At 41.8% G+C, this 57,671-nt stretch carries 37 protein-coding genes and 3 pseudogenes (2 of these 40 only partly in view); 7 read left to right on the forward strand and 33 right to left on the reverse strand.

Going from position 1 to position 57,671, the window contains the following annotated elements:
• Positions 1 to 373: the 5' end (the start) of an ABC transporter ATP-binding protein gene (locus CRO21_RS11595; RefSeq protein WP_228150431.1), read on the reverse strand. It extends 1,478 nt beyond the left edge of the window; 373 of the gene's 1,851 nt are visible here — the first part of the coding sequence; its start codon is at positions 371 to 373; the stop codon falls past the left edge of the window.
• A gap of 408 nt (positions 374 to 781) precedes the next feature.
• Between CRO21_RS11595 and CRO21_RS11600 the strand changes: the two genes are divergently transcribed.
• Positions 782 to 1,876, forward strand: coding sequence for an ABC transporter substrate-binding protein (locus CRO21_RS11600; RefSeq protein ID WP_141398133.1), 1,095 nt, complete (start codon positions 782 to 784; stop codon positions 1,874 to 1,876).
• 51 nt (positions 1,877 to 1,927) lie between these two features.
• Here the strand turns inward: CRO21_RS11600 and CRO21_RS11605 are convergent, their stop codons facing one another.
• The 8 genes and pseudogenes from CRO21_RS11605 to CRO21_RS11640 all read right to left on the reverse strand — a co-directional run bounded on the left by CRO21_RS11605 (position 1,928) and on the right by CRO21_RS11640 (position 9,230).
• On the reverse strand, positions 1,928 to 2,212 hold the full coding sequence (locus tag CRO21_RS11605; RefSeq protein WP_097079468.1) for a gamma-butyrobetaine hydroxylase-like domain-containing protein: 285 nt from the start codon (positions 2,210 to 2,212) through the stop codon (positions 1,928 to 1,930).
• Complete coding sequence (locus CRO21_RS11610) at positions 2,202 to 3,194, reverse strand: HEAT repeat domain-containing protein (RefSeq protein WP_097079469.1); 993 nt, start codon at positions 3,192 to 3,194, stop codon at positions 2,202 to 2,204. Before CRO21_RS11610 ends, CRO21_RS11605 begins: the two co-directional genes overlap by 11 nt.
• Positions 3,195 to 3,197: 3 nt before the next feature.
• Complete coding sequence (locus tag CRO21_RS11615; protein ID WP_097079470.1) at positions 3,198 to 4,028, reverse strand: ABC transporter ATP-binding protein; 831 nt, start codon at positions 4,026 to 4,028, stop codon at positions 3,198 to 3,200.
• A pseudogene (locus CRO21_RS11620) lies at positions 4,028 to 4,795 on the reverse strand (ABC transporter permease); the annotation flags it as partial. The gene CRO21_RS11615 and the pseudogene CRO21_RS11620, both read right to left, overlap by 1 nt.
• Positions 4,796 to 4,958: 163 nt before the next feature.
• Complete coding sequence (locus tag CRO21_RS11625) at positions 4,959 to 6,401, reverse strand: ABC transporter substrate-binding protein (protein ID WP_097079472.1); 1,443 nt, start codon at positions 6,399 to 6,401, stop codon at positions 4,959 to 4,961.
• Between the two features lie 27 nt (positions 6,402 to 6,428).
• Positions 6,429 to 6,674, reverse strand: a complete 246-nt coding sequence (locus CRO21_RS11630) for a 4Fe-4S dicluster domain-containing protein (RefSeq protein ID WP_097079473.1) — start codon at positions 6,672 to 6,674, stop codon at positions 6,429 to 6,431.
• Positions 6,675 to 6,689: 15 nt separating this feature from the next.
• On the reverse strand, positions 6,690 to 8,447 hold the full coding sequence (locus CRO21_RS11635; protein ID WP_097079474.1) for a fumarate reductase/succinate dehydrogenase flavoprotein subunit: 1,758 nt from the start codon (positions 8,445 to 8,447) through the stop codon (positions 6,690 to 6,692).
• Positions 8,448 to 8,486: 39 nt separating this feature from the next.
• Positions 8,487 to 9,230: a GntR family transcriptional regulator gene (locus CRO21_RS11640; protein WP_097079475.1), complete on the reverse strand. Its 744-nt coding sequence runs from the start codon at positions 9,228 to 9,230 to the stop codon at positions 8,487 to 8,489.
• A gap of 412 nt (positions 9,231 to 9,642) precedes the next feature.
• Here CRO21_RS11640 and CRO21_RS11645 point away from each other — a divergent pair, with 412 nt between their 5' ends.
• Positions 9,643 to 12,336: a TonB-dependent receptor plug domain-containing protein gene (locus CRO21_RS11645; protein WP_097079476.1), complete on the forward strand. Its 2,694-nt coding sequence runs from the start codon at positions 9,643 to 9,645 to the stop codon at positions 12,334 to 12,336.
• Positions 12,337 to 12,509: 173 nt separating this feature from the next.
• Here the strand turns inward: CRO21_RS11645 and CRO21_RS11650 are convergent, their stop codons facing one another.
• From CRO21_RS11650 to CRO21_RS11710, 13 genes and pseudogenes are all read right to left on the reverse strand, one after another.
• Entirely contained in the window at positions 12,510 to 13,772 is a 1,263-nt protein-coding gene (locus CRO21_RS11650; protein WP_228150427.1) for an LLM class flavin-dependent oxidoreductase, read from the reverse strand.
• Between the two features lie 247 nt (positions 13,773 to 14,019).
• Positions 14,020 to 15,279, reverse strand: coding sequence for an acyl-CoA dehydrogenase family protein (locus CRO21_RS11655; RefSeq protein ID WP_097079477.1), 1,260 nt, complete (start codon positions 15,277 to 15,279; stop codon positions 14,020 to 14,022).
• Positions 15,280 to 15,401: 122 nt separating this feature from the next.
• On the reverse strand, positions 15,402 to 17,246 hold the full coding sequence (locus tag CRO21_RS11660) for an ABC transporter ATP-binding protein (RefSeq protein ID WP_378234934.1): 1,845 nt from the start codon (positions 17,244 to 17,246) through the stop codon (positions 15,402 to 15,404).
• Positions 17,247 to 18,095, reverse strand: a complete 849-nt coding sequence (locus CRO21_RS11665) for an ABC transporter permease (protein ID WP_097079478.1) — start codon at positions 18,093 to 18,095, stop codon at positions 17,247 to 17,249.
• Positions 18,092 to 19,279, reverse strand: coding sequence for an ABC transporter permease (locus CRO21_RS11670; protein ID WP_097079479.1), 1,188 nt, complete (start codon positions 19,277 to 19,279; stop codon positions 18,092 to 18,094). The genes CRO21_RS11665 and CRO21_RS11670 overlap by 4 nt, the downstream gene beginning before the upstream one ends.
• A gap of 9 nt (positions 19,280 to 19,288) precedes the next feature.
• Positions 19,289 to 20,872 carry an ABC transporter substrate-binding protein gene (locus CRO21_RS11675; protein WP_097079480.1) on the reverse strand — a complete coding sequence of 528 codons (1,584 nt, stop codon included), beginning with the start codon at positions 20,870 to 20,872 and terminating at the stop codon, positions 19,289 to 19,291.
• Positions 20,873 to 20,894: 22 nt separating this feature from the next.
• A complete protein-coding gene (locus tag CRO21_RS11680; RefSeq protein ID WP_097079481.1) occupies positions 20,895 to 22,481 on the reverse strand; it encodes an ABC transporter substrate-binding protein in 1,587 nt (528 codons plus the stop codon).
• A gap of 11 nt (positions 22,482 to 22,492) precedes the next feature.
• Complete coding sequence (locus CRO21_RS11685) at positions 22,493 to 23,689, reverse strand: LLM class flavin-dependent oxidoreductase (protein ID WP_097079482.1); 1,197 nt, start codon at positions 23,687 to 23,689, stop codon at positions 22,493 to 22,495.
• A gap of 50 nt (positions 23,690 to 23,739) precedes the next feature.
• Positions 23,740 to 24,456 carry a class II aldolase/adducin family protein gene (locus tag CRO21_RS11690; RefSeq protein WP_097079483.1) on the reverse strand — a complete coding sequence of 239 codons (717 nt, stop codon included), beginning with the start codon at positions 24,454 to 24,456 and terminating at the stop codon, positions 23,740 to 23,742.
• A gap of 33 nt (positions 24,457 to 24,489) precedes the next feature.
• Positions 24,490 to 25,566, reverse strand: a complete 1,077-nt coding sequence (locus tag CRO21_RS11695) for an ABC transporter substrate-binding protein (protein ID WP_097079484.1) — start codon at positions 25,564 to 25,566, stop codon at positions 24,490 to 24,492.
• 247 nt (positions 25,567 to 25,813) lie between these two features.
• A pseudogene (gene msuE, locus CRO21_RS11700) lies at positions 25,814 to 26,539 on the reverse strand (FMN reductase).
• 226 nt (positions 26,540 to 26,765) lie between these two features.
• Complete coding sequence (locus CRO21_RS11705; protein WP_097079485.1) at positions 26,766 to 27,959, reverse strand: LLM class flavin-dependent oxidoreductase; 1,194 nt, start codon at positions 27,957 to 27,959, stop codon at positions 26,766 to 26,768.
• 264 nt (positions 27,960 to 28,223) lie between these two features.
• On the reverse strand, positions 28,224 to 30,983 hold the full coding sequence (locus CRO21_RS11710) for a TonB-dependent receptor (protein ID WP_322853234.1): 2,760 nt from the start codon (positions 30,981 to 30,983) through the stop codon (positions 28,224 to 28,226).
• Positions 30,984 to 31,260: 277 nt separating this feature from the next.
• On the opposite strand from CRO21_RS11710, the gene CRO21_RS11715 reads away from it, so the two are divergent.
• Positions 31,261 to 32,847: an ABC transporter substrate-binding protein gene (locus CRO21_RS11715; protein ID WP_097079486.1), complete on the forward strand. Its 1,587-nt coding sequence runs from the start codon at positions 31,261 to 31,263 to the stop codon at positions 32,845 to 32,847.
• Between the two features lie 114 nt (positions 32,848 to 32,961).
• On the opposite strand, the gene CRO21_RS11720 is transcribed toward CRO21_RS11715, so the two are convergent.
• The gene (locus CRO21_RS11720; protein ID WP_097079487.1) at positions 32,962 to 35,298 is read right to left on the reverse strand and encodes a TonB-dependent receptor; all 2,337 of its coding nucleotides are present in this window, start codon (positions 35,296 to 35,298) and stop codon (positions 32,962 to 32,964) included.
• 395 nt (positions 35,299 to 35,693) lie between these two features.
• Here CRO21_RS11720 and CRO21_RS11725 point away from each other — a divergent pair, with 395 nt between their 5' ends.
• Positions 35,694 to 39,875 carry a bifunctional nitrate reductase/sulfite reductase flavoprotein subunit alpha gene (locus CRO21_RS11725; RefSeq protein ID WP_097079488.1) on the forward strand — a complete coding sequence of 1,394 codons (4,182 nt, stop codon included), beginning with the start codon at positions 35,694 to 35,696 and terminating at the stop codon, positions 39,873 to 39,875.
• A 2-nt stretch (positions 39,876 to 39,877) separates the two neighbouring features.
• Here CRO21_RS11725 and CRO21_RS11730 read toward each other — a convergent pair whose 3' ends face one another.
• From CRO21_RS11730 to CRO21_RS11750, 5 genes are all read right to left on the reverse strand, one after another.
• Positions 39,878 to 41,626: a bifunctional protein-serine/threonine kinase/phosphatase gene (locus tag CRO21_RS11730; RefSeq protein WP_097079489.1), complete on the reverse strand. Its 1,749-nt coding sequence runs from the start codon at positions 41,624 to 41,626 to the stop codon at positions 39,878 to 39,880.
• Between the two features lie 77 nt (positions 41,627 to 41,703).
• Positions 41,704 to 42,513, reverse strand: a complete 810-nt coding sequence (locus tag CRO21_RS11735; protein ID WP_097079490.1) for a formate/nitrite transporter family protein — start codon at positions 42,511 to 42,513, stop codon at positions 41,704 to 41,706.
• A gap of 193 nt (positions 42,514 to 42,706) precedes the next feature.
• Complete coding sequence (gene nirD / locus CRO21_RS11740; protein WP_097079491.1) at positions 42,707 to 44,311, reverse strand: nitrite reductase small subunit NirD; 1,605 nt, start codon at positions 44,309 to 44,311, stop codon at positions 42,707 to 42,709.
• 22 nt (positions 44,312 to 44,333) lie between these two features.
• The gene (nirB, locus tag CRO21_RS11745) at positions 44,334 to 46,883 is read right to left on the reverse strand and encodes a nitrite reductase large subunit NirB (RefSeq protein ID WP_097079492.1); all 2,550 of its coding nucleotides are present in this window, start codon (positions 46,881 to 46,883) and stop codon (positions 44,334 to 44,336) included.
• A gap of 27 nt (positions 46,884 to 46,910) precedes the next feature.
• Positions 46,911 to 48,251, reverse strand: coding sequence for an MFS transporter (locus tag CRO21_RS11750; RefSeq protein WP_097079493.1), 1,341 nt, complete (start codon positions 48,249 to 48,251; stop codon positions 46,911 to 46,913).
• Positions 48,252 to 48,695: 444 nt separating this feature from the next.
• Here CRO21_RS11750 and CRO21_RS11755 point away from each other — a divergent pair, with 444 nt between their 5' ends.
• Complete coding sequence (locus CRO21_RS11755; RefSeq protein WP_097079494.1) at positions 48,696 to 49,283, forward strand: ANTAR domain-containing response regulator; 588 nt, start codon at positions 48,696 to 48,698, stop codon at positions 49,281 to 49,283.
• Between the two features lie 4 nt (positions 49,284 to 49,287).
• Positions 49,288 to 50,286, forward strand: coding sequence for an ABC transporter substrate-binding protein (locus CRO21_RS11760; protein ID WP_097079495.1), 999 nt, complete (start codon positions 49,288 to 49,290; stop codon positions 50,284 to 50,286).
• Between the two features lie 275 nt (positions 50,287 to 50,561).
• On the opposite strand, the gene CRO21_RS11765 is transcribed toward CRO21_RS11760, so the two are convergent.
• From CRO21_RS11765 to CRO21_RS11785, 5 genes and pseudogenes are all read right to left on the reverse strand, one after another.
• Positions 50,562 to 52,199, reverse strand: a complete 1,638-nt coding sequence (locus CRO21_RS11765) for an OFA family MFS transporter (RefSeq protein WP_097079496.1) — start codon at positions 52,197 to 52,199, stop codon at positions 50,562 to 50,564.
• Between the two features lie 189 nt (positions 52,200 to 52,388).
• Complete coding sequence (locus tag CRO21_RS11770; RefSeq protein ID WP_097079497.1) at positions 52,389 to 53,309, reverse strand: enoyl-CoA hydratase-related protein; 921 nt, start codon at positions 53,307 to 53,309, stop codon at positions 52,389 to 52,391.
• Positions 53,310 to 53,681: 372 nt separating this feature from the next.
• Positions 53,682 to 54,862, reverse strand: a pseudogene (locus CRO21_RS11775) (thiolase family protein).
• A 54-nt stretch (positions 54,863 to 54,916) separates the two neighbouring features.
• Positions 54,917 to 56,050 (reverse strand): acyl-CoA dehydrogenase family protein, encoded by a 1,134-nt coding sequence (locus CRO21_RS11780; RefSeq protein WP_097079498.1) that lies wholly within the window; start codon positions 56,048 to 56,050, stop codon positions 54,917 to 54,919.
• A 13-nt stretch (positions 56,051 to 56,063) separates the two neighbouring features.
• Positions 56,064 to 56,825 (reverse strand): SDR family NAD(P)-dependent oxidoreductase, encoded by a 762-nt coding sequence (locus tag CRO21_RS11785; protein ID WP_097079499.1) that lies wholly within the window; start codon positions 56,823 to 56,825, stop codon positions 56,064 to 56,066.
• Positions 56,826 to 57,160: 335 nt separating this feature from the next.
• Between CRO21_RS11785 and CRO21_RS11790 the strand changes: the two genes are divergently transcribed.
• Positions 57,161 to 57,671 carry the beginning of an AMP-binding protein gene (locus tag CRO21_RS11790; RefSeq protein WP_097079500.1) on the forward strand. It continues 1,139 nt past the right edge of the window, so the window shows 511 of its 1,650 coding nt (coding positions 1–511); the start codon lies at positions 57,161 to 57,163; the stop codon falls past the right edge of the window.

The following is a 57,671-nucleotide window of genomic DNA, read 5'->3' on the forward strand; positions in this document are numbered from 1 at the left end:
CTTTTAATTTATCTGCATCACGTGTAGTCCGGGCAATCACCTCTCCCAAACCATGTTCCCAGTGCCATGCAATATCTAGGCGTTGAACCTGAATAAAAATCTTTTCCCTCAAAATAGTTAAAAGACCTTGTCCAATGATTAAAGAACTTAGCCCTGCAAAATACTGTACAACTGCCCGGATAATGGCAATCAGGGCCAATAGCATAAACCAGAACCATGGATTGCTGGGATCAGTGACCGGTTGGCTGAATAAGGTTGCTGGCTGACTATATTTTAAATGATCAATCGCCTGCCCCACTGAAAACTGCTGTAAAGCAATACCAATATTGGCAATAAGAAATAAAAAAGCGGTCAGGATAAATCGAAAAGGCATATAACGGTATAACGCCAAACTGCGTAATAACGGATAATTTGCCAATCGATTGTGAGCAAGCAGATTATCTTTTAATACATCAGTCTTGAGTGAACCGTTTTGTTGAGGATCGTCTCTTAGCATATCAATAAAACATCAAACAGAATAAGCAGCTAGTGCGATAAGCATGCCATCTTTTTAAAAATATTTTATGAATTAACTTGATGATTTTTAAATTATTTATTTTTAAATCATTTGCCTCATGTTGTATTTAAAGCATGCCAGACAACAACATGTTGTAATAACAACATTTTTTATGATAATCACAGCATATTTGCATAAATTTATATTTATGCATTATAAATCAATAAATTAACTTATGGCACTATTATTGCTCTACTCCTATATATTTTCATTCAGGATGTTGTTATGAGTACAGTAAGTCATTCCCAGCCCGTATCGACAGCGCAATCTAGCAATACAGCTCACACCTTATCAACCGTTTGGTATACTCGTTGTCCTGTACCTACAGGCCTTGGCATCGCGATTCAAAAAGGCTGGTTACAGCAAAAATTTGAACAAGATCAAATCGAAATTAAATCCCTTCGGGAATCCAATTCCAAAGAAGTGAGAAACTCTCACTTTAACCATAGCTTAGAAAATTCCGTACGCCATGGCGGCAGTATTCCCGCGATTTGGGCGTATTCCTCAGGTCAAAAAACCAAAGTGATTGGCTTATCCTGGGCCGATGAAGCACAACTCCTGCTTACACGTTTTGACGCCAACATTAAAACCGTAGCAGATCTCAAGGGCAAAAAATTTGGAATTCCCCTCAATCAGGATGCCCTGATTGACTTTTCCCGTGCCCAAGCCATTCGTGGTCTTGAAAACGCCTTAAAAACCGTTGATCTGACTGTTGCCGATGTACAATTGGTAGATACCTTACGTCAGGATATTATTCGCGCCCAAAATCAACAACTGCTTGATCAACAAAAAGATGGTAGTTTTTATGGTTCGCGTAATCCACTCAATGCCAGTGCCGAACTGGTGGCATTATTAACCGGTCAGGTTGATGCGATTTTTTTAAAGGGTGCACAAGCTGTACAAATTGCCAGTGATTTTGCCCTGCATACCATTATTGATATTGGTGCCCACCCCGATCCATTATTACGCTCGAATAATGGTACACCACGGACACTGACTGTTGATGAACATTTTTTAACGCATCATCCCAAGCAAGTCCAACATATTATTGAGTCTGTCGTGGATGCAGAACAATGGTCACACCAAAATCCGGCAGAAACACATCGATATTTGGCCAAGGAATGTCAAAGTACCGAACAATGGGTGCATGTGGCCTATGGTGAAGATGCACATTTAAAATTGAATACCAATTTTGATGAAACCTCTATCCATGCCTTACAGGATCTAAGTGATTTCCTTTATCGCTGGAAATTTATTCCCAATCCAATTGATGTCAAACAATGGCTAGCGCCTGAGAGTTATCAATCAATTCAGCAATAATTCACTAGCATATTTTGATAAAGCCAGTCTAAAATCGTTTTAGATTGGCTTTTAATCGCCGTTTAATTCCCGTAAAAATATCCACGGGAAAATACCTTTATCATGTCCATCACTAAAGCAGATTTGCGCGCCATAGCCTTGGTCAAATATGGCGGTTACCTGAACTGCCATATCATCCACCACTTGCTTGGCTTGCATACGTTTTGCCTTACAAAAACCACAAGGACAGATTTCACGTAAAGCTTGGTGACTTAAAGACAAAGAATGCTGATCTTGCCAAATAAAATTCACTCTGTGATGCTCAATATCCACTTGGATCTCTGGTCTAAGTTGCATGTATTCTACCTCGAATCTGAGTGAGGCTGATTCGGATCGCTTTACGTACTTCTGGATCGGCATCCTGTTCATGTCCCAGCAATAATTGTTCTGCTTGTTGCCCACCAATTTCACCGAGTGCCAGTGCAACCTCTTTACGTAAGTTACTCATAGGATGATTAAAATTATCTGCCAATCCTGACAAAGCATGCGATGATTTTAATAAGCCTAAACTTCGTACCACGGCAATACGAACCTGCCAATATACATCTGATAAGAGTTCAATCAACAATTGCTCTAATTGCAATACTTTTAATTTACCAATGGTCAAGGCTGCCTCTACCCGCAACTGCCAATCATCTGAAGTCAGGGAAGATTGCAATGCTGAAATGACCTGTGCAGTATTCTGTTTGCTGTAGGCTAAACCGCCCGTTGCAATCCGTCGTGTTTCGGCATCTGTATCATGCTGGGCAATCTGTGCCAGAATATCAACTGCATGCTGCTGCTGTAACCAGCTTAATGCGCTAACTGCCTCTCGTCTTACAGTAACCTCCTGATGTTGTGTATGTTGCTGAATTTGATGATACAACTCAACGGGTCGCAGTGGTTTTAACGCACGTAAAATTGCCACTTTCACATCTATATTATCCACAGCAAGATAAGGTGCTAATATGGCTGCTGATGCTGGATACTTTACTTCACTTAAACTTTGCGTTGCGGCATCTACGACTTCCCCTGCCTCATCTGTCAAAGCTGCTGCCAGAGCCTGTAAAGTTGCCTGATTTTCCCAACCTTCCAGTCGTTTTGCTGCTTCTTTTCTCACCAATACGGCAGGATCATATTGCAATGCATAATATAACCATGGCAATAATTCTTCTCTTTCCTCTTCTGCAATATTCATCAAAGCAATAAAACGAACTTTTTCATCTTTACTGTTCAATTGCCTAAGAAAATCTTGATCATCGTAATCAAGATCAGGAATTTCTGGGTATTGAATATTCATCATTTATCCTTCTGTCACCGCTTTTTTCGGAATCCCAAGTGGATTTAAACGGCTTAAATCCTCTTGAATTTCTTTTTTTAGTGCATGCATACAATGCTTTTTAATGTCAACAAATTCTGCTGTTGTCACCAGATCAATCTTTCGTGGTCGAGGAAAATTCAGTGCAATCTCCTCAATAATTCGTCCAGGACGATGGCTCATGATCAATACACGATCTGCAAGGAAAAGTGCCTCATCAATATCATGGGTCACAAATAATACTGTGGTTTGCACATCTTGCCAGATGTCCAGTAAAAGCTGTTGCATACGAATCCGAGTCTGGGCATCCAGCGCACCAAAAGGTTCATCCATCAACAACACTTTGGGTTGATTGACGAGAACCCGTGCGATCTCCACCCGTTGTTGCATACCGCCTGAAAGTTCAGCAGGAAATTTATGCTCAAAACCGGTTAAACCAACCAGTTGAATCATGCGTTGCGCCAATTGCAGCCGTTCTGTTTGCGCAATTCCTTTCATCTTTAAGCCAAATGCAATATTCTCAATCACACTTTTCCATGGAAATAAAGTATGCTGCTGAAACACCAGTCCCCGATCCGGATGTGGTTTTTGCACATTTTCACCATCCACGTGTAATGATCCCGAACTAAATTCCAGATGCCCAGCCAATGCACCCAGCAAAGTTGATTTACCACAACCAGAAGGTCCCAGCAAACAAACAAATTCACCGGCCTGAATATGCATACTCACCTGATCCAGAGCCTGAAATTTATTGCTGTCTTTACCCAGATGCAAAGACAAATGACGAATGTCAATTTCACCTTGTTGCTGTGTCATCAGGATTTCCTCAATTGATACCATGGGGTAAAATATTTTCCAATCCAGCGCACCAGACTACTGCTGAGCATGCCCAATGCCCCGATTAACAACATACCCACCACAATATTGCTATAATTCTGTAAGGTAAAAGATTCCCAAGTAAAATAACCAATGCCATGCTGACCCGAAATCATCTCTGCTGTGACCAGACAGAACCAACATGTCCCCATACCAATGGACAATCCAGTAATAATATTAGGTAATGCCCCTGGAATAATCACTTCACGAATAATGGCAAGATCTGATGCCCCCAGACTTCGTGCAGATGCCAATAATCTTGGATCAAGCGCACCGACACCATGCACGGTATTTAATAAAATCGGAAATAATGCACCGATAAAGGTGATATAGATCATTGATGCTTCAGACGATGGGAACATCAGAATGGCCAATGGAATCCATGCCACTGCCGGAATCGGTCTTAACACCTCTAAAGGCGGTAACAAAAAAGCTGCTGCCGATTTATATTGTCCAATGATTAAACCCAATCCCACCCCACAAACTGCCGCTAAGGCAAAGCCCATCAACACACGTGAAATACTCGATTTTAAATGTTGTATCGCAGTAGGCTGTTGAAAAAAATGTCCAAATGCAGACAAGACATCGATCGGCGTAGGAATATTGCTAAAATTAACTAAAACAAGATTTACCTTATAAAATGCCAGCAATTGCCATAGCAATAACCAGATCGCCAGTGAAGTAAAGGCAATCAGATACTGTTTTATGGCGATATTTTTGCCCACTTTATGCCATGGAAACTGCCATAACGACCTCACTTCAGTTGTTTTATTATCAATCACATGATTCATGCTGATTTACCTCATTGTTGGCAAATAGACGGCTTGCTTTTATAACAAACAATAAGCAAGCACTGGCTAGACAACGTGGTTATGCTTGTTTAACGTGTTGCAAAATGGCATTAAAATCAAAAACCTGACCACCCTGCGCTTTTGCCCATTTTTGCGCATCATCTTTGAGTAGAAACGCCTGAATTTGTCCTTGTTTATCTGTTGCATACCACGCCAGATTGGCTAGCAGCTTGATATTAGACTGGTAATCCTGACCATAGACCACACGAATACTTTTACCTTCATCTTGTAATGTCTTTAATGCCTGAAATGCATGTTCAGGTGTCGCATAACTGCGTACTTTTGCTTCATCTTTGACCCAGATTTGTGTTACCCGATTAAAGGTCTTAATCGGTTCACCGGTTAAAGCATCATTGGCGACCAAAGGCGATTTGCCATAATCCTTTAAAGCCTGAGCATAATCACGTCCAGATGCCTGAAACGCTTGCTTAATATATTGATCATCAATAAATTGCTCGGCGGTAAAACTGCCATCATTTTTACCTAGAATTTTCAAGGTATCGACTGCGGTCTGGGTTGCCTGACGATATTCAGGTTTCCATGTTAAATCCCGTGTCTGTAAACCTAAGGGTCCATGATATAAATACACCACCTCGGCAGGAATCCCTGTTTTTTCTGCAATTAGTTCGCTATATTTTTCTGGTTCTTTACGAATCAATTGATCAGCTTCAAGTGCAGCTTGTAGATAGGCCTTGGCAATCTCTGGATGTTTTTTAGCATAATCTTCTGCTGCTATTAAGCCATGAAAAGTCGCAGTTTTTGCCTGTGATCCATCATAAATTTTCTTGGCAATACCTTGATATGCAAATAATTCTCCAAACGGTACAAAATCGGCATGTGCAGCAATTTTGTTGCTTTTCAAGGCAGGGCCTGCCACTTCAGGTGCTTGGGCAATAATCTGTACATCTTTATTGGGATCCCAGCCTTGTGCCTGTATCGCTCTAAGCAATAAACCATGTGCAGTGGATGCAAAAGGTACAGAAATGGTCTGCCCTTTTAATTCAGACAAGGTATTGACCTTTGAATCAATTGGCACCACGATGGCATTGCCACTTCCTGTGATACTGCCAGATAATGGCGTTAAAAATACACTTTTTTTGCCAGCCTGTTTGAATGCAACAAAATTATTCACCGCAGGAAAATCAGCCATTGCGCCAAGATCCAGTCGCCCTGCCACCATTTCACTGGTCAAAGGTGCGCCTGAGGTAAAATTCTTCCATTGAATATCATATTTGACATTTTTATATTCACCGTCTTTAGGCAAATATTTATCCAATAAATTCAACTCACGGATCAGCAAGCCGCCTGTTGCACAATTGATCGTGGTATCTTGTGTGCCAATCGCAATACGCAGCGTTTCTGTTTTTGTTGTTTTACCAGAATCGCAGCCTGCGATACCACCTGCCACAAAAAAACCAATTAAACTATGCAATACAATCTTTTTAGTCACCAGATTTTTCATTTCAATGTTTCCTATTTTTTTAAGCTATTATTTCAACAAATACGGAATATTCACTTGGATGGCATCCGTAGGACAATCCTTCTCACACGGCATGCAGTACCAACACTCATCAAATTGCATAAATGCCTTTTGCGTGTTTGGATCAATCGCCAATAAATCCATCGGACAAACATCGACACACACCGTACAACCTTTATCTGCAATACATTTATCTTCATCCACCAAAACAGGTGCAACGGTACGATGATTGATTTCTTTAAAAATTAACGCCATGATTTAAACTCCGTCTTAGCCTGCAACTGTGTCTTTTTGAATACGCAATTGCTCGTATGAATGGGCTTCCTGTTCATTAATCGCTACCAAATACGGCTCAACAGATTTTTTAAAGCTCAACATATTGCCGTTTTCATCTTTTTTCAGATGAGCATGGCAAAACCAGTCTGCATTATTTTTATTTGGAAAATCAGCACGATAATGATACAACCCCCAACGGCTTTCTGTGCGAAATAACGAAGCACGTGCAGCCATCTCGGCGCAATCCCGAATCACCGCAACTTCTGCGGCACGCATTAATTCATGTGGATGAGTGGCAGAAATCTGGGCAATATCCTGCTTAATTTCATCAAAACGTCGCAAACCGATTTCCATCTTTTGTCGGGTTTTCGGTGGCTGTAAGTAATCATTGACAAAACGCCGCAACTTATATTCCACCTGTTCGGCAGGCAATCCTTCCTGCCGTGACAAAGGTGCATAAATACGTGCTTTTTCCTGTTCAATCTCTTGTTGATTCAGTTCCGTTTCCAATACATCAGCCACGTAATGTGCTGCATTCACACCAGCAAACCAGCCATAGGTAAACGCTCCCAGCATATAGTTATGCGGTACAGCCGCCATATCGCCTGCGCTATAAAGCCCCTTGATCGAAGTTTCGGCTTTTTCATTGACCCAGACCCCCGATGCACTATGCCCACTACAAAAACCAATCTCAGAGATATGCATTTCCACCATATCATGCCGATAATTTGTCCCACGTCCTTCATGGAATCGACCACGACTTGGGCGTTCGTTGGTATGTAGAATCTCTTCAATGGTTTGAATGGTTTCTTCTGCCAAATGATCAACTTTTAAAAAGACTGGGCCATGACCGCTTTCCAATTCTTGATAAAATTCCCACATCATTTGTCCGCTCCAGTAATCACACTCGATAAAGCGTTCACCTTTACTGTTTGCAGTATAGCCACCTAATGGTCCTGTCACATAGGCACAGGCTGGGCCGTTATAATCCTTAATCAATGGATTAATTTGAAAACATTCAAGATTGGAAAGTTCTGCACCTGCATGATAGGCCATGGCATAGCCATCACCAGCATTGGTTGGATTTTCATAGGTTCCCATCAAATAGCCTGATGCCGGCAAACCCAAACGTCCTGCTGCCCCACAACATAAAATGGCAGCTTTGGTTTTAATCACATAAAAATCACCCGTACGACAATCAAAACCAAGCACGCCATTAATCGCACCCTGATCACTTTTCAATAATTTAGTGGTGACAATACGATTATTGATTTTCACCTGCGCACGCTTTAACTGGCGATACAGCACTTTTTTTACATCGTGCCCTTCGGGCATGGGTAACACATATGCCCCCATATGATGAACTTTCTTAACAGCAAATTCGCCTGTTTCATCTTTTTCAAATTTAATGCCCCATTCATCTAATTGTTGAATGGTTTTAAAACTATGCTTGGCATAAGCATAAATCGTGGTTTGATTGACCACGCCATCATTGGCGATGGTAATTTCCTTGGTATATTGTTCTGGTGTCGCATAACCAGGAATAACCGCATTATTTAATCCATCCATGCCCATGGAAATTGCGCCACTACGTTTTACATTGGCCTTTTCAATCAATAGTACACTTAAATGAGGATTTTCTTTTTTGGCTTTAATCGCAGCCATGGGTCCTGCTGTACCACCACCAATGACGACGATGTCATATTCCAGATATTTGGTTTCAGGCTGAATCGTAGAATGCTGAATTTCCATATTGTTCTCCATAAATGCAAAACTAGTCATCAATAAAAACTAGCGATAAATACGCAATTGGTATTGGAAACTTTCACCCGAGAAATACAGATATTCATAATCCAGCGGATTATGCTGTGCATCGTGCGTCAATCTTTCGACACGTAGAATCGGTGTATGCAAATCAATGGAAAGTAATTGTGCCAATTCATCATCTGCGGTAATGGCATCAATATTCAGGTCGGCATATCCCAAAGGAATTTGTAAATCTTCTTCAAGCGATTTAAAAATATCGGTAATACGTAAATCGACCTGCTGTTCAAATAATTTTTTACCAATATGTTCAGGTAAATAGGTTAATTCATAAGATACAGGTTCATTGTTGAGCAAACGAACTCGTTTAATTTCTGTCACTTCACTATTCACAGATATTTTCAGTTTTGCAGCGACTTGTAAGGGGGCAGCAATAAACTTGACCGACAACACCTCATTCACAATATGATGTCCAGAATGTGCCATAGCTTCAGCAAAACCCTGCAACTGACTAATATTTTGATAAGCCTTTGGTTTACTGACAAAAGTACCTTTACCATGTACTTTAAAAACTACACCCTCCTGTGACAATTTGTGCAAGGCTTGTCGTACGGTAATCCGACTGACCTTAAATTGTTCAGATAATTCATGTTCAGAGGGTAATTGACTCAAAGGTGGATATTTTCCACTATGAATTTGCAGCAACAACTGTTCTTTAATTTGATCATATAAAGGCAGCTGGCTATTGGATTTGCTCGCTTGATCGGTCATATCTACCAACTTGTTATAACAACTTGAAGAAATACTATTCAAATATATTTAAATTCAGAAATAATTTATTCTGATATATTTAGCTAAAACAATGAATAACATCTATTGTTTAAGTTTTTTATATATAAATCAAAAACTTATTAATTTTCAATTTTCAGATATAAGACAATTTTCCAGAGAGTATAATTGCGTATAGAAAATAAATTAAAACCATTCATCTAAATTTCAATTTAAATGATGCCATTTCAACACTATTTTCGATAGATTGCTGAATAACCAGCATTTTCGTTCACCAATTCAACACAATTAGGGCTAACATACTGATTTAATATATTTTTTATAATTGGCACCTTTTCTGCTCATTGTTGACTCTAGTTAAAAAAATTTAATTTACTTAAAAACTGGAGCAACAATGTACAAACTCAATAAAATCAACCAGAGCATATTGCTAGTCATTTGGGGAATAGGTTATGCGACACTTTCTTCTGCACAGGAGACTGTGACAGAGCAGACAAATCCTGTCCAACAACCGATTGCGATCAGTCCAAGCGCTGAAAGCAATGAGGCAGAAACGGTGCCCTTACTTTCTTCCGTAATTGTGACAGGTTCACGCACACGTGAAAATCGTACGGTCGCCAGTAGCCCAACACCGATTGATGTCATTTCTAATGACAATATTAAACAGGCCAATCAACGTAATTTATTGGAAGCTCTCAATAACACCCTCCCTTCATTTAACGTACCGACTTTGCCAGGCTACGGTATCAATTCGACGGTTAAAGCAGGTCAATTACGTGGCTTAAACAGTAGCCATACCTTGGTTCTGGTCAATGGCAAGCGACGTCACTCTACAGCCCGTCTTGGTGCAGGAGGATTCACTGCATCGGCACCCGTCGATCTCGGTTTGATTCCTACAGGCTCAATTGAACGAATTGAAGTGTTACGTGATGGTGCAGCGGCAATTTATGGTTCGGATGCCATTGCCGGTGTGATTAATATCATCACCAAAAAAGATGATCATGGTGGTGAAGTATCAGCCAAATATGGTGGTTATACCGAAGGTGATGGTACGCTACAACAATATATTGCAGGCGCAGGATTTAAACTCGGTGATGAAGGCCATGTGTATATATCGGCACAATACGACAAACAAGGTGCTGCATTTAGAGATAGCCCGGTACCTGGCCATATTCAGTATTATTTCCCGATTGATGCCAATGGCAATGAAGTTGCACCGGGAGGTTCGCCTTCATTTGGCCCGACTTTGCCACCCGGCGCCACACCTAATCCGAAAGAAGCAGGTGTAGACCGAAATAATACTGTGTTTGGCGCATCAGGTGGGGTTCCAGAATCCGAACTGGCGTCATTGACTGTCGATCTCTCTTATCCGCTCAGCGACAAAACCGAACTGTATGCATTTGCCAGTTATGCAGACCGTGAAACCCGCTCTCCTCAACATTTTCGTTTTCCCTCTAGAGATATTGTGGTCAGGGCATTATGGCCGGACGGCTTTACCCCTTATACAGGTGTCGATGAAGAAGACTACTCATTACAATTAGGTGTAAAAGGTACAGATTTGGCCGGTTGGGACTGGGACTTTAGTACCGTGTATGGTGCAGATAATATTGATGCCTATCAATATAGCTCCAATAGCCCAAGTTTTGGACTGGACAGTAAAAAAGACTTTTATACAGGGAGTTATAAATATAATTCCTGGGTCAATAACTTTGATCTAAAGCGTTCTTTTGAACAAGGTCTTTTAGGCTGGTTAACCGATGTTTCACTCGGTGCAGAATATCGCCGTGAAGGGTATAAACGAACTGCTGGCGAATTACAATCATGGGCCTATGGTCCAGATGTTGATCCAGAAAAATTTGCCAATGGCGAATATGGCTATGTGTTAGATGGACCCAATAAAGGCACTCTGATTTCAATTAGTGATGCAGGTTCTCAAGCCGATACCGGAATTCGCCCGGAAGATACTGCCGATGATTCCCGTAATAGCTATGCCTTATATGCCGGATTATCGGTCTACCCTACCGAAAAATTGATTATTGATACAGGATTACGCTTTGAAGATTATAGTGATTTTGGCGATATTGTGACGGGCCGTGTATCCAGCCGTTATGATTTTACGCCCAAAATTGCTTTGCGTGGTACAGTCAGTACCGGTTTTCAGGCACCTGCCCTTGCTGCTCAAGGCTATAAGGCAACAGGTGTAACTGTATCTGAAACCAACCGGACTTTAGCAGTAAACTCTGCCGCTGCTCAGGCACTTGGCGCAGAATCCTTAAAACCGGAAGAATCTAAAAACTATTCTTTAGGTTTTGTGTTTAGACCGTTAAGAAATTTGAATATCGCACTGGATGCCTATCAAATTGATGTTAAGGATCGAATCTCGGCCTTAAGTACCATTCGTGCCTCTAATCTGGAAACTGATGCACAAAAAGCTGCATTCTCAAGTTTTGTGCAATCTGTTGATCCATCTTTTGGTCCAAATGACGGAATTGATTATTTTATTAATGCCGGAAAAACCAAAACCAAAGGGTTAGACTTAACCATTGAATATCTATTAAGCACAGATCGTTATGGTTCTTTTCTATTCACAGCTGCTGGAAACTGGAATAAAACCGAACTGGTGAGCAGAGCTGCTACCCCTGCGGCATTGACTGCTTTTGGATTTAGCTCAGATTTAACCTATAATGCATCATCTATTGCCAACCTTGAATATCTATCACCACGGTTTAAAGGCATTGTCGGCTTAAACTGGCATCTGGAAAAATGGAGTGCCGGATTGACTGCAACACGATTTGGCGAAATCCGACGCAGTACCAGTGTCAACGTGGATGGAGTATCAACACCAAAAGTCTTTAATGCCGGAAATCTATGGTTAGTCGATGCACAGGTGGGTTATAAATTTACCGATCAGTTGAGTCTAACCCTCAACGGGAACAATATTTTTGATCAAAAACCACGTAAACTACCCGCCAATACCGTGTCTGGTCCCGGTTTATTATGGCCATTTCAAAGCTATAGTTATTTAAACAATAGCCCGATTAATGCAGCAGGCAGCTTTTATTCTGCGGCATTAAATTATAAATGGTAAGCCTGTTTATATGTTCTAAATTTTAGAAACGAAAAAAATCCCTAGATCATGCTAGGGATTTTTTGTTTAATCATATACAACAGTTTATGTGATCTATTACATTCTTTCATGACATACCCTATATCCTACGAATGATTTAAAATCATAGGCCTGTTATATCTTGAACGACTTGACTAAGTTGATGAAGAAATCTCTGAAGTAAATTTATGTGACGTTGATCTTGATTGGCTTGCCAATTGCGGAATGTCAAAGCCATGATCCAGATCCAGTAATGGGAATAATAAATCTGCTACCCGATAAGCCTCATCAATCAATGGCCAACCAGATAAAATAAATGCAGAAGTTCCCTGTGCCTGAAACTCCCTAATTCGGGCCGCCACATTTTCTGCACTGCCCACCAAAGTGGTTCCCGCCAGTGGTCCCAATACATTAAAGCCATGTAATGCAGGCCCTGTCCAGATATTCGGGTAAATTTCAAAGTCTTTGGCGTTTGGCAATTTCCCTGATTTAATGGTATCTATATTTTGTTGGATCTGTGGATTGTCAGACTGATAACTTTCAAATGTTTCGCCCGGCGGTAATTGGCGTTTAATAGATTGAATCGCATATTCTACTGAAGTATGGTCAATCAAATACTGCGCGTAGTCCCATGCCTCTTGTTCTGTTTCCCGTACAATAATTTGTAGACGTGTTCCAAATTTCAGGCGTTTACCAATCTTGGCAGCTTCGGCTGCAACCCGACGAAATTTTTCACCCAGTCGTTGTGGCGTATCTGCAAAGCTCAAATAAACATCTAACACTTCAATCGAATGAGCAACACCGGCTGCTGAAGTTCCTGCACCCCATAAAGGCAAACCTTGCGGATAATAGGTTTTCTTGTGTGAATCGGCTGCCACACTTTTACTTTGCTGGACCAACTCGGGAGGAAATGGTGCAAGTTTGATATATTCGCCTTCATAACCATCGGTTTCACCCTTGAAAATTTTCTGAAAAGCCTGCCAGTATTCCAAGCTATACCGATATCGCTCATCATGCGGATAATGAACGCCAAAAGCAGGTAATGCACGGTCATTACCATTCACCGCATTAAACAATAAACGACCTTCTGAAAACTGCTCTATGGTTGATGCAATCTGTGCTAATTTCGCAGGACCAACCAGACCGGGATGAATAGCGGCAAGAAATTTCAAGCGCTGCGTTGAGCTAATTAACGATGACGTAACTGTTAATACTTCGTTGCCACCCAACCCAGTTGCCAGTAAAGCACCATAAAAACCAAGATCATCAATGGTTGATGCAAGACGTTGTAAATGTTTAAAGCCGGTATTCCAGCGACCGTGTGGTTCCCATGGAATTGGCCCATCAGGTAAAGTCAGATACCAGAGTAATTTAATTTTTTCTGGTGTTTCAACAAGTGAATGCTTTTCTAATGTCACGTTATATTCCTTTTTCAATCAATTTAATAAAAGACAAGATTGAATTTGCAGGGAATGTGCCATTAATTTATTAGCATAATATACTGATTTATTTTGAAATTAATTTTATTATATTTTTATTCGAGGTTAAATATCAACATTCATGTTGTATTTTCAACATTGATGGTTTGTCTCCATTGACTGCACTAGCTAAATGTAATCATTAATTGATTACACTTAGCCAGAATTTTTCAGTTGATTAATTCAATTATTTAAACTTCGTCACATTCTCAGCACGTTCTTTTAACAACACCGAATTATATTCACCCGGTGGGACATCATTTAAGTAATAATTACCGATGTGATATAAACGCCAGCGAATCGGGTCATGCGTGGTATGGGTACGTGCATTACGCCAGAAACGGTCCAAATTCCATTTTGACAAAGTAGAACTTGCGCCAAGTAAGCCAAAGATTTCACTGGAGATTTTAAGCGAAGCAGCATCGGAATGATAACGTGTCGCCGCCACCGATAAAATAAGTTTGGTTTGTAAATCCTCATCAAGAATATCGGCCAAGTGTTGCTGATAAATCGCAGCAGAACGATCCAATAAGGCTTCGGCAGCATCGGCCAAAGCTGCAAATTCACCAATTTGCTTGATAATATGTGGTTCGTGTGTTGCTGCATCGACACCACTTTCCACCCAAGGGCGGGCATGGTGTTTTAAATAATCAACCGCTGCATTTAAGGCACCGACTGCAATCCCGGTATCCATGGCAGCATGTAAGATTTGTGGCCAGGTTAAACCTGTTCTCAATTGAAAACCGCCAGCATCTCTTTTGGGAATAAAGCGCTCATCCACCACGATATTGTTAAAATTTACCGTGCCACTGACACTATTGTTCTGACCAATTGCATCCCAGTCATCAACCAGCTCAAGTCCTGGCGTATCACGGTGCAACAAGATACCGACTGGACCATTGTCACTACCTGCGGTTAAAGAAATCCATTCGGCCAGTAAAGAACCTGTAGAATAAAATTTACTGCCATTTAAAATCAATTGCCCTTGTGCATTGCGATCCACGCGGGTTTTATGAGAAAACTTATTTTTACCGCCAATTTCTGCCAATGCATTACCAAAACGTTTACCCGCCAGAATATCTGCCACCAAACGATCACGGATCTCATCGCTGTAACCAGTAAATACACCTCGTACCATGACAAAATGAATTTGCAATAATTGTCCAACACCTGCATCGGCTGCCGAGATAATTTTCACCACATTAACAATGGTAAAAACACTTGCCCCCAATCCACCGAATTCTTTAGGCACACTAATTGCCGTTAAACCTGCTTCTGACACCAGTTTGGCCTGCGCATAAGGCACCACACGATTATATGCGGTATCCTTGGCATAATTTTCCAATGCTTTGGCAACGTCTTTTGCCACTTCAATAGCTTCATCTTCACTATGTAGATGACGCACAGCCCCAAGCTGTAAAAAGTCACTTTGATGAATATCGTTCATGTTTTACTCCAAAAAAAAATCTGATTTTTAAACTCATTTTCAAATTGCGCTTATAACTGCTGTTGAATACCGACCAGATAGATTTTCTCTGCCTGCTGGCGCTTCAATCCAATCTGGTTCTGCTATACAAGCAAACAACTTTCCGTCTCTTCTTGCGTTTCTGCTTTTACCAGTGATGGTGCATGAGAAAGCAATAATTGCGTATACGCATGTTTGGGCTGACTTAATACTTGATCAGTTTCGCCAAATTCGACAATTCTGCCCTGCTTTAACACTGCAACACGGTTGGCAACAGCTCTGACCACACCCAGATTATGGGTAACAAATAAAATGGTGACGCCATGCTGCTGTAATTCCTGTAACAGCTGCAAAATCGAGGCTTGTACCGAAACATCGAGTGCCGAGGTGATCTCATCACAAATCAGAATTTCAGGCTGACATAACAAAGCTCTGGCGATGGCAATACGTTGCCGTTCACCGCCGGATAAATCACGTGGATAAAGAGATTTGGTTTGTTCTGGCAAAGAAACCTGCGCCAATACATCGGAGACTCTGGCTGCTGTTTCCTGTGCATTGGTATTAAAAAAATGCTGAACCACTTTGGACAGCGTTTGACCAATCGTATGCGCAGGATTTAACGCCTTATAGGGATTCTGGAAAATATATTGCAGTTTATGTCGCTGTTTTAAGCTACGTTTTTTTGCCTGAAACGGCAATAATTCATTTTCTAAATAAACCTGTCCCTCAACACTTTCATTTAATCCGGCGATGGCTTTGGACAATGTGGTTTTACCTGAGCCACTCTCACCGACCAGTGCCAAACACTCACCTTTTTTCAGATCAAACGCCACATCAAACAAGACCTGTTGTGAACCATACCAAGCATTCACCTGCTGTGCTTTTAACACAACAGTTTGATCAGAGCGGGTATGTGCCAATTCATCTACGATATTATGGATGTCTATCAGTTTGACCCATTCCAAATGATGACACGCCACATAATGCGGATCAAACTCATCGGCCAGTTGAATCAATTCGGGTGCTTTCTGATGACATAAGTCGGTGGCATACTGACACCGATCCACAAATGCACAGCCTTTAGGCCGGTGATTGGGTGAAGGTGCATGCCCCTGAATCGGTGCCAAGGCTTTTTTAACCGCAACATCTGGAATGGCGCGGATCAGACCATAGGTATAAGGATGGCGTGGATGCTCAAATAGCTGATCCAATACAGCATCTTCGGCAATCTTGCCCGCATACAGCACAATCACCCGATCGGTAATATCTTTGACCACGGTTAAGTCATGTGATACATACACTGCGGCAACACGATATTCCTGACACAATTTACGGATAATATTCAGTATGAGCGATTGGGTGGTCACATCCAGCGCCGTCGTGGGTTCATCCAAAATAATCAGTTTGGGCTGTAAAATAAACGCCAGCGCCAATAAAATACGTTGCTGCTGTCCACCTGACAGTTGATGCGGATAACGCTTGAGAAAATCATGATCAAAAGGCAGCCCCACTTCTTGTAAAATCTTGCTGATCTTACCCTGATGCTGTGCTTTGGACTGTTCAGGTTGATGAACCTCAAGCAACTCATCAAGTTGTTGGCCAATTTTTAGCGCAGGATTCAGCGCTGTACCAGGATCTTGTGCCACATGGCTGACTTTTTTCCCTCGAATTTGTCGAAGTTGTTGATCATTTAGGCGCAAGATATCCTGCCCATCAATCTCTATTTTTCCTGATACAATTTTGGCGCCATGACGCGCATAACCGAGTAAGGCACTGGACAATGTGGTTTTACCTGATCCGCTTTCACCGACCAAACCCAAGACTTCACCTTCTTTTAGCGAAAAAGTAATATCAGATACAATCGGGTTGGCCGTGGTCACCAGCGATACATTTAAATTTTCCACAGTCAATACGGTTTTTTTATAGCTGGGATTCAAATTATCAGTCATTTATTTTTCCTCGATCCGTGCTGCTGCCCGTCCTACACCCTCTGCCAGCACATTGGTGCCTAAAGCAAACAGCGCAATCAAGACCACTGGAGCAAATACAGCCCACGGTTGAATCAGTAATCCTGCACGGTTTTCATTGATCATTAGCCCCCAGTCTGCAGTAGGTGGTGCAACGCCATAACCCAAAAATGCCAAACCCGATAACATGCCAACAGCCCAAGTCAACATCACGCCTAAATGAATCAATAGAGGCGTCAGCATATTCGGTAAAATTTCCCGAAATAAAATATAACCTTTCGAATAACCGAGAATTTTTGCCGACTCAACATATTCTTGCTCGACAATATTCAAGGCCACACCACGAGACAAACGGATCACCGCAGGAATGAACGCAAGTGCGACTGTAATAACAATTAACCACGGATCACGTCCTAACATCGAAACAATCAGCAAAACCAGAATCAAATCGGGAAATGCCATAAAAATATCGGTTATCCAGATAATAAACTGATCAACTTTACGCTTGGCAAAAGCTGCCAATAAACCCAATGCTGAACCGATGAATAAGGCAATGGCACTTGCTGCCACCGACATCCAGATCACCGATTGACCGCCCAGTAATACTCTTGACCAAACATCATGCCCAATATAGTCATAACCCAGTAAGGATTTCCCCTCCGGTTGCCCATAGGTCAAACCAACCAATGCCGTTTCGCTATAGGGTGCAAATAAGGGCCCAATTACTGCAAATAACACCACCAGTAATGTGACCGTAAAACCAAAACGGACTTGACGTTCTCGCAGTAAAGCATGAAAAAATTTGCTTTGTTGTAGACTCAATATGCTCATGATTGATCCCCTGCTTTTTCTTGTTGATCAGCCTGTTGTTCTTTTTTAAGGGCACTGCTTTTGAGTGCATTACGACGATCAACTGGTTTTACAGTCACAGGACGACCGGATTTCCATAAATTTAAAGCCAGACGTTTACCCGGTGAACGTGCTTTAAAATGCCGTGTGGTACGTAATTTCGGTGTCAATAATGTGGTCAGCAAGTCGGCAAAAAGATTGACCAATACCACACACACCGTTAGCAACAGCACAATGGCCTGTATGGTCGGAATATCACGCATTTCAATCGCAGCATTCAAGGCATTACCAATACCAGGATAACTAAATACCACTTCGACAATCAGACCACCGCTGATCAAGACCCGCAAAGATAAGGCAATCCCCTGAACAGTCGGCACTAAAGCATTTCTCAATACATGGTTCCAGATGATACGACGTTCCGGAATACCGCGCAGTCTTGCCGAGATCACATATTCCGATTCCAAGGCATCAATCATTGATCCACGCACCAGACGCATTAAATAAGGCACCAGCGACAGGGTTAGCGTCAATAAAGGCAGGATTAAAAATTCAATCTGTAAAAATGCCGATTTATTCGGTTCCAATAATGATGCGGCTGGCAAAATCTGAAAGACTGAGATGGAAAACAGCATCATCAACCAGATCGCCAGAACAAAACCCGGTACTGCTTTAAACAGGATTGAACCGGAAACAATGATACGGTCCAGCTTACTGTCACGATGTAATGCCAGCCATACACCGGAGATCACCGAGACCGGCACTGTGACCAGAATCACCAAAAATGTCAGCACCGCAGTATTGGCAAAAAAATTGGAAATAATCTGAATCACAGGGACTTGGGAATCAATAGAGCGACCAAAATCACCCTGTATGATATTCCCCAGCCAAGTCCAGTACTGCACCAAAATCGGCTGATTTAAACCCAGTTGTTCGCGTAATACTTCTACGGTCGCTTCGGGTGCTTCGGGACCTAAAATGACTCTGGCTGGATCAGAAGGTAAAGCTTGGGTTGCAATAAACACGATCAGCGTAATCACAAATACCACCAGAAATCCAGAAAACAATCGCCCAATAAACCAGGGCAACCATGCTGGAAGTTCAAAGTGTTGGCTTGAAGATTGTGTCTGCACCTGATCTGCAACCTCTGTGGCTTGAGTCGTCATAATTTATTTCTATCCTCTACGCCAGAATCCATCCGTTCTCCATGCAGCAAAGCCGGTACGATCTGGAGAAATACCACCAATCTCATTGGCATGGGCATCAAGCACATTGTTAAAGCCCCAAATCAGTAAACCACCTTCTTCATGTTGAATATTTTGTGCCTGATGGACATATTGTTTACGCTTTTCCAGATCTGCTTCCTGTAATGCACTTGAGACCAGATCATTAAATTTGGCATGATTAAAACGGGTCTTATTATTGGCAGCGCCAGGACCATCAATCTGTATAACGGTTAATAAAAACGGACGAGAGACGCTTCCACCAGCACTAAATGCCCAATCCTGTTTAAGGGCATTGGAGAATGTTGCCGGATCAACTTGTCTTACATTGACCTTAACCCCGGCCTGTGCCGCATGTTGAGCAAATACCAATGCAGCATTACTATCTGGTCCGGTATATAAATCCACCGTTAAATTCTGATCAAAACCAGCTTCTTTTAGCAGTGCCTTCGCCTTGGCCAGATCCTGTCGCCGTTGTGCGATATCGTGGTTATAGACAGGATCACTGAATGAATATAAATCGTTGGCAATTCGTCCTTGCCCGGCCAAAGCACGTTTCACCAAATCATCTCGATCGGCTATCAGGCGAAATGCCTGACGGACTTTAGGATTATTAAATGGTGGCTTGCTTAAATTCATATCAAAAGACTGCCAGGCATCCGTTTCGGAGGAAACAACTGTTAATTTTTTGTTGGCCTGCAATAACGGTAAATGCTCGGCAATCACACCTGACGCCACATCAATCTGACCGGCCTGTAAAGCTGCCAAACGTCCGGTTTGATCTTTAAAATCCAGAATTTCAATGGCATCGGCATAGGGTTGGTCAGGTTTCCAAAAGTTATCAAAGCGTACAAAACGGGAACGCTGGCCTGGGGTGAAGTTATCCAGTTTATAAGGTCCTGCACCAATAACATTATGAATTGGATCATAATCGGTAGGGACAATACCGCCCCAACTCATCCATGCTTCAGGCAATGCCACCAGACCTTTACCTGCGGCAAACGGAATTTCTACCGTGTATTCATCCAGTTTTTTGATATTGTTACGCTGTAACGAATACAGATAAGCGGCATAAGGCGATGCCAATTGGGGATCGGTTAAACGACGAAGCGAAAAAATCACATCATCAGCAGTAATGGTTTTGCCATGATGAAATTCCAGACCCTTTTTTAAACGGATCGTCCATTTGGTTCCGTCGGCATTCGGTTCGGCAAATTCTGCCAGTGCCAGTTTGGGCTGAATATCACGCCCCCATTCCCACAATTTGGCATACAATGGCCAGCCACGAAATGCACTGCCCATACCAATCGGTTTATGTGCATCAAGATTGCCCGACTGATTGCCATTAATCACACCAATTTTAATTACCCCCCCTTTTTTCGGGGTTTCATTGCTGCCTGCTGCGTCAGCCGTCGTGGTGGCCTGATCATTTGGCGCCTCATTACGCGAGCAAGCAACCAGACTCGTTGCAGCCACAGCGCCCAGCCCCAACAGCCCGCTTTGTTTCAATAATTCTCTACGTGTAATATTTGTCATATGGATATACCTAAAAATTGTGTTATTTCAGCCAAAGATTTTCATAACGCCAAGTTGCAAACTGTGTTTGCTCTGCGGCTGCACCGCCGATTTTTGTCGAAAAAGCATCAATCACTGTGGGAAATGACCAGATCAACAGCCCGCCTTTTTCATGCTGAATCTGTTGTGCTCGATGAACCAAAGGTTTTCTTTTTTCCAGATCAGGTTCTGTCAATGCCTGAGCAAAAAGTTCTGAAAATTCTGGATCGTTAAAATGTGTTTTATTAGCCACGGACACTGGGGCATCTACATGTAATGCCGTGGACAAAAAAGATTCCGCCAATAAAGAGCCAGTACTAAAGGTAAAATTATTACGATTTGCCCCATTAAAGGTTGCTGCATCGACATATTTCACTTTAATTTCTACACCAACCTGCTTGGCCTGTTCTGCTAAAATTAAAGCCGCCTGATAATAACTATTGGGGGTGGTAATCAGCTCAACGGACAAAGGTTTAGCTTTTGAAGCGTCATAACCTGCTTCAGCCAACAATGCCTTGGCTTTTGCCAAATCCTGTGTCCGCTGTGGAATGCTGTGATTAAACGTTGGATCATGTGGAGAATAAAGATCATTGGCCACTTGCCCCAAACCATTCAACGCACGCTGAATCAAATCCTCACGATCTACCAGTAATTTAAAGGCCTCTACCACTCTCGGATCATTAAAAGGCGGCTTGGATAAATTCATATCAAAAGACAGCCAGCCAGCAGTTTTTGATTCAATCAGCTGAATCCGTTTGTCCAATTGCAAAAGCTTATATTGCTCGGCAGCCACATTGCCGATTAAATCAATTTGACCATTTTGGAATGCCAATAAACGTGAGGTCTGGTCTTTGAAATCGATAATTTGTAATTCATCAGCATAGGGTTTGCCGTCCTTAAAATAATTTTCAAAACGACTAAAGGTTGAACGCTGACCGGGTATAAACTCTTTTAACTTATACGGACCTGCGCCAACTGGATTACTGACTGGATCGTAATCGGTAGGGACAATACCGCCAAAATTGGTCCAAGTGTCAGGTAACGGCACAAAGCCCTGAGCATCTCTAAAACCAATTTCAACCGTGCGATTATCCAATTTTTTCAAGTGATTGACATCAACTGCATACAACAAGGAAGCAAAAGGCGATGCCAGTTTTGGATCAACCAGACGTTTGAGAGAAAAAATCACGTCATCGGCAGTAATGGTTTTGCCATGATGAAATTCCAATCCTTTTTTTAAGCGAATGGTCCACTTGGTCGCATCCGTATTGGCTTCTGCCGACTCGGCCAAGGCCAGACGCGGCACCATGTTTTCATCCCACTCCCACAGTTTGCTATATAAAGCAAAACCTCGTTGTACACCGGTACCAATCGGTTTATGTACATCCAAATTACCAACCTGATTGCCGCCCAGTAATCCGATACGGAGCACCCCACCATAACGAGGCTGATCATTTCCTGCATTTACCGATTGTTGTTGCTCAGTACTGGTTGTACGATCACAACCTTGTAACAGCCCTGCTCCGAATGCCAAGGCCGAAGTACCCAATAAGCTGTGCTTGATAAAATCTCGTCGAGTGGAATGTGCCATGTGATCTACTCCTATGCCACAGTCTTTTCTGGGACTGGAGAAATCTTGGTCTGATCTGCAACGTTTAAAGCAGGAATATCAAAACCATGATCCAGATCAAGCAATGGAAATAACAGATGTGCGACACGATAAGCTTCGCTGATCAATGGAAAACCGGACAAAATAAATGCCGAAGTTCCATGCTGCTCATATTCCTTGATCCGTGCTGCAATATTCTCTGCACTACCGACCAGCGTTGTTCCCGATGCAGGTCCCAGAAAATCAAAGCCAAACCAAGATGGACCAATCCAAATATTCGGATAAATTTCAAAGTCTTTGGCTTTGGGTAAAATTCCCTGACGTAATAATTCCAGATTTTTTTGAATTTTCGGATCGGCACTTTGATAGCTTTCAAATGTTTCATTCGGTGGCAACTGACGTTTCACTGCCGCAATTGCATAATCGACATCAATTTTATCGAGTAAAGACTGAGCATAGTCCCATGCTTCTTGTTCAGTTTCACGTACAATAATCTGTAGGCGGGTACCATATTCTAAGGTTCGACCAATCTTTGCGGCTTTCTCTGCGACTTTTTTAAACTTCGCTCCCAACAAAGGTGGCGTATTGGCAAAACTTAGATAGACATCAAGTAACTCAACCGAATGTTGCATACCTTTTTCAGAGGTGCCTGCACCCCACAATGGTACACCTTTGAGATTGGTTGGACCGTGCCAAGTTGCCATGGGAATTGGCGGTTCATGGCGTGGCGTAATTTTGACAAATTTGCCATCAAAGCCAGTTTTATCGCCTAAATAATTTTGCTGGAATGCGGTCCAGTATTCTTTACTATAGTCATAGCGTTCATCATGCGGATAATGAATCCCCAATGAAGCCAGCCCGACATCATTGCCATTGACCACATTAAACAATAAGCGTCCTTTGGAAAACGCATCAAAAGTCTGTGCATATTTTGCCAATACCGCTGGTTGCACTTCACCGGGATGCTGTGCCACCAAAAATTTGAGTCGCTCGGTAAATGGAATCAAACTGGCTGCGACGGCCAGTGTTTCATATTCACTGGTTCCCATCAATGAGCCATAAAAACCTAATTTGTCGGCAGTGGTTGCCACCTGTTTAAGATGGTCATAGTCTGTATCCCAACGACCTTGTTCAAGCCAAGGATACGGACCATCGGGAGAGGTCAAATACCAAAGTATTTTTACAGCCATAATTATTCCAAGTATTTAAAAATTAAAATCTATTTTTATCAATTGCCGATTTAATGAATAGGCAATAAACCTAATGTTCTGGCTTTTTCAGTTAAGCCACTCATTTTCCATTGCTGTTTCAAAACACCTTGTCCGTAATCACGACTGCCACCGATTAATTCTGCCAGCAACTGGATATTAGCCCCTTCTTCCAGCAACAAAATAAATTCGGCAGTTTCCTGTAATCCCTTACGCCCCCAGACCGTTGCTCCGCCGTTGGCTTCTAAAATGGCACGATGTTCAATATCAATATTGAGTTGATCCAGAATAAAATCGACTTCTGCCTGACGACGGTCGATATACACAGGCAATTCTTTAAATAAATGAAAGCGTTGTACCGGTACATAGCGTACAGGCAAGGTGCGATGCGTTTGCGCCCAAGCACCCAGACTTGGCGCATGAACATGTGAAATCGTGGTGACATCGGCATGTTCACGGAATAATTTGTTATAACGTCCACCACCTGCTTTACGTCCGACCAGCACTTCACCATCAAGTGTTTCTACCGAAACTGAACTTTTGCGATCGCGTACCCAAGGACCGGCATAATTAAAATTAACCAGTTTGTCTTCAAAAGGGACACGCTCAACAAAACCGACTGTCCCGTTGGCAGTAATCGTGTTGGTTTGACGAAAAACTTCGAATGCATATTCGGCACGTTCACGATTTTCATCAATAAAGTTGGTTAATTGCTCAGAAAGTGGGGTTTGAATAATTGCAGCACTCATCATGAATTCCTGTTTTAAAGTAAGATAAAAAAATCAAGATGCTTTTTTCTGGCGACGTTCGATCACTGCCTGTAATGGACGAACATCCACCCATGCATCGATATCAACATCGTGTTCTAAAAAGCCATGCAACCATAAAAAGTCTTTTTGCTGTTTCAATAGTTGAATACGTTCCACATCTAAAGATGGATGCAATGATTTATGGAAGTTATTACGATATGCAGTTGCCACACTTTCTGCGCCTGCGATGGTTTCACTTTGCAGAATTTCCAGCACTTCATCTAAATGATCTTTGGCCCAGTCTGCGGTATCAAACAATTCTTCAAGAAAATCAACCACCACATCAAAATGGTTTTCCAGTAGATCTTCATGCACAGTAATCGGACGAGGCGTACCGTTATTGACGCGTGATGTGATATCGTCAAATTGATCCAGATCAATCCCTACCTTCAAGCCACGTTTTTTCGCAGCATCAACCGCAGATGCACCTTTGACGTATACCGCATCAACTTCACCTGTTAATAAAGCATCCAGTCCTGACCAATAAGTACTGGCATCACGCGTATTGGTTTTGTCGATGTCTTGCTTGCTTTTACCACGCTCAGGCACCTCCACGAACTTCACATCATTTAAATGCAAGCCTGCCAGTTGCAATGCGCCTCGAATACCCTGTAGCGACATGGCACGGAAAATACTGCCAGAACGACGCTCTGAATATTGTGGCAAGGCAACCTTGACACCTTTTAAATCTTCTGGCTGATGAATATTTGAATCAGGTCGAACAATAATGACTTGCCACTCATCAATCCAAGTCAAACCAATCAAGCGGCTTGGTGCACCTTCTGCAATCGCTGCCAATGCAGGCACATTACCACCCTCACGAAACAGTGCTGGCAGTTGATGATCGGTATGGTGAATCGCCAGATCCTTTTGCGCATCCTGTAAAGTGGCGACATCAATATTCAGTTGGGCAAATTTATTCGCCAGTGTTCCTCTTTTTAACGCAATACCAGTTGCCGTCGGTACTGGACAACGGGTGACCCAGATATGGTTCAACTTTTTTTTAGCACTGTTATCCTGAAAACTGATCTCATCATTAATTAAAGACATGTGTATTCCTTATTAAAAATTTTAAAAGTAATACATATACGGCAACTATCGTGCCATTTAATTTTATTAATATATTTCAATTATTTATGTGTTTTTATTAATTTTATATTGTTTGAATTACATCAGCTTCTTTGTAAAATTGTTGAATTTTCAACACTTAAATCAAAATTCCCCCGTCGCCGAAAAATATGTCATAAAAAATGGATTAAGTTGTCTTAATCCATTTTTTACAACAATAAACGCCAATCTATAGCGTGACTTTCTTGCCGTGTAATTTTGCCTCGGCAATATCTAAATTAGGTACAGCGACCGAAGGTAGCACATCATCTTGCTCAATTTGTTTATTGATGCCCAAATTTTGATTGGCTTGTTCTGTCTTTGCCTTGACCTCTTGCTCACGACGTCCTTTAGCAGGTGCCCACTCCAGAATCGGTAAAGCACGTGCTACAGCCAAAGTAATCCGATCCCGCAACGCTTCACTTTTTACCGTATATTATGGGGTAAAATCAAGATCCGTTGCATACACGCCTATCGGTAAGGTTTGCGCCTGAAAAAAACTAAATAAGGGACGAAGCTGATGTTCTAAAACCAGCGCATGACGATCACTTCCCCCTGTAGCAGCCAATAATACCGGCACATCCACCAGTGCAGTCTGTTCAACAAAATCAAATAAATGTTTAAATAATCCGGTAAAAGAAGCCCGATATACTGGTGTCCCCACAATGAGTGCATCTGCGGCTTCAATTGCCGCCAAATCATCCTGTACCTGTTTGGGCAATTGATTGCGATAAATCGCACCGCCGAATAATGCCCCAATTTCGCTGAGTTTCACAAACTTTAAATTAATCTCTGTGGCCTGAGCCAGCTCATCAACAATGGCCTGAATTAAACTTTCAGTTTTAGACGGGGTATTTAAGCCGCCGGATACTGCAACAATATTCAATGCTTTTGGTTTTGCATTTAAATTTGACATATCTGAACCTTAATAGAATGTATTCATTTAAAATAAATGCCATATCAAATATACATATTTAAATTAGGGACAGCCCGCAATCCATTGCCAACGTTCAAAGTTTAACTCAACAAAAGGATAGGCTATCGCGCATGCTTTGACTTCAAATATCTATTTTCATATCACATTAATTGTGTGTCAAAACCCGGTTATCCCCAGGTTTTGACGATCTGATTAACTGATGATGTTAAGCCACTTGAGATTTGATTTCTGTTGTTGTCCGTTCAAGTTTTGCACGTTGTGTTTTAAAGTGTGGTAAGACATGTTCACCCAAACGATAAGCCTCTTCCAAATGTGGGTAGCCGGCTAAGAAAAATAGTTCAATCCCAATGCTGTTATATTCTTCAATTCGGGCGATGATTTGCTGATAACTTCCAACCAAGGCAACTCCGGGTGGAATACCGATATAGCCAAAGCCTGACCAGATATTGTCATGAATAAAAAAGTCTTCGACTTTTCTGGCACCATCTTTCTCGGCATATTCTTTTTCAAAACTTAACACACGTGCCGAACGTAATCCGGCATGTGCCGCCGCCGCATTCAATCTTTGTTTTTCTACGGCCTCGTCAAGAAAGCGTTGGGCTTCCTGATAAGCTTCCTGCTCGGTACGTCTGGCAATGGTATCAATCGACAAACCAAATTTAATCTGTTCACGTCCGTACTTTTTAGCACGGGCTCGAATATCTGCAATTAATGCAGCAATTTCCTCTGGCTTTTCCGCCCGCATCAGATAGTAATCGGCATGTTTTGCGGCAAATTCACGTGCAGCCTCCGATGAGCCTGCGGTACAGATCACCGGTAACTGTGCTTTGTTTAAAGGATATTTTAATCCGCCGCCTTCTGCCTGATAATATTTACCTTGATAATGAAAAGATTCATTGTGCCAATAACCTTTAACCACATCCAAAAACTCGGTCGCACGTTCATAGCGATCATCATGTGCGATATTATCGCCAACCTGACGCTGAATAACCTCGGAACCACCGTTAATGATATTCCACACCAGACGATTGCCCGTCGCACGCTGGTACGTGGCAGCACTTTGCACCGCATTATATGGACTAAAATGATAAGGCTGAAAAGCCGTAACAAAATTCAGTTTACGCGTTTCACGAGCCAATAACGAACAAACTGTCCACGGTTCTTCACCACTGGGTGAATTGACCATTAATGCGCCTGCAAAACCATTAATTTCTGCGGCACGAGCCACCTGTCCCAGATAATCAATATAGGTAAAATCATCACCCAGTTGATAATTGGATACTGCGCCGGTATTTTCCACGCCTTCAATCTTTGCCCAATCCCCACGATTACGTGGATCACCCGGTAAAAATTCAGTTTCGCCATGCAATGGAAGACGGGTAAAAAATTCTATTCCCATATTTTCACCTAAATTATTTAAACCTAAAAATTTATATCTTTCTTTATCGCAACAACCATGCCAAACAATATAATTATTAATTTTCAAAAACTTAATAAAACATTGATTTTTTTAAGGTCTTTTTTTGCTGGAATACAAACACCCCAGATATACAATCTGCTGAAAAATCACCACTCACTCTCAGAAATAAAAAACATAAAAAAACCGTTTCTTTATCAACCAAGAAACGGCGAGGAGGTGAACTAATCATTTAAATAGTTTTTTTTAGAAGGTATAACTGAACTGCCCCTGTATAGTAAATGGACGCATAGGTTGTAAAAATTCAGAAGTAGAGCCAGCCAATCCATTGACAAAATTACGCTCATCCGTCAGGTTAAGTAAATTCAGCCCGACACTCCATCTGGGTTGTTTATAAAACAATCCCAGATCAAAATTATAGGAGTTCGGTACTTTTACCGTGTGACTAAGGTTGGTGTACCAGTCACTGCTCCACCATCCCGATAGATTAAAGCCTAAGCCGGAATCATGTTCATATTGCAAAAAGGCACTGACTGAATATTTTGGAATTCCTGCTGCCGGATATCTGCCTGCCGCCCGCTGATTCAACCCATTACTATCACCAAATACGGTTTCATTATCTGCAACAAAACCATAGGGAGAGAATCCGGATGGTGTGATCGAAGTATAGACCGCATCCAGCACTGTTAAATTCAATCCCGTTGCAATATTCGGCTGTATTTGCCAGCGCAATGATGATTCCAGTCCCTTAATTTTAAGTCTTGCCATTTCACCATTGGTATCAGGTGATTGATCGCGTGCCTGATGGAAGCCGCTCAGACCAAGGAATAAAACATCTTTAATCGGTTCATATTTAATCCCGATTTCCTTCAAGTCACTTTGGCTATCAAAAGCCAGTGGATTGATTTTATTACCTGGCCCCCAAATAAGAAAAGGTCCGAATACCCCGGTATTTAAAGATGTACTTTTATCATAGGTAAAATAAATAGTGCTATTGTGGGTCGGCTTTACATAGGCACTGGCCTGATAGCTCAACATGCTAAAACGTGCATCATCACGACGTTTGTCAGTTGCTGTCAATACCAGCGGATTCTCCAGTTTTGCCACAATAGAACTATGATTCACGCCCAGATTTAGACCGACAATGTCATTAAAGACAAAGTTTTGCTGGGTAAATGCACTATAGGTATCCCAAAATCCTGAACCAGTATAGACTGCACCGCCACTGGTTGGAAAACCGCCTTTCTCTGCATATAAACCATCACCGGTAGAATACATCGCTGGCAGTTTTAAATAACCAAAATATCGGGAGTATTGCGGCACACCTGCTGTACCAATCCAGCCGCCTGTTGAACTGGTATTATTCTCCAGCCCCAATAAATCCCCGGGATTTTTTTGTGAAGGATTATTGGTTAAATCGTAAGGATTGTTAATAAAACTATTATTGGCAGCAAGCGCAACAAACTTCTCATTACGATAGGTTGCACCGCTACTGGTTTTATGATTGATACTTAAAGCACCGATCTGAAAATCATAATCTGATTGAAGTTCCAGGCGATTATCAAAAATTTCATGTTTTAAATTGGTCAAAAAACTACCCACCGCATTGCCCTTATCCTTGCTATTTTGATAGAGCGTGCTATTTACAATGGTCCAGTTGGGATGAATATCTTTGGCGATACGTAATTGTGTCAAAAATCGGGTTGAGGAATTTTTATCTTCTGCACGACCTGAAATGTAATCTTTAAGTTTGACCTGTTCATTGCCTGGAATCGTCGGATCATAGACCCAGCCTCTAATTGTGCCAGCATCATCAGCAGATGCACTGGGCAGCGCTGTGGTCTGTACCTCACCTACCGCCACATATTTATTGTCTTGCGTTTTTTGACGAACCTGCCATCCAACTACTTCCGAATCTGCGGCACCAGAAGCATAAACAGGCGACCAGTAACTACCATCAGACTGTTGAATAATCGGTGTAGAACGGCCTTTATAGTACAATCCCTTATCGACTGAATCCTGTGTTGCCCGATTCCAGCCATGGGTAATATTATAGTCATAATAATCATCATAGCTAATATTCCAGTCGATCCGTAAACTATCATCGGGTCGCCAGGTCAAAGCACCGTACAATGCATTATAATCATTTTTAACATTGTCATAGTAATCTTCATTTTTTTGTGCAGTACCACTGACACGGTAAGCCAATGTCTCATTTACTCTGCCTTTATGGTCAATATTCAATGAATAATTGGGTTCATACCCTTTACCTTCATACCATGCACCAAAAGTTCCTTTGATCACGGTTTCACTCTTTTCCGCATTTAAATCCGGTTTTTTTGTAATATAGTTGGCATAACCACCCGATCCAGAGGTGGGTGCATAAATAATCCCAGCCGATCCGGTGACGATATCCACCCCTTCATAAGCATTAAAGTTACTCGGATGTCGCGTACTATCGATGCGCTGATTATCCTGAAACACCTCCGAATTCTGTCCCCGAATTTGCGGTGCAAAGTTATTATTTTGTCCCCCGCCACGAGTAATGCCCGGCGCATATTTTGCTAAATCATCAGCGCTACGAATCACATCATTGGCCAAGGTTTCACTATCAATTTGTGTCACTGATCGCGGCGTATCCAGTAAGGTCGTATTTAAACCATAGACCGAACTTACATCCCGTGTAGGTACGACTGTCTGTTTCTTGCTACCAGTGACCACGACTTCACCCAGCGTGACAACATCTGCTTCTGTCTGTGCTTGTACAGTTTGTGCTACATCAGTTTCAGGTTGCGCGACTGGCGGTTGATTTGTTTGTGGCGCAACCAATTGTTGTTGGGATGCTGACTGTAGCGTTTGTTGGGGACCTACTATATTTTCCTGCAAAGCCGAATCTACTGATGTATTCTGACTCACCCGCAGCTCCGCCATCACTGGTGCCGTTGTTGCATAACTCATAATCCCCACAGCAAGCGCCAAACGATGTAATTGAAATTTTTTTTGCATGACATTCTCGATAAACTTTTAAGCTTACTGCCTATAGGCAAAGCTTATGCCAAGCGCATAAATATTTAGTAATGTATTATTATTTAAAGTTTTTTTATAAATTTAACGCATACAGTCCGCTCTGGTAAAAGTCTTAAATAAAACACTTGTGTTGCTTATACAACAGCACTATCTATCAGTGACAAATTAAGTAAATGAAAAATAAAGTTTTTTTAATAAACATTATTGGCATTAGTTCTGCACAGTTATCTCGGAATATTTCCATTTTGGATAAAACATGTCAAATCAACAACAATTCATCTCGCGTCGTTCCTTTTTAAAACATACCGCACTCGGTGTTGCAGGCACAGGTATTCTTGGAATGAGTACTGGCTGTCAAAAAAATAATCAGGAAGAGAGTAAAAATTCTCAGACCTCAACACCCCAACATGGCGGCACAATCCGTATGGGCGTCATTGGTGGACAACAAACCGGCAGTCTTGATCCACATTTATCGCCGATTGGCGGCAGCATCATTCGAGGTTTTGCCGTATATAATAAATTATGGGAATGGGATGAACATATGCTGCCACGGCTTGCGCTGGCTGAATTTGCCGAGCCGAATCATAATGCCAGTGAATGGACCATTCGTTTAAAAAAAGGTCTGGAATTTCATCATGGTAAAACTGTCACTGCTGATGATATCCTGTTTTCAGTACGACGTTTAACCGATCCCAAGCTTGCTTCACCCTTTCGTCATCTGGCGCAATGGATCGATCGCGATCGTCTAGAAAAAGTAGATCCATATACAGTCAAGATTAGATTTATCGACAACATTCCGGGGTTTATTGCCCTACCTGAAACTTGGGTAAATTTCGGTGGTATCGTGCCGACAGATTTTGACCCAATTCACAATCCTGTCGGCGCAGGACCGTATAAAGTCAAAAGTTTTATTCCGGGACAACGCTCCGTATTTACCCGTTTTGAAAATTATTATAAAGCTGACCAACCTTATGCAGATGAATTTGAAATCATTGATTTTAAAGATCAAGTCTCACGCTTAAATGCCTTGCTGGCAGGTCAGATCGATATTGCCAATGCCATTACGCCTGAATATATCAAAATTCTGGAACAAGCCAAGCAGATTCAAACTGTCAGATCACAAACCAATATCCATCATGGTTTTGATTTTAATACCGCCAAAGCGCCATTTGACAAAGTAGAGGTTCGGCAAGCTTTTCGACTGATTGCCAATCGTAAGGAACTGGTACAAAAAGCACTCAATGGCGAAGGTCGTATCGCCAATGACTTATATTCCCCTCAAGATCCCGTGTATTTATCCAGTGTTGCACAGCGCCAGCAAGATATCGCGAAAGCAAAAACATTGTTGGCACAGGCAGGCTATGCGAATGGTCTGGACATTGAGTTAATCAGTTTGGTCGGTGATGCCAGTAAAGCAGCGTTGGTCTTTGCCGAACAAGCCAAACAGGCCAATGTCAATATTCGGGTTAAACAAGTGGATAGTGCAATTTTCAATGGCCCACAACGCAGTGAATGGCAAATCTCTACCAATGCCATTAATGTAGGAACACCTTATCTTTCTACTGCGGTGGTTAATGATGCGCCATTGGCAAGCTCAGCTAAAATTAACTTTAACCAGCCAGAATTTTCCGAACTATTCTTTAAAGGTCTATCTGAACCCGATCTCGCCAAACGTAAATATCATCTACAGCAAGCACAAAAAATTCAGCATGCACAAGGCGGATTACTGATTTGGGGCTTTAGTAATGTAATTGATGCTGCCAATCAAAGCATTGGTGGATTACAGGCAGAAAATACACAATTCTCTACGTGGCGATTTGAAAAATTATGGAAGAAATCATAAGGGCTATTAACATTTGATTGATGCTTAAAGCATAAAAATGCTCATCTTGCGCTAGGAGCAAAGCCGTGCTTTGCTCAAGCCCAAGGTGTATTTAAAACGCTAAAAAATATAATGTTAGAACCGTGCTGTCAAAGATGCACCTATCTGACGAGGATTTCCATAGGTTTTTACATATAAACCCGCTGGTCCATTAGGTCTGCCATGTACCTGATATTCTTCATCCAATAGATTTTTAACATAGGCATTGACCTGATACTTATTATCTGCACTGTAATAACCAATATTAGCATTCCATAAAGTATAGGCTTTCTGGCTTAACGTTGGATCAACCTGATAATTCTGACGGTTAACTAAAAAGAATTCACGATCACGATAGCTTGCATCTGTACCGACAATAATACGTGCGCCACTGTCTAGATTAAAGGTGTAATCACCACCAATCCCCAACGTATATTTAGGCGAACGTACCAGACGATTACCGGTATTATCGGCACTTACTGAACCAGTCAGCGGATCACGATCCACAAAGTCGGTATATTCGCTATCCAGATATGCCGCAGCCAGACGTAATCTTAAATTATCGGTTGCCAGATAATCCAATTCTAATTCTGCCCCTTTTACCTCTGCCTGAGGGCCGTTGGTTAATACAGACGTTACACCACCACCCTCACCTTGCAAATTAACCAAAAGATTGGTTTGAATATCCTCATAATCGTAGTAAAAAATATTGGCATTGGCAATTAAACGGCCATCCAACAATACAGATTTCAGTCCCAATTCATAGCTATCCAAATATTCCGGATTTACATCGGTCAGTTGGGACACATTACTGGATAATCCGGTATTAAATCCACCGGAACGGAAACCATGTGAATATTTAAAATAGGTTTTTAAGTCAGGACTAAATTCATATTCCGGAGTAATGTCATAGGTTAATTCATTCCAGCTTTTTTTACGCTGGATCGACGCATTGGCACCGACAACACCATTATATACAGTATTTGTATAGGCATTTTTATTCCACCAACTACCATTTGAATAATTGGCAGTAGTGATTTGAGTCAAATCCAGATCAATATCTTTTTCTTCCCATGTCCAGCGTAAGCCACCAGTAATTTTAAATTTATCGGTAAATTTATAGGTGCTATTGCCAAATACTGCAAAACTTTGATTATCCTGTGTATAGCTGACATCCTTATAAGCCGGTGAACTTGCAGTCTGTGCAGCGTTACCATTAGGTAATTTACTATTTAACCGTGCATTTACACTTCTGGCATCAAGGTTTTCATTAAAATAATGTACACCTGTAATCCAGCTTAATTTTTTATCTGCATCAGAGGCAATACGCAATTCCTGACTATATTGTTTCCATTCATTATTGCCATAACTTCTTGCGACATCATAAGGAGTATAATCTCCATCTGCCAATGACTTCTGTTTAGTCTGGTCAAATGCAGTGATTGAAGTCAGCGTCAAACCATGATCCAAACGACCGTTCAATGTCAGAGAAAGACCATCATGCTGTAATTTGCCACTTTCGGCAAAATCAAGATTAGTGTCCCGTCCTTCTGGACGTTGGTAGATTCCCCAATATGTTCCAACGGCTAAGGAACCATTACTACCACTATCATTTACCGTCTGGCTACTGAGTTTTAATAACGCATCGACCTGATCTGAAACCTTAGCCAATACCTGAATCCGGAATGCTTTTTTATCGACATCACCATAGGTATCACCTGTGGCCAGATTTTTAGCATAACCATCACGATCTTCTGAATAAAAAGCACCACGCACCGCCACTCGATCTGAAATCTGACCATTCACGGCACCTTCAAACGTATGGAGATTATAATCGCCTAATCCTACAGTCGCATAACCACTGGCTTTATCAGAAAAAACCGGTTTGCGTGAAATATAATTTACTGCGCCTGCTGTGGTATTTTTACCGTACAGTGTCCCTTGTGGACCGCGCAATACTTCAATACGTTCCAGATCAAACAAATCACCCGCACCTGCAACAGGCGCATTTAAATAGACGCCATCTGCATAAATACCCACCGGAAAAACGGTTGAAGCTGAAACATCACCAGTTCCCAAACCACGGATATACCAGCGCGGACGCGTATCCCCATCAGGATTTTGTGCTGCGGCATTGGGGGTGAACGTTAAAACATCACCAATAAATGTCGAACCTTTTGCGGCAAGATCCTTGCCTGAAACCGCAGTAATCGCTGCCGGCACATCCTGAATATTTTGTGATTTATATTGTGCAGTCACAATTACAGCATTTAATTTCTTCACATCCTGCTCAGCAGGTTCAGACTGTACATATTGAGAAGATGTTTGGTCTACAGGATTTTCCTCTTTTGCAAAGGCAATTCCGGACACTGTTGCGGTCATCCCCCAAATTGCTGTCAGGATCCCGGCTTTAATTTTATTTAAGCTAAACATACGTACTCCACCATAATTTATGGAGCATGCATGGCAAATCCTATGCCAATCAAAAATAGACTTTTATTTTCAATGCATTAGTATATATTTAAGAAAATCATAAATATATAAATGTTGAAATATCGACAACTTTACTGATTATTCTGCTGAAAATACAACAGCAAATAAATTATACGCATTCCCATTCCATATATACCACACAATACATGGCATAAAATTTGCTTAAAATTATATTAGTTCATTTATACATAACGACATGTATAAAATTGCAGCCAACGATGCCTGCTTGTGAAAATTGGTTTATATATCCAACATGATGCAAAAAATTTTCATGTTAGGGTGTTATATCATGCCAATTTGTGCTTTTTCTGCATAAACAAGTAAAGGTGAAATTCATGACGAAGACGATCAAAACTGTTTGTCCCTACTGTGGTGTAGGGTGCGGCATGATCTTACAAGTCGAGAATAATCAGGTTGTTAAGTTAACTGGCGACAAGGAACATCCTAGCAATTTTGGTCGATTATGTACCAAAGGTTCTTCTGCCCATCAAGCCCTTCGTCAATCTGGTCGTCTAGAAAAAGCCTATTTCCGTTCTGTGCGCAATGCCGAACCCGTTGCAACAGCGATGGATTACGCCATCTCGCAAACTGCCCAACGATTGCGCCAGATTATTGATCAAGATGGTGCAAATGCCGTTTCGTTTTATGTTTCCGGACAAATGTCCATCGAAGCACAATATCTGATTAACAAGCTCGCCAAAGGCTTTATTGGCACCAATAATATCGAATCCAATTCCCGTCTGTGCATGGCAAGTGCCGGCAGTGGTTATAAACTCTCGCTAGGCGCCGATGGTCCGCCCGGTTCTTATCAGGATTTTGATCATGCCGATGTTTTTTTTGTCATCGGCGCCAACATGGCAGATTGTCATCCCATTTTATTTTTACGTTTAATGGATCGGGTGAAAAAAGGCGCAAAACTGATCGTGGTTGATCCACGGCGTAATACCACTGCTGATAAAGCCGATTTATTTATGCAAATTAAACCCGGTACAGATTTATACTTACTCAATGGTTTATTGCATTTATTAATTAAAAACAATCATATAGATAGTGAATTTATTCAGGATTATACTGAAGGCTGGCAACAAATGCCTGACTTTCTAGAAGATTATCCGCCACATCTGGTGGCTGAAAAGACCGGTATTGCCGAAGAGAAAATCCGACAGGCAGCACAGTGGCTCGGGGAAGCAGACAAATTTATGACCTGCTGGACCATGGGACTGAATCAAAGCACACACGGTACATGGAACACCAATGCAATTTGTAATCTACATCTGGCCACTGGACAAATCTGTAAGTTAGGAAGTGGTCCATTTTCATTAACAGGACAACCCAATGCCATGGGTGGTCGGGAAATGGGCTATATGGGACCCGGCCTTCCAGGGCAACGTGCAGTACTGGCGGAAAAGGATCGTGACTTTATCGAAAATTATTGGGGCATCGCCAAAGGTACACTCACCACCAATCTAGGTAAAGGCACCATTGACATGTTCGAGCGCATGAAAACAGGGGAAATTAAAGCCTGCTGGATTATTTGTACCAATCCGGTTGCAACCGTTGCCAATCGGCAGACTGTTATTGATGGACTACAACATGCCGAATTGGTCATCACACAAGATGCTTTTTTAGAAACCGAAACCAATCGCTACGCCGATATTCTGTTACCGGCTGCATTATGGGCCGAAGCCGAAGGCGTGATGATTAATTCTGAACGCAACATGACCCTGATGCAAAAAGCCGTTGATCCACCTGGAGAGGCGTTACCAGATTGGCAAATCATCAGTCGTATTGCCTGTGAAATGGGCTATGCAAATGCTTTTAACTATCAATCCGCAGCAGAAGTTTTTGATGAAATCCGTGGCTGTTCCAATCCTAAAACCGGTTATGACCTGCGTGGTGCCAGCCATGCACGATTAAGAGAAACGCCACTGCAATGGCCATGCCCTCCTCTTGATATCGAACAAGGGCAGCAAGATCGTCACCCGATTCGCTATCTGAATGATGGAATCAGCCAACCCTTGCTTCAGGCTGATGAAGGTAAACACAGACCCCGACTGATTTTTCCAACCGAACACCATAAAGGCATCTTTTTTGCCCGTCCTCATCTAGATCCGGCAGAAATGCCGGATGAAACGTATCCGTTTGTATTAAATACTGGGCGGGTTCAGCATCAATGGCATACGCTCACCAAAACCGGAAAAATCGCCATACTGAATAAATTAAATTCTGGGCCATTTGTCGAAATTCACCATGAGGATGCAGCTCAACTAGGTCTTAAAGAAAAACAGTCCGTCGAAATTCGTTCCAAACGCGGTAAAGCCATTTTACCCGCTGTCATTACCGATCGGGTTTTGCCGGGCAACTGTTTTGCCCCCTTCCACTGGAATGATATCTATGGTGAAGATCTTGCGATTAATGCAGTGACCAGCGATGCCATTGATCCGCTCTCACAACAGCCTGAATTTAAAATTTGTGCTGTACAGCTTAGTCCGGTGATGGCTGATCCCTCATCAAGCATAAATGCTCAATCGGCTTACACTGAGAGCCAACAACACACAGATGCAATGTATGCTGATCCATCGATTTCTATGCAATCAAATACAGCGCAATCCCATATTCCTGAAATAATTTCAAATATCATGGGCCTGTCAAAGATTGCAGCACCACAATTAAACGCTCAGGAAAAACAGTATCTTGCCGGCTTTATTGCAGCATTGCAAAATGTGGCGATCTCTACCCATAGCGTACCAATTTTACCTGATAATGCTCCTGTTTCAGAACAGCATAAATTATGGGTTAATGGATTACTGGCAGGTTTATTTGCACGTACCTCTGTAGATCATTCGGCAGCCAATCTGCCAGCACAAACAGATTCTGGCAACAATACACATCAGCCTGAAACATCACTGGTAACGTTATTATGGGCATCACAAACCGGTAATAGTGAAAGTCTGGCAGAATCTTTTGCCGAAAAAATCAAACAATCCGGGTATCAGGTCGCTATGCAGGAAATGAATGATTTTTCCATTCAGCAACTGAATAAAATCCAACATTTACTCTGTATTAGCAGTACCTTTGGTGATGGCGACTCACCGGATAACGGTCAAAATTTTTGGAATGATTTAAACAATCAAAAGGATCTGGATCTAAAAACCCTAAAATATAGTGTACTGGCACTGGGTGATCCAAACTATGATCAATTCTGTGGCCACGGTAAACGTCTTGATCAAAAATTGGCTGAACTTGGGGCTTCACGAATTTTTGACCGTATTGATTGCGATACCGATTTTAAGGAAAAAGCTGAACAATGGTTATCCAGTGTATTGTCCAAATTAAATACTGAACCGACCAAAACGATTGAATCCTCACCGCTAAAACCGGGAAAAATAAACTCAAATGCTCCGACTAAAGCAAAACCGTTTCATGCTCAGTTGATTTGTAACAAGCGACTTAATGCCGAACACTCCAACAAGGATATACGTTTATTTGCCTTTGATATCAAAGACTCCGGAATAAGTTATGAGGCAGGTGATGCACTTGGTGTTTGGCCTAAAAACTGTCCCGAACTGGTGGAAGAATTACTTAGCGTATGTCAATTGTCCGGTGATAGTGTAGTGTCCAAAATTGACTTGGCCGAAATGCCATTACGGCAAGCATTGACTGAACGCTTTGAAATCGCCAAGCCCCAAACCAAGGCACTGCAATTCATTGCGACAAAAGGACATTATCACTTTTTGCAGGATTTACTCGATCAACCCGACAAATCAGAACTCAAAAAATGGCTCTGGGGCAAACAACTGGTCGATATTCTGCATGAATTCCCAGTAAAACTGGCAACTAATGAGTTAATCGGGATCCTTGGTAATTTACAACCCCGTTTATATTCCATCGCGTCAAGTTCAGTTGCATATCCGGAGCAGATTCATCTGACCGTATCCGCAGTACGCTATGACTGTCAGGGACGTCAGCGCAAAGGGGTGTCTTCAACCTTTTTAGCAGATCGCGCGACAAATCAGACTGTGGCGATTTTCGTGCAAAAATCTGCATCATTCCACCCACCGGCGGACGGCAATCTACCATTAATCATGGTCGGACCGGGGACGGGTATTGCACCTTTCCGCGGTTTCTTGCAACAACGTCAGGCACGCGGTGATCAAGGTAAAAACTGGCTGTTCTTTGGCGAGCAATTTTCAGCGCATGATTTTTATTATCAGGAGGAATTGTTGCAATTACAACAAGATGGTATTTTAACCCGTCTAGATCTGGCATTTTCGCGTGATCAGGAACAAAAGATTTATGTACAAGATCGCATGCGGGAGAATGGTGCAGAACTATGGCAGTGGCTACAACAGGGTGCATATTTCTGTGTCTGTGGTGATGCCAGCCGCATGGCAAAGGATGTGGATGCTGCATTAAAAGACATTATTGCAACTCATGGTCAAATGTCTGAAGAACAAGCCACCGAATATGTAATTGGCATGAGTCGTGAAAAACGTTATTTACGTGATGTGTATTGATGCTAATGTGGATCATAAATCGCGACAATACCGACAATGATCAATAGCAATAAAATTGCCGAAAGTGACTGCCAGAACCAAAGTGGATTTTTTGCCATTAAATGGTTGTTTGCTCTACGCAAAAATTCCGGGTTGGCATGTTTTAAATCATGAATAAATTCTGATAGGGCTTCATAACGTCGATCAGGATCAAGTTGCAAGGCTTTTTGTAAAGCAGTATCAAACCAGTCCGGAATATCTGGGCGATATGCCTGAATACTTTGATAATGTAAGGTTTTAAGCTGCTTTTTGCTTCGGCATTTGGCAATGTCGGTTGCATAAGGTAATTGCTTGCACAGCAAATAATAGGTCATCACTGCCAAAGAGAATTGGTCGGATCGGGTCGAGGCAACTTGTCCAATAAAATATTCCGGTGCCATATAAGCCAAAGTTCCCAGTGCACGGTGAGCATGTTGTGGCTGGAACTCGGCAATCCCCTTGACTGAGCTTGAACCAAAATCAATCAGGGTGATGTTTTGTTCTTCATCAATCATGACATTTTCGGGACGAATATCCTGATGCAACATTTCAAAGCGATGCATGACATTCAATCCCTTTGCCAGCTGTGTAATAATTTCTACCACTTGGGCAATTTCGACTGGCTGTTTTTGTCTGGCCAGCCACTGTGTCAGGGTCTGTCCATCTATATATTGCAGGGTATGATAAATAAAATTTTTGGGTCTAAAATGTGGATAAACTGCCAGTACATGAGGATGATCAATACGCTTTGCCACCCATTCTTCCAAAAAGAATTGTTCCAGCAAACATTGATCCTGTTGTAAATCTGCACTAGGGATTTTCAGTACCAGACTGGATTGCTGCACATCATCATATGCCAGATATAAGCAACTGCGATGATTATGCCGTAAAATCTTTTGAATTTGATAGCCTTCAAAAGATTGCCCCACCTCCAGATTTGGAGCAAAACTTAAATTCTGATATTCTGCACTAAAGTTTTCATTAGTCACATACGATATTGTCTGTATTTTAATGATTTGTATGGTTAAATTATCAGAACTCCCCTGCTCATATGCTGTTTCAACCAGTAATTTGGCTGCCTCATCGAACTGCTGATGTTGTGTCAAAACATCAAGTATTATTGTTTTATCTAGATATTCATAGGCACCATCTGTCATCAATATAAAAATATCGTCTGGATAAATCTCAACACTGCAATAATCTATCTCAACTTTTTGATTAACGCCCAGCGCACGGTTTAAATAGCTTTCTTTTGCCGACAACCAAACCCGATGATCAATGGTTAACTGCTCAAGCTGACCAGACTGTAAACGATAAATTCTGGCATCACCGATATGGAAAATATGTGCCTGATTGGCTTTTAAAATAAGGGCACTCAAGGTGCATACATATCCCCGATCCTTATCAAACCGTCCCTGACTTTGCTGGGTTTGCGCATATAACCATGAATTACAAGCATTGATCACCCGTTCTGCCGAAGTTTTAACGCGCCATGAATCGGGAGTAGAAAAATAATCGGATAGAAAACTACTGACTGCGGTTTCACTGGCAATATGACTGACATTGCTACTACTGATCCCATCAGCAATGGCAAATGCCATACCTTTTTGTTGCAGCAAATAATTTTTGCTAAGACTTGCTCCATAAAAATCTTGATTTTCAGCTTTACGACCAGCATGCGAATATTGTCCTAACTGCACACTTAATTGCGAGGCTTTACTGGTTTTAGGCATCTATCAATACTCTATTACTGGATAATGAATTTTATCAATGGGACAATCCCTATCCCATTTTAATGCTCATGCATTGATTAGAATTGACATTTTGGTGCAGTTCTGACATGGGTAATATAAAGTGCAAGCCCAGTCATCAAAAAACCACCAACTAGATTACCCAAGGCAACAGGAATTTCATTCCACAGCAAATAGTCCATCACCGAAAAATCACCGCCCAGCATCATTGCAAATGGAAATAAAAACATATTCACCACAGAATGCTCAAAGCCCATGGCAAAGAACAGCATGACAGGCATCCACATAGCAATAAATTTACCACTCACACTAGTAGAGATCATGGCACCGACGACTGCAAGTGAGACCATCCAGTTACATAACATGCCGCGAATAAAAATCGTAATCCAGCCCGGTATTCCATGTTCCTTATAGCCTAAAGTCCTGCTTTCACCAATATGGGCAATTTTATTACCTGCCGCATCAGGTTCGGTGGAAAATCCATAGGTAAAAACAAATGCCATTAACACTGCGATAATCAGTGCACCGATAAAATTACCAACAAACACCAAACCCCAATTTTTAAAAATTCTGGCCCAAGTCACGCCGGGGCGTTTATCCAGCCATGCTAGTGGTGTCAACATAAAAACACCAGTCACCAGATCATAACCCAGCAAATAAATCATACTTAAACCAACCGGGAATAATAGTGCACCGACCAGGGGATAACCGGTCTGAATCCCCATACTGATTGCTAAAACTGCGGCAATTGCCAGAATTGCACCAGCCATAATTGCTCTGATCAGCACGTCTCTGGTTGCCATATGCAATTTTGATTCGCCAGCGTCAACCATTTTGGTTGAGAACTCCGAGGGTGCAAGATAGGACATAATTTTTCACCTCTGTTTATTTTAACCTTCATCAAAACAGACATAAAAAAACGCCTAAAGCATCTTTCAGCTTTAGGCGCCATTGCCTGATATCAAATGAATGATCAATACGTTTTTAATCTTGGCATCGTTGCCAAATACATATTAGATAAAGCAAATAACGTACCACATTAATGTATTTCTAATGCAGTCATTAACCGGCCTGTTTTAAGGCAAAATCGCGACCATACAACAGTTTATTGCGAAACTGCTTGACTGAGGTTTGATCACTAATTAATTCCGCATACCATGCGCCATCTTCGGTATCACCAAATAACACTGCCCCGATCATTTTGTCATTTTGAAGAATCAATCGTTTATAAATTTGCCGTTTTTCATCATGCAAAATTATATCTTCAACATCATTTTGTGCTTCGATATTACCTGCCGAAAACACATCCACACCACTGACTTTAAGCTGAGTCGGCGTAGGTACCGTTTTAAAGGTTAAACTGCCATGCTCTGCCAAATGTTGCGCACACACAAATGCCTGTCCCCATAAAGGTTCAACCAGCCCAAATGTAGTGCCGTTATATTCGATACATTCACCCACGGCATAAATGCTAGGATCAAAAGTCTGCATGGTAGCATTCACCACGATGCCGCGATTACAGCGCAAACCAGCATTTTGCGCCAGCGTCATATTGGCACGAATACCGACAGCAAACACCACCAAATCGGCTGGCAATTGCGTACCATCTGCCAGATGTACAGCAGTCACCTGTCCGTCCTGCCCGATAATTTCCTCAGTTGAGGCTTCAGTAATGATTTTTATGCCTTTGGCCTGAATACTTTTGCGTAGCATCTCGCTGGCACGTTGATCCAGTTGCCGCTCCATAATCCGATCCATCAAATGTAACACCGTAACATTCATGCCACGTTGTTTTAAACCATAAGCTGCTTCTAGTCCCAGCAATCCACCACCAATCACAATGGCATTTTGCTTATGCTGGCTCAAATCAATCATTTGATTGACATCGTAAATATCACGAAAACTGAGCACGCCTTTTAAATCATTACCTTTAATCGGTGGCATAAATGGACGTGAACCTGTCGCCAGAATCAGACGATCATAGGGTACCTCCAGACCTGATTTGGTCATGACAGTTTTATTACGTCGATCAATCCTGACTGCCAGATCGCCACCAATAAAACGGATATTTTTTTCTTGATACCATTCCGGTGAATGCAGCATGATTTGTTCAATGGTCTTTTCACCCGACAACACCGGTGACAACATAATACGATTATAGTTGCCCCACGGTTCTTCACCAATCACCGTAATCTCATATAAATCAGGCGCAATATCCAGTAAATCTTCCAGACAACGCATTCCCGCCAAACCATTTCCAACTAATATCATTTTATGCTTGCTTTGTTGTGTGGCAATTCTGGTTAAATAGGTTTTTTGTGGTACAGGCGATACCCAGACATCACCATTCTCCACTTTACAGGGATATACTGTTAAATGTTGATCGGCATCTTCCAGACAACGTCCGGTTGCCAAACTAAAATGCTGTTTATAAATGGGTGAAGCAATCACTCGTTCGCCCTGAATATCGCCAATAATGCCGCGTGACATGACATTTGCGCCACTAAATGGATCATGATTACTCAAGGCATAAATCCGTTGTTCATCACCGACCCGAAATAAGGCAATTTGCTGATCATTGATCAAGGCACAAACACCGGTATTGGGCTGAATCTGGATTAACTGACAAATACGTTGCCAGTCTAAATCTTGTGCAAATTGTGTCATCTCTATATCTCCTCCAGTTGCCCTAAACGCTCGACACTGCAATGCGTTTTTCGTCCCGTTCCTGCGCTTTTAGCGGACGAATTTGTCCACGTTCTTCGGTAAACTGAATGTGCGGATCGGCTTGCTTCGAGTTAATGAAAGTCTGGAATCTTGCACGTACAGCAGGATCGGTAACCGCGGTTTTCCATTCGTCCTGATAGGTATCTACAATGTGTGCCATGCGCTGTTCCAGATCTGCTGCCACCCCTAGACTGTCCTTGACAATCACATCCTTGAGATAATCCAGTCCGCCTTCCAGATTGTCACGCCAGACACTGGTACGCTGTAAACGATCTGCGGTTTGAACATAGAACATAAAGAAACGGTCGATATAGCGAATTAAAGTTTCGGTATCCAGATCCGATGCCAGCAATTCGGCATGTCGTGGTTTCATGCCACCATTGCCACACACATAGAGGTTCCAGCCTTTTTCGGTGGCAATAATGCCAACATCCTTGCCCTGTGCTTCGGCACATTCACGGGTACAACCGGATACCGCCATTTTTAATTTATGCGGTGAACGCAAGCCTTTGTAACGATTTTCCAGAAAAATTGCCAAACCGACAGAATCATCTACACCATAGCGACACCACGTACTGCCCACACAGGATTTCACTGTACGCAGCGATTTACCATAGGCATGTCCAGTTTCAAAACCTGCGGCAATCAATTCCTCCCAAATAAATGGTAATTGATGCACCTGTGCACCAAACATATCGACCCGTTGCCCACCAGTAATTTTGGTATATAAACCATATTTTTTGGCAATCTGCCCGACTGCAATCAGACCATCTGGGGTGACTTCACCACCGGCCATACGTGGCACTACGGAATAAGAACCATCTTTTTGAATATTGCCGAGAAAATAATCATTACTGTCCTGCAATCCGGCATGATCTTTTTTCAGGACAAAATCATTCCAGCAAGACGCCAAAATATTGGCGACGGTCGGTTTACAAATATCACAGCCCAAACCATGTCCATGTTGTTCAATCAAGGCATCAAAGGATTTGATCTCATGTACACGGACCAGATGATAGAGCTCCTGACGTGAATACGGAAAATGCTCACACAGATGATTATTAACCGCAACACCTTGTCGCTGTAATTCGGACTTCAATACCTGAGTGACTAAAGGCGTACAACCTCCACAGGCTGTCGCAGCTTTGGTACATTTTTTCAATGCCCCTAAAGAGGTCGAACCACCAGCAATCGCTTCACACAAATCGGCTTTAGAGACGTTATTACAGGAACAAATAGTGGCAGAATCCGGCAGTAAATCGACACCTGTACCGCCTGCCTTGACATTACTGCCGCCATATTGTGGGACAATCAGACTATCTGGATGTTCTGGCAAATCCATGCCGTTTAGCATCATTTGCAAGAGTTCGCTATATTCTTTGGCATCACCAACTAACACTGCACCCAGTAGTTTTTTACTTTCTTTGCACACCACAATTTTTTTATAGACTTGGGTTTGCTCATCATTATAAAAATAACTGATTGCAGTTGGCTGATTAGCATGCGCATCACCAATTGATGCCACATCTACACCCATCAACTTGAGTTTGGTACTCATATCGGCACCTGTAAACGGTGCAGTATCCTGTTTTAATACATGTTTGGCAGCAACCCGTGCCATATCATAGCCCGGAGCCACTAAGCCAAAAATTTTGCCTTGCCAAAGTGCACATTCCCCAATGGCATAAATATCGTCATCAGAAGTCTGACAATAATCATTGACCACAATCCCGCCACGCTCACCAATTGCTAGTTCTGACTGCCGTGCCAGTTCATCACGTGGGCGAATCCCTGCGGAAAATACGATTAAATCGGTTTCCAGTTCGGAACCATCAGCAAAGTTCATTTTTAATTGATGTTCTTTTCCCTGCTCAATCGACTGCGTGGCTTTTTGGGTATGTACTGTTACCCCCAATTCTTCAATTTTTTGGCGTAAAACTTTACCGCCTAAATCATCAATTTGTACCGCCATCAAACGTGGTGCAAACTCCACCACATGCGTTTGCAGATTCAAATCGGTGAGGGCTTTGGCGGCTTCTAGACCCAGCAAACCACCACCGATCACCACACCATTTTTTGCAGTTAAACTGGCTGCACGGATTTGATCCAAATCATCAATGGTACGATAGACAAAACAATTGGCGTGGTCATTGCCCGAAATTGGTGGTACAAAAGCATAAGAACCGGTTGCCAGAATCAGTTTGTCATACGCCACCTGCTGCCCTGTTTTGGTGGTGACGATTTTTGCTGTACGATCAATGGCGATGGCTTGGGTATTCAAATGCAAATCTATGCCATAAGCCTCGGCAAAATCCTGCCGTGCCAGTGATAGATCCTTCACAGTTTTTCCGGAAAAATATTCAGTCAAATGCACACGATCATAGGCAAGATAGGGTTCTTCGGCAATTAAGGTAATTGCTACCTGATCTCGTACATCACTTTGCACATTATCCAGCACAGTTTCGACAAATTTGTGTCCAACCATGCCATGACCAATAATGACTAATTTCATCTTTAATCTCCTCAAAATATGATCTGGCTAGGCGATGCTGTTACGATCAGCAATGGCTTGCTCGAAAAGTTGTTGTTCTTTTTGTTTGTGCTCCGCAGTAAAGCGGATAAATATCACCGATGCACCGGCAATTAATACCAAGATGCCCAAGGCAAATAAACAAGTTTGAATATCCAACATGCCTTTTAATAAAAAGCCCGCTGCTACCGCACCCACATTACCACCGGCACCAATAATGCCTGCCACACCACCCAAGGAATCACGATCAATGAATGGCACCAACGCATAGGTTGCACCACATGCCATATGGGTAAACAGTGCAAAAATTGTCATGGAAATAATCGCCAGCCAAGCACTATTCATTTGCGAAAACAGAATTAAAAAGATGCCTTCGCCCAGAATCATGATAAATAAAACCTTGGTTCGACCATCCAGACCTTTTTTCAAGGCAACTTTGTCAGAAATAATGCCGCCTAGCGCACGGGCAAATAGTGCCAGCAAACCAAAAATTCCAGCAGTCAGACCCGCTTCTTTTAATCCAAACTGAAAGTTATTCACGTAGTACATGGCCACGATGTTATGAATAAAAATCTCAATCCCAAAACACGCTGCATAGGCGATAAACAGTACCCAGACCCGATAGTTACTGGCAGCCTGTTTTAAAATTGCCCATCCGCCCTTTTTATCACTGCCCGCTGCAATTCCTAGCGCGCGAACGTCCTTGAAATTACCCTGCGGGCAATCCTGAGTAAATTTCCAGTATAAAACACCGACAATCACCATCAGAATACCGGGAACCAATAGTGCAGCACGCCAGCCAAATGCGGCATCGACACCCATCATGATCAATGCCCCCATGATCAGCGGCATGAGGGCTTGCGTCGCACCGCCCCCTGCATTACCCCAACCTGCGGCAGCGGCATTGGCTGTACCGACCACATTTGGCGCAAACATAATACTGGTATGGTATTGCGTAATCACAAAACTGGCACCAATAGCACCAATCAACAAACGGAAGAATAAAAACGATTCATAACTATTGGCAGCCGCCACACCAAACACAGGAATACTACCGATCAGTAACAACGCAGTATAGGTAATGCGAGGCCCATATTTATCACATAAAGGCCCGACAATCAGACGTACCAAAATGGTAATTGCGACCGCAGCAATATTGATATTGGCGATTTGATCTTTGGTCAGGTTAAATTCACCTGCTATTACGGGCATTAACGGCGCACAGGCAAACCATGCAAAAAAACAGACAAAAAACGCCAGCCACGTCATATGAAATGCTCGCATGGCTGGCGTTGAAAAACTAAATAGTTTGATGGATGTGGCTTTTTTGGCAGAAATATCAACGGACATAATGGTCTTCTCCTGAACTGATCAGTAAATACAGCAAACACACATGTGTGAGCTGCGACATCATCAGAACGGGCGCCTTTGACCGTCGATTAAACATATTTTGAAGTCATCTTTGACTCAAAATTTAAAAAGCAATTAATATGCCAATCTATTTAAAAAATATTATTCACTCTGATTTTTTATAAGAAATTTAAATAATTCAGATAGATAAATTATTTTTTATACAACACAAAAGGTTCTTTATGGGGAATACGTTTATTATACAGATGCACCATTGTAATGCTTTACTGCCATCACGCCTTTCATGCACAGTAAATTAAGCCCGATCATCAAAGTCATGCATATTTTATCTACACTTCACGCATGTAGCCTGAAAGATAAGTTGACGGCATGGCACTATACTTGCTTAAATAAATTCGCCAGATCTAAGCATTAAGTTGATGTATGTTCAAGCTAAAAATTGCTTTAATCGATGATGATCAAGAACGCGCCAATTTTATCAAAGCGACACTCATTGAAAACGATTTTGATGTCGTCGCCTGCCTGACGATTGATTATGTCAATCTATTTAAACTCGAACGTTTAAATGCCGATATTATCCTGTTGGATATGGATAACCCGCATCGGGATATTATTGAAAACTGTGTCAGTCAATTTAATTTACCCACAGTATTATTCACCAAAAACAGCCATAAGGACACCATTAAGAGTGCCATTGATGCCGGTGTCACTGCGTATATTGTGGATGGCATCGACCCGGAAAAATTACAAACCATTTTGGAAATTTCAATTGAACAATTTAAAAAACATAAAAAACTGGAAGATGATTTAAAAGAAACCAAAACCAAACTCGCCGATCGCAAAGATATTGAAAAAGCCAAAGTATTATTGATGCAATTACATGGCCTCAGTGAAGATTCCGCCTTTCAGTTACTGCGCAAAAATGCCATGAGCCACCGTATGACCATGGGCGAGATGTCCCGTCGCTTGCTTGATGCGCAAGCATTGCTCAATAACCAGTTAAAGGATTAAAGCCATGCCGCATTTAGAAAAAACCGAAATTGAACTGGGCTATATTCCGCTATTGGACTGTATTGCCATTCTTTGGGCAAAACATCGTGGTTATTTTGAGCAGCAAGGTTTACAGGTCAATCTGGTCAAGGAAGTCTCATGGGCAAGTTTACGTGATCGCCTGGCCTTTGGTTTACTCGATGCAGCACACTGTCTATCAGCCATGCTACCTGCGGCTTTGGCTGGATCGGATCAAGTCGGGATTCCCTTTCAAACCTCGATTATTTTGAGCCGTAATTGCGCCAATATCAGTTTAAGCCAGAAACTTTGTTATGATCTCAATATCTCAAAAATAGATACACCACAGCAATCTGCCCATAAACTTTTCACCGCAATTGAAAGTGGTCAGTTGATTAGACTTGCGCATGTTTTCCCTTATTCAATTCATCATTATTGTTTAAGAGAATGGTTGGCACTGGCAGATATCAATACAGCCAGAAAAATCAAATTGGCAACGTTCCCACCACCTTATATGGTAGAAGCAATTTCCAACCACAGCATTGATGGCTTTTGTGTAGGAGAACCATGGAATATACAAGGTGAATTACTCGGTGTCAGCCAGATTGTTACGTCTAGTCAGGATGTCATTCCCAAAGTTGCCGATAAAGTTTTAGCCTTTAGTGCTGAATGGGCATTACAATATCCCAATACCTTAAATGCAATTACAGTTGCCATACAACGTGCACAAGATGAACTACAAACATTAACGGATTATAGTGATGTCTGGCAATTGTTAGTCGATTTTAATATTGTACAATTCAATTGTTCTGAAACAGTTCATACCCAACAATATCATCATATTCAAAACATCATTCGCAATTTTATTCAGGACAGTGCCCTCCCCACACAGGACGATTTCGTCTGGCTGATTGGACAGATGCAAAAATGGGATCAACTGCATCAGCCTGTATCCGATGAACAAGCACTTGCCAAACAATGTATCTATCCAATTGGGAATATTTAAAACCCCCAATCACGGTATCAGGGCTGTCAAGTTCTTTAAAATCTAATTCGTCATGCCGGACTTGAGAGATGTATCTCGCAAGGAGCATCCAATACGGTATATGCAAGGAAAACGGTTATGGACACTCTGGATTCCTGAGATGCGACTAAAGCATCGCAAGGCATGAATGACTGTACCTTAAACTTGACAGACCTGCGATCATGGTATCACGCCATAGCATCAAAAAACCCAGATCAACCTAATGAAGATCTGGGAAATTTAATTACCGCTGTTGTCTAGAAAAATGCCTGCACACTTAATGCGGTACGATATACACCCCATAACAACGGTAAGCCAACAGCTAGCCACGCGAGAACCACCCACACCGGATTGGTTTTTACAGCGACTGCTGACAAAACCGATTGATCACTGGTTGCTTCCGCTTGCTGCTTTTCCTGCATCAGTTTTTTTTCAACTGCCAACTCTTCTTCCGTCATAAAATATTTGGCATTGACAGGTTTAATTAAGAGATTACAGATCAAACCAATCAACAACATGCCGGCGAGAATAAACATGGTCTGGTTATAGACTTGACTGGCTGGCAAGCCAAGTGCCAACTGATAATCACGCATATTATTCACCACAACCGGACCAATAATCCCAGCGGTGGCCCATGCCGTAAGCAAACGTCCATGGATAGCCCCAACCATTTGCGTACCAAATAAATCTGCCAGATATGCCGGCACCGTAGCAAAACCACCGCCATACATACTCAAAATAATGCACACGGCTGCAACAAAGAATAGTTTATTCCCCGTTTCAGCAAAAAACGGAATCGTGGCATATAAAATTGCACCCAGTACAAAGAAGATGGTATAGGTATGTTTACGTCCAATCTGGTCAGATAAACTGGCCCAGCCAATACGTCCACCAATATTAAATAAACTGAGTAATGCGGTAAATCCTGCCGCAATCGCCGCAATGGCTTTTAGTTGTCCATCATCCAGTTGGCTAAAAGTTTTCTGAATACCGATCAAACTGCCAGCAAAAACTTCCTGTAACATCGGTGATGCCATGCCGATCACGCCAATTCCGGCAGACACATTCATACATAGCACCATCCACACCAACCAGAATTGTGGAATTCCCCAGATTTTACTGGCATGCACATGATGCTGAGTAATCAACACATTCTGTTGCTGTGGTTTTGGCTGCCATCCCGTAGGTTTCCAGCCTGCTGGCGGAATACGATAAGCCAGCGCACCGCCAACCATAAAAATAAAATAGATAAAGGCCATCACCACAAAAGTCTCAACAGCACCAACACTGCTTGCACTGGAAAAATAAGACATCAATTCGACAGCCAGTGGTGACCCAATCATGGCGCCACCACCAAAGCCCATAATCGCCATACCTGTAGCCAAACCACGTTTATCCGGAAACCATTTAATCAAAGTACTGACAGGTGAAATATAGCCCAGTCCCAGACCAATTCCCCCAATCACACCGGAACCTAACAGCATGATCCAGAATTGATGCAGATAAATCCCCAATGCAGAGATCAGCATTCCCCCACACCAGCATACTGCACTAAGCAAACCGGCTTTACGTGGCCCTACCCGTTCCAGCCAGCCACCCCAGATCGCAGCAGAACTTCCCAGCAACACAAAGAACATGGTGTACATCCAGCCCAAGGTTGACACTTTCCAGTCACAATTTGCGACAAACAATTGCTGGAAAAATCCAATATCCGGTACGCAGGCAATCGACTCACTAATGCCTAAAGCCTTGGATAATGGTAACCAAAATACCGAAAAACCATAGGCCATACCGATACACAAATGAATTGCCAATGCAGCAGGCGGCACCAGCCAGCGGTTAAATCCGGGCTTGGCGATAATGCGCTGTTTTGATAAAAAAGCAGGTTGTGACATACTTGGATTCCCCACAATCTCAATAAGTATGAATTTCGCCACACCATATACGCTGCAAGAATGTTTTTGTCCAGTAAAAAAGCGTTTTTTGTTCTATTTATAATTTAAGATAGGACCACAGCGGACCTTACATAAAAAACATCATTAGCGAAATTATCAGCAAAATTCATCTTGCATCGGTTTTAAACTTTATTCTGATTTTAGCTGCTTTTTCTTTAATTGCTTATCTAAAAAATTCTGAATTAAAGCTTTTGCCTGTGCTGTTTTCCCCAAAAAAGCAAAATGCTTTGATTCTTCCCTAATTGCAGCATCCCGCTCTAAAATAATACCAGCCCTAATAGCCTCTAACATGTGATGGTATGCTGGAGAATCATTATCTTTTTCCTGAATTTCTCTATAAGCCTGTATAAAAATCTTATTTTTAGCTGTTTTAGTGAGGTGAATAGGTTTGATTTTTTCTTGATATCTTGATTGCCAACTTAATTCTCCGGCTATTGCAGCTTCTATAAATTGTATAGAAGTAGGAATTAAATCCTTATGATGAACGACTGCATCAATTGCACCATCCATTAATGCTTGCTTCGCATTTTTAGATACTATTCCCTGTATCCATTGAATGGTTTTTTCGACTCCGATAATACGACACAAACGTACTGTTCCACCAAAACCAGGAATTAATCCCAGACTTAATTCCGGTAAACCGATCTGAGCAGATTCAGCCATAACCCGATAATCGCACGTCAAACACATTTCAAAACCACCACCTAAGGCAAAACCATTAATTGCAGCAACTTTTGGTAAATTTAAATCTTCAAATGCATTAAAGAAATCATTGGCATTTTCAGCCCAAGAGCGAATGTCTGCCTCGCTTTGTTCAAATAAATCAGTAAATTCGGTAATATCAGCACCGACAATAAATACCGATTTAGCAGAAGTGACAATAATCCCTTTTATATCAGGATATAACTTAATCGCTTTTAATGCTGCTTTACATTCTATTAAGGTTTCTCGATTAAATTTATTAATCGACTGATTTTTTAGATTAAAACAAAAATTTGCTATACTCTCTTTTATTATACTGACAGATACTGTATTTCCCTGATATATCATATATTTTCTCCTAAATATTCAATAAAATCATGTTCCAAGTGCTTTTATTTCGTGCATGGAATAAACAATCGAAGATATAATCTCAATTTGAGCTATATGCTCTTCTTCTTTCAATGCAATACCCACCTTTTTATTTTTTAAAATTTTGGTAAAACGAACCGTTTGCAATGCCCATGTATAAAGTCACTTCCTCAACAGTCACTAAACCATTTTTAATAATAAGCGTTTTAGCAGGAATGAATAAACGTGTGCTTAATCAGTTCATATTTAAATTTTCTGGATAAATTATGTCGTGGTACTCGATAGAAACATTCCATCTTCTTCATACCATGTTCCTTGCTAAAGCTTCCAGACAAAACCTATATTGAATCCCTACAAATTCAACTCAATTGCAATTGCGGTTGCCTCTCCACCACCAATACAAATTGCAGCAATGCCTTTTTTTGCACCTGTACGCTGTAAGGCTGTGATTAAAGTCAATACGATACGTGTACCTGAGCATCCGATAGGATGTCCCAAAGCACATGCTCCGCCAAAAATATTCACTTTATTTACATCAAGTTTTAAATGATCAATGGCAAGCAATGCTACAGAGGCAAACGCCTCATTTATTTCCCAAAGTTCAACGTCATCTATCGTCCATCCAACTTTTTTGAGTAATTTATCAATTGCAGCAATGGGAGCCAGAGAGAACTCTAAAGGTAATTGTGCATGATTTGCTGTACCCACAATGGTTGCAAGCGGATGCAGATGATTATTTTTTGCAACTTCGGCTGAGCAAAGAAGTAGTGCTGCCGCACCATCAGAAATAGAACTAGAATTTGCAGCTGTAATTGTGCCGTCTTTTTTAAAGACTGGTTTTAATTGGGCAATTTTTCTTGTTTTGCGGACAAGGGTTGCTCATCATGCTCAACTAAGCTGGTCACATTACGGGATACAACATGAACTGGTGTAATTTCATCTTTAAATACACCCTCTTCAATTGCTTTTTTGGCGCGTTGGAGAGAATAAATAGCATATTCATCGAGTTGCTGCCGTGTATAGTTGTAACGATCGGCAATTTCCTGAGCAAAAAGTCCCATAGAGAATCCAGTTTCACCATCTTCCAATCCATCTAGAAACATATGATCAAAGATTTTTTGATGGTTCATTCGATAGCCAAAACGCGCTTTGGACAGCAAGTAAGGCGCATTGCTCATCGACTCCATGCCACCAGCGACTGCGACTTGAATTGAACCGGAACGAATCCCATCATACGCCTGAAAAATAGCCTTCATCCCTGAACCACAAACCTTACTCACCGTCGTTGCAGCGGTATGATGACTTAGCCCGGCTTTTATCAATGCCTGTCGTGTCGGTGCCTGACCAAGCCCCGCACTTAATACATTTCCCATAAATACTTCATCAATCTGTTCTTTATCAAGCCCTGATTTTTCGACAGTATTCCTGATAACTTGCGCACCAAGTTCAATTGCACTCAAGGTGGATAATTTACCACCAAAACTTCCTATTGGCGTTCGCGTACCACTTACAATGACAACTGTATCAACCATTTTTTGAATTCCTTTTCGTGTTTGATCATAAGATGAAATAGCAATTGATCCTATTTACTGATTAATGACATCCCGTGCAATGACAATATGCTGGATATCTGAGGTCCCTTCATAAATCTGACTAATACGTACATCACGATAAATACGTTCGACAGGAAAATCTTTTAAATATCCATAACCACCATGTATCTGGATTGCATCTGAACATACCCGTTCTGCGATTGTTGAAGCAAAAAGTTTTGCCATGGAGGCTTCTTTTAAACACGGCACCCCCGAATCCTTAAGATCTGCTGCGTGATAAACTAGCTGCCGTGCCGCTTCAATTTGTGTTGCCATATCTGCAATACGGAAACTTACTGCCTGATGCTGGTAAATCGGCACCCCGAATGCTTCTCTTTGTTTAGCATAGTCAATAGCAGCGTCCAAAGCTGCACGTGCCATTCCGACAGACTGTGCAGCAATGCCAATACGGCCAGCGGCAAGGTTGGACAAGGCAATTTTATAACCCTCACCCAATGCACCAATCAAATTACTTTCATGCACACGGCAATTTTCAAAACTAATTGTTGCGGTATCCGAACAATGCTGTCCCATTTTATCTTCTAGACCAATGACATTGTAACCTTCGTTATCTGTGGGTACAGCAAAACAAGAGATCCCCTTTTTGCCCGCTTCTTTATCAGTAACTGCCAGTACTATGGCAATTTGAGCATTTTTTCCCGTGGTAATAAATTGTTTAGTTCCGTTTAAAATGTAATATTCACCCTCTTGATCTGCCCGGGTTTTTAATGCACTTGCATCGGAGCCGGTATGCGGTTCAGTTAAACAAAAACAACCTAACCATTCACCACTGGCGACTTTAGTTAAATAGTTCTGTTTTTGCTGTTCATTCCCATAATGAAGTAAAATACCGCAGATTAATGAATTTTGAACACTCACAATAGTAGAAAGTCCCCCTTCACCTGCTGCGATTTCCTCAAGTGCAACAACCAGCGTTTTATAGTCCAGTCCTGCACCCGCATACTCCTCTGGTACAGTAATACCCAGAACACCCAGTTCGGCCAGTATTTTCAATTCCTGTGATGGAAAAGCTTTGCTAATATCACGTTCCGCAGCAGCTGTTTTAAGTTTGTCTCGTGAAAAATCACGCAAAATATTCTGTATTGATAATTGATCTTCCGTTAACATTTGGCTTTACTCCTTATTTTGCAGCCATACGAATTGCACCATCCAGACGGATAACCTCACCGTTTAAATACGTGTTTTCAATAATATGTTGTGCCAGCTTTGCAAACTCTTCAGGTTGCCCCAAACGTTTAGGGAAAGGCACCATATCACCCAGTGCCTGTTGCACCTCGACCGGCATATTCAGTAACATGGGCGTAGCCATAATACCTGGTGCAATGGTCATGACACGGATTGCATCTCGCGCCAACTCTCGTGCCAATGGCAACGTCATCGCAACAACAGCACCTTTGGACGCCGCATAGGCGACCTGACCAATTTGCCCCTCATATGCGGCAACCGAGGCAGTATTAATAATGATGCCTTTTTCGCCGCCAGTATCCACTTCATTCTGTGACATTGCCTGAGCTGCGAACCGAATCATATTGAAACTTCCAATCACATTAATATTTAAAGTTCGAGAAAAAGACTCAAGTCGATGCACGTCCTCTTTTTTCAATACTTTTTCAGCAGGTGCAATGCCGGCACAATTAATCAATCCTGATATTTTTTGTCCTTTCAATTGTTTAAAAAACTGTTGAGCCTGCAACTCATTCGTGATGTCCATACATTCATATCTTGCCTGTATGCCCAATTGTTCTACGGCTTTTTTTAAGCCTTCTTCATTTATATCGATTAAAACCACCGAAGCATGGTTTTGTACAAGCTGGCAAGCAACTGCATAACCCAAACCAGATGCAGCACCTGTAATTAAGAAAAGATTTCCTTCTATTTTCATTACTTTTTTCCATATTCTGTAACACTAAGATTAATCTATAAAACCAACACTCAAATAACAATTTCTAAATACTGCAACTTATTTTAAATATATGAATATTCCATAGAAAAGAAATGATAAATAATGCTTAAAAAACCTCTTATTAATCACCAATAAATCAACAAAAAATATAATTATCAAACATTTAAATTCATGTTCTAAAAAATCAATACACATGATGGATTTGAACATTGCTATAATTCCGGCGAATGTTTAACGTTGATAACAGGTATTACGGATAAATAAAAATACTCTAAACAGAGTTCACGTTTAAGGATAAAACGAGGATATAGCAAATGTTAAAGACATTAACGGAAGTCTCTAATACATTCGACTACGAACAGTATTTACAAGCACAATTACACGGCAAACCACAATCTATTAATGCTTATGATGAGTGTTGTGGACGATATGCAGACACTAATAAAGTTGCATTAATATGGGAAGTATTAAATGGCTACGCCATATCATATACCTTTAAAGAACTTGATCTATTATCTGCAAAATTAGCCAACCATTTTAAATCAATCGGTATCAAACCAGGACAATGTGTCGCTGGCTTATTGTCGCGCACGCCTGAATTACTGATTACCATACTTGCAACTTGGCGAATTGGCGCAATTTATCAACCCATGTTTACTGCATTTGAAAGTAAAGCCATTGCCCATCGCATCAACACGGCACAGACCCAATTGATTGTAACAAACCTCAATCAGCGTACAAAGCTCAATAACCTACATATCAAGCACATTATTACCGTCAACGCCAGTAGTGAAGGATATACAAATGATGCAGATTTCTGGACCG

Origin of the sequence: Acinetobacter puyangensis (assembly GCF_900096995.1) — a bacterium.
Lineage (GTDB): Bacteria > Pseudomonadota > Gammaproteobacteria > Pseudomonadales > Moraxellaceae > Acinetobacter > Acinetobacter puyangensis.

Coding starts and splice junctions, on each gene's coding strand:
- CRO21_RS11600 (WP_141398133.1), top strand. CDS start 782: ATGAGTACAGTAAGTCATTCCCAGCCCGTATCGACAGCGCAATCTAGC.
- CRO21_RS11605 (WP_097079468.1), bottom strand. CDS start 2,212: ATGCAACTTAGACCAGAGATCCAAGTGGATATTGAGCATCACAGAGTG.
- CRO21_RS11610 (WP_097079469.1), bottom strand. CDS start 3,194: ATGAATATTCAATACCCAGAAATTCCTGATCTTGATTACGATGATCAA.
- CRO21_RS11615 (WP_097079470.1), bottom strand. CDS start 4,028: ATGACACAGCAACAAGGTGAAATTGACATTCGTCATTTGTCTTTGCAT.
- CRO21_RS11625 (WP_097079472.1), bottom strand. CDS start 6,401: ATGAAAAATCTGGTGACTAAAAAGATTGTATTGCATAGTTTAATTGGT.
- CRO21_RS11630 (WP_097079473.1), bottom strand. CDS start 6,674: ATGGCGTTAATTTTTAAAGAAATCAATCATCGTACCGTTGCACCTGTT.
- CRO21_RS11635 (WP_097079474.1), bottom strand. CDS start 8,447: ATGGAAATTCAGCATTCTACGATTCAGCCTGAAACCAAATATCTGGAA.
- CRO21_RS11640 (WP_097079475.1), bottom strand. CDS start 9,230: ATGACCGATCAAGCGAGCAAATCCAATAGCCAGCTGCCTTTATATGAT.
- CRO21_RS11645 (WP_097079476.1), top strand. CDS start 9,643: ATGTACAAACTCAATAAAATCAACCAGAGCATATTGCTAGTCATTTGG.
- CRO21_RS11655 (WP_097079477.1), bottom strand. CDS start 15,279: ATGAACGATATTCATCAAAGTGACTTTTTACAGCTTGGGGCTGTGCGT.
- CRO21_RS11660 (WP_378234934.1), bottom strand. CDS start 17,246: ATGACTGATAATTTGAATCCCAGCTATAAAAAAACCGTATTGACTGTG.
- CRO21_RS11665 (WP_097079478.1), bottom strand. CDS start 18,095: ATGAGCATATTGAGTCTACAACAAAGCAAATTTTTTCATGCTTTACTG.
- CRO21_RS11670 (WP_097079479.1), bottom strand. CDS start 19,279: ATGACGACTCAAGCCACAGAGGTTGCAGATCAGGTGCAGACACAATCT.
- CRO21_RS11675 (WP_097079480.1), bottom strand. CDS start 20,872: ATGACAAATATTACACGTAGAGAATTATTGAAACAAAGCGGGCTGTTG.
- CRO21_RS11680 (WP_097079481.1), bottom strand. CDS start 22,481: ATGGCACATTCCACTCGACGAGATTTTATCAAGCACAGCTTATTGGGT.
- CRO21_RS11685 (WP_097079482.1), bottom strand. CDS start 23,689: ATGGCTGTAAAAATACTTTGGTATTTGACCTCTCCCGATGGTCCGTAT.
- CRO21_RS11690 (WP_097079483.1), bottom strand. CDS start 24,456: ATGAGTGCTGCAATTATTCAAACCCCACTTTCTGAGCAATTAACCAAC.
- CRO21_RS11695 (WP_097079484.1), bottom strand. CDS start 25,566: ATGTCTTTAATTAATGATGAGATCAGTTTTCAGGATAACAGTGCTAAA.
- CRO21_RS11705 (WP_097079485.1), bottom strand. CDS start 27,959: ATGGGAATAGAATTTTTTACCCGTCTTCCATTGCATGGCGAAACTGAA.
- CRO21_RS11710 (WP_322853234.1), bottom strand. CDS start 30,983: ATGCAAAAAAAATTTCAATTACATCGTTTGGCGCTTGCTGTGGGGATT.
- CRO21_RS11715 (WP_097079486.1), top strand. CDS start 31,261: ATGTCAAATCAACAACAATTCATCTCGCGTCGTTCCTTTTTAAAACAT.
- CRO21_RS11720 (WP_097079487.1), bottom strand. CDS start 35,298: ATGTTTAGCTTAAATAAAATTAAAGCCGGGATCCTGACAGCAATTTGG.
- CRO21_RS11725 (WP_097079488.1), top strand. CDS start 35,694: ATGACGAAGACGATCAAAACTGTTTGTCCCTACTGTGGTGTAGGGTGC.
- CRO21_RS11730 (WP_097079489.1), bottom strand. CDS start 41,626: ATGCCTAAAACCAGTAAAGCCTCGCAATTAAGTGTGCAGTTAGGACAA.
- CRO21_RS11735 (WP_097079490.1), bottom strand. CDS start 42,513: ATGTCCTATCTTGCACCCTCGGAGTTCTCAACCAAAATGGTTGACGCT.
- nirD (WP_097079491.1), bottom strand. CDS start 44,311: ATGACACAATTTGCACAAGATTTAGACTGGCAACGTATTTGTCAGTTA.
- nirB (WP_097079492.1), bottom strand. CDS start 46,883: ATGAAATTAGTCATTATTGGTCATGGCATGGTTGGACACAAATTTGTC.
- CRO21_RS11750 (WP_097079493.1), bottom strand. CDS start 48,251: ATGTCCGTTGATATTTCTGCCAAAAAAGCCACATCCATCAAACTATTT.
- CRO21_RS11755 (WP_097079494.1), top strand. CDS start 48,696: ATGTTCAAGCTAAAAATTGCTTTAATCGATGATGATCAAGAACGCGCC.
- CRO21_RS11760 (WP_097079495.1), top strand. CDS start 49,288: ATGCCGCATTTAGAAAAAACCGAAATTGAACTGGGCTATATTCCGCTA.
- CRO21_RS11765 (WP_097079496.1), bottom strand. CDS start 52,199: ATGTCACAACCTGCTTTTTTATCAAAACAGCGCATTATCGCCAAGCCC.
- CRO21_RS11770 (WP_097079497.1), bottom strand. CDS start 53,309: ATGATATATCAGGGAAATACAGTATCTGTCAGTATAATAAAAGAGAGT.
- CRO21_RS11780 (WP_097079498.1), bottom strand. CDS start 56,050: ATGTTAACGGAAGATCAATTATCAATACAGAATATTTTGCGTGATTTT.
- CRO21_RS11785 (WP_097079499.1), bottom strand. CDS start 56,825: ATGAAAATAGAAGGAAATCTTTTCTTAATTACAGGTGCTGCATCTGGT.